Consider the following 56,889-nt stretch of genomic DNA (forward strand, 5'->3'; position numbering starts at 1 on the left):
GTACAGGGCGACCCCGGCCGCGAGTCCGCTCGTCAGCAGGTGGTCGATCAGCGCGAGGTCGGGCAGCAGTTCGGGTCCGGCGTTGTCCGCCACCACGGCGACCCGCCCGCCCCGGCCCTTCTCCAGCTCGGTCCAGAACGCCGCCGAGTCGTCCACCACCAGCGCGTCCCGTACCGCGTCCCGGCCTTCGCCGGCGGTGATCCGGAACCCCAGGTCCGCCCGGTTCCCCCACAGGGAGGACACCAGCAGCTCCTGCGGTCCGTCGCCGAACCCGTCCACCGCCGCGTCCGCCAACTCGGGTGCCTTGAACGGTCCGAAGGGGTCGATCCCCTGCCAGACGCCGTCCCCGAAGTAGCCGGTGGCCTCCAGCAGCCGCCGGTAGAAGTAGCTCTCCGCCCACAGGAACGGTGCCTCGCCCCAGGGCCGCCCCCAGAGCCCCTCGCCCCAGGCCAGCCACTCGGCGCGGTCGTGCGCGTCCGCCGGCGGCGGCTCCAGTACCCCGGTGGTGCTCTCCACCAGCAGACGCTCCACTGCCGCCCGTTCCCGAGCCCCGTACGGCAGGGCCGCCAGCACCTGGCTCACCAGCCGCGGATGCCGTTCGTGGAACACCGCCCATGCGAACGACCCGGGTACGCCGCTACGAATCACCGCCACCTCAGCCACGCCGCGACCCTAACCGGCCCCGGCCCCTCCGGCGTCGGCGCCACCCGGTGCGGGGCCCGATCCAGGTGGCGGTCGACCGCTGCCCCGGCGGTACGGGGTGTCGATCAGACGGTGAACTCGCCCTGCTTGACGGCGGCGACGAGGTCCTTCCACTCCTGGTGGGTGAGGACGGCGTGGGGCGCGTCGGGGGAGCGGCCGCTGCGGACGAGGACGGCGTCCGGGGTGATGGTGACCCGGGGGCGATCGCCCGGAGCCTGCGGGTCGTGGTCGTCCATGAGTACTCCCGGGAGGATCGGCGGTGAGGGGCGGCGTGGTTCCGGAGAGCGGAGTGGTCGAACTCGCCGTGCTCGACGCCTCGGCAGTGTGGCGCGCGAGGCGGGCTCGGCGCCACTCGTGGAGGGCGGCAGGCGGGATCCCCTGACGGGGCCGTCGGGGTGCCGAGGCGGTTGCTCCGGGATCTTCGTCGGGATCTGCCGGGATCTGCCGGGGTCGTGCGGGACCGGCACCGACGGGCCGGTCCGACCTCTCCGAGCCGGTGACCGGTGCCCCGGTCCGCGGCGCCGGCGCAACCGCCGCCGGGCTCGAACTGCGGTCCGGGCGGCCTCACATGGCCGTGAAGTGCGACGCTCCCCGCCGCCGGTCCGACCGGGACCGGAGGTGGCTCGAACGGGTGGGCGGGGGCTTGACCTCGTCGCCGCTTTGGCCGATGACTGGGGTGTGGAACTCATCGGGCTTTGTGGCAGGGCGGTTCGGGCCGTGGCGGCGGTCGATCGCTGATGGCTGTCGTGCTGCTGACGGGACTGCTGGTGTCGGTGCTCTTCGTCGGCGTGGTGGCGCAGATCATCGCGAGCCGTCAGCAGCGGGAGAGGCGCTCCGGCGGAGGGGACTCGGCCTCCGGCCGCTCCTCCACCGGCCGACAGGAGGAGGCGCTGTCGCGCCGACTTCCCTCGGGGCGGGGGCGTTCGCACCGGTAGCTCTCGGTGGAACGCCGCGCCGGGTCGTGAAACGGCCCACCACCGGCCGGTGTTGAGACCTTCTCGCCCGTTCGCCCCGCGCGCCCGCGCGCCCGCTCGCCCGCTCGCCCGGTCGGCCCCGGGCCTTGCGCGGTCAGCCCGCGGCCAGCCGCTCCTCCAGGCGCACACGGGCCGCGGGCCACTCCTCCCTCAGCATCGAGAAGTACGCCGTGTCGCGCCAGACCCCGGTGTCGCGCCGCTTGTCGCGGCGGTGGATGCCCTCGAACGTGGCGCCGAGGCGCAGGATCGCGTTGCGGGAGCGGTCGTTGAGCGCGTCCGTCTTCCAGAACACCCGGCCCATGCCGAGTTCCTCGAACGCGTACGTGAGCAGCAGCAGCTTGGACTCGGTGTTGAGGCCGGTCCGCCACGCCGACCGGGCGTTCCAGGTGCCGCCGATCTCGACCAGTTCGTTCTCCGCGCTGAAGTCGTAGAACCCGGTGATGCCGACGGCCCGCCCCGAGGCGAGGTCGACGGCGGCGAACTTCACGGCCGTCCCGGCGGCGACCTCCGCGAGCCGGAGGTCGAGGATCGCGCCGAGCTCCTCCTCGGTGGTCGGCGCGGCGAACGGGATCCAGCGCCAGACGTCCTGGTCCCGGCCGACGGACGACCACAGCTCGGTGAGGTGGCCGCGGCCGAGCGGCTCCAGGCGCACGTGGCGGCCGGTGAGCGTGACGGGGGCGGGAAGCTTCGCAGTCATGATCGAAAAATAGCGGGCGAATGCACTAGATGCAATGCCCCTTTGTCCTAGTGCAAACTCGCAAGGGCAAAGGGGAGCCCTGCGGACACGAGGTCCGCAGGGCTCCCCTCAGCCGGTGGCGGGTGCTCAGACGAACGAGTTGATCTGGATCGTCTCGTACCGGCCCGGGCCGACGCCGATGGCGGAGATGGGGGCGCCCGACATCTCCTCCAGCGCCTTCACGTACGCCTGGGCGTTCTTCGGCAGGTCGCCGAAGGTCTTCGCCCCGCTGATGTCCTCGTTCCAGCCCGGCAGCGACTCGTAGATCGGCTTGGCGTGGTGGAAGTCCGACTGGTTGTACGGCAGCTCCTCGACCCGCTGCCCGTCGATCTCGTACGCGACGCAGACCGGGATCTGCTCCCAGCCGGTCAGCACGTCGAGCTTGGTGAGGAAGAAGTCGGTGAGGCCGTTGACCCGGGTCGCGTAGCGCGCGATGACCGCGTCGAACCAGCCGCAGCGGCGGTCACGGCCGGTGGTGACACCGCGCTCGCCGCCGATCCGCCGCAGGGCCTCGCCGTCCGCGTCGAGCAGCTCGGTCGGGAACGGGCCCGAGCCGACGCGGGTGGTGTACGCCTTCAGGATGCCGATGACCCGGTCGATCTTGGTGGGACCGATGCCGGCGCCGGTGCAGGCGCCGCCCGCGGTCGGGTTCGACGAGGTCACGAAGGGGTACGTGCCGTGGTCGACGTCGAGCAGGGTGCCCTGGCCGCCCTCCAGCAGGACGACCTTGTTCGCCTTGAGCGCCTCGTCCAGCACCAGCGTGGTGTCGGCGAGGAACGGCTTGATCTTGTCCGCGTAGCCGAGGTACTCCTCCAGCACCAGCTCGGCCGGGATGGCGCGGCGGTTGTAGAGCTTGACCAGCAGCTGGTTCTTGTCGTGCAGCGCGGCTTCGATCTTCTGCTGCAGGATCGACTCGTCGAAGAGGTCCTGGACCCGGATGCCGACGCGGTTGATCTTGTCCGCGTAGGTCGGGCCGATGCCGCGGCCGGTGGTGCCGATCCGGCGCTTGCCGAGGAAGCGCTCGGTGACCTTGTCCAGGGTCCGGTGGTACGGCGTGATCAGGTGGGCGTTGCCCGAGATCAGCAGCTTGGAGGTGTCGATGCCGCGCTCGTTCAGGCCGCTGAGCTCGGAGAGCAGCACGCCCGGGTCGATGACGACACCGTTGCCGATCACCGGCGTCACGTTCGGGCTGAGGATGCCGGAAGGGAGCAGGTGCAGGGCATACTTCTGGTCGCCGATGACCACCGTGTGACCGGCGTTGTTGCCGCCCTGGTAGCGGACGACGTAGTCGACGGAGCCGCCGAGGAGGTCCGTCGCCTTCCCCTTGCCCTCGTCTCCCCACTGAGCGCCAACGAGCACGAGTGCCGGCACAGGCGTACACCCCTTCCGGTTGGGGCATCCTGCGTAGGCCGCAGTCTGCCCCGAGATAGACGAAGCCCCTGGCGCAATAGCGCAAGGGGCTCTTGCACCGAGAGATTACCTGAGGAAGGACCGGTTGTGTCGTCCCTGTCCACGCCCGCAACCGGCGGCCCCGAGCCGCTCCTGCTCCTCCTCGACCCGGCGGCCCGGCAGACCGACGGCGAGTCGGTGCGGATCGCGAAGGACGTTCTCTCCGGTGGGGCGGACGTCAAGGTGGCGTGCCCGGAGAGCCCGTCCGAGCTCGACCGGGTGCTTTCGCACCGCGGCCGGAGGCGACCGGTGGTGATCGGTTCCGACCTCGCGTTGCAGCGTGTGCTCCAGGCCCTGCACCGCCAGCGTGAGCTGGGGGCGGACGCGGTGGGCATGGTCCCGGTGGGCCGGGCGGACGGACTGGCGGCGGCGCGGGCGCTGGGTGTGCCGGGGGCTCCGGTGGCGGCGGCGCGGGCGGTGCTCGCGGGGGCGCCGCGCAAGCTCGACCTGCTGGTGGACGACGGCGGCGGGGTGGCGCTCGGCGGGGTGCGGATCCCGGGAGGCGGAACCCGTCGCCCGGTCGGCCGTTCGAGCGGCTGGCGTTCGCTATGGGCGAAACTGGCTGCGGCCGAGCAGGGGACCGTACTCACGCCCGAGGCCGGGGCCGAGAGCAGGGGCGAGCAGGGCGCCCGGGTGCGGGTCGAGGCGGACGGCCGGCTGCTCGCCGACGTCCACCACCCGGTCCGGGCGGTCCAGGTGACGCTGCCGTCCGGCGAGGCGCTCGGCGAGGGCGTCATGGAGATCGTGGTCCGCACGCCCGGCGCCCTGGTGCGGGTGCGGGCGGCCAGTGTCTCGGTGGTCGGACGCGGCTTCGGGTACGAGGCCGACGGCCATCCGGTCGGCCCCGTCCGGGCGCGCACCTGGACGGTCCACCCCGGCTGCTGGGGCCTGCTGCTGCCGGCTGCGTAGTCGCCGCGGAGCGCAGCGCTACCCGGAGGACACCCGGCGTCATCGAACGGCCCGGGTGAGCAGGCTCACGTTGGGCGAACGGCGGCCGAACGTGCGGCGAAGGGTCGTCCGTGCACGGAATGCGCCAACGGGCGCGAACCGCAAGGCCAACCGGGTGCGCGGGGAATGCGGGGCCGCCGAAATCCACCGTGGGTAAGGGGTTTTGTCTACGCGCGTTACCGACCGACCGCCCGACAATCCCGTCCTCCCGGTTCCGGAAGCCTGTGCCAACTGCCCTAGACTCGAAGGCGTGCCACGTGGTGACGGAAGACTCAACCACGATCTTCTTCCCGGTGAGAAAGGCCCCCAGGACGCTTGCGGCGTCTACGGTGTCTGGGCTCCCGGCGAGGAGGTCGCCAAGCTCACGTTCTTCGGCCTTTACGCCCTGCAGCACCGCGGTCAGGAATCCGCGGGCATCGCAGTGAGCAATGGCTCCCAGATTCTCGTCTTCAAGGACATGGGACTCGTCTCCCAGGTCTTCGACGAGGCCTCGCTGGGGTCGTTGCACGGGCATATCGCCGTCGGACACGCCCGCTACTCGACCACCGGTTCCTCGGTCTGGGAGAACGCCCAGCCGACCTTCCGGGCGACCGTCCACGGTTCGCTGGCCCTCGGGCACAACGGAAACCTGGTGAACACCGCCGAACTGGCGGCCATGGTCGCCGAACTCCCCGGTGAGGAGCACGTCTCCCGCTCCGGACGCTCGGCGGCGACCAACGACACCGACCTGGTGACCGCGCTGCTCGCCGGTCACCCGGACCTCTCCATCGAGGAGACGGCCAAGCTCGTCCTGCCCAAGGTCAAGGGCGCCTTCTCGCTCGTCTTCATGGACGAGCACACGCTCTACGCCGCCCGCGACCCGCAGGGCATCCGCCCGCTGGTGCTGGGCCGGCTGGAGCGCGGATGGGTGGTCGCCTCCGAAACGGCGGCACTGGACATCTGCGGCGCCTCCTTCATCCGCGAGGTCGAGCCGGGCGAGCTCATCGCCATCGACGAGAACGGCATGCGCACCTCGCGGTTCGCCGAGGCCCGGCCCAAGGGCTGCGTCTTCGAGTACGTCTACCTGGCCCGCCCGGACACCTCCATCGCCGGCCGCAACGTGCACCTCTCCCGCGTGGAGATGGGGCGCAAGCTGGCCGCCGAGGCTCCGGCCGACGCCGACCTGGTGATAGCGACGCCCGAGTCCGGCACCCCCGCCGCGATCGGCTACGCCGAGGCCAGCGGCATCCCGTACGGCTCCGGCCTGGTGAAGAACGCCTACGTCGGCCGCACCTTCATCCAGCCCAGCCAGACCATCCGCCAGCTCGGCATCCGGCTCAAGCTGAACCCGCTGCGCGAGGTCATCCAGGGCAAGCGCCTCGTCGTGGTCGACGACTCGATCGTCCGCGGCAACACCCAGCGCGCCCTGGTGAAGATGCTCCGCGAAGCGGGCGCCGCCGAGGTCCACATCCGGATCTCGTCGCCGCCGGTGAAGTGGCCCTGCTTCTTCGGCATCGACTTCGCCACCCGTGCGGAGCTGATCGCCAACGGCATGACGATCGAGGAGATCGGCCGCACGCTCGGCGCGGACTCGCTCTCCTACATCTCGATCGACGGCATGATCGAGGCCACCAAGCAGCCGAAGGACCGGCTCTGCCGGGCCTGTTTCGACGGCGAGTACCCGATGGAGCTGCCGGATCCGGCGCTGCTCGGCAAGCTCCTGCTGGAGGCCGAGATCAAGGGCGGCCAGCAGCAGCCGGCGGTCCGCGGCAAGCCGACCAGCGGCAGCGACCTGGACGGCGTCCAGTCGCTGCTCGGCGGGGCGGGCGCGGCCGACGCGCTGCGCCGCCCGTAACGACCCGACGGTGGGGTCCCGGAACCCCGGGGCCCCACCGCTGTTCCGACCCCCACTGACCCGAGAGGGCCGCACCGCAGTGACCACGAACCAGAACGGCGCCACCTACGCCGCCGCCGGCGTCGACATCGAGGCGGGCGACCGCGCCGTCGAGCTCATGAAGCAGTGGGTGAAGAAGGCGAGCCGGCCCGAGGTGGTCGGCGGCATCGGCGGCTTCGCCGGGCTCTTCGACGCGTCCGCCTTCAAGCGCTACGAGCGGCCGCTGCTGGCCTCGGCCACCGACGGCGTGGGCACCAAGGTGGCGATCGCCGCCGCCATGGACAAGCACGACACGATCGGCCACGACCTGGTCGGCATGGTCGTCGACGACCTGGTGGTCTGCGGTGCCGAGCCGCTCTTCATGACCGACTACATCTGCGTCGGCAAGGTCGTCCCGGAGCGGGTCGCGGCGATCGTCAAGGGCATCGCGGAGGGCTGCGCCCTGGCCGGCTGCGCCCTGGTCGGCGGCGAGACCGCCGAGCACCCGGGCCTGCTCGGGCCGGACGAGTACGACGTCGCGGGCGCCGGCACCGGTGTGGTCGAGGCGGACGCGCTGCTGGGCGCCGAGCGCGTCCGGGCCGGCGACGTGGTGATCGCGATGGCCGCCTCGGGCCTGCACTCCAACGGCTACTCGCTGGTCCGTCACGTGCTGCTGAACGAGGCCGGCTGGAAGCTGGACCGCAAGGTCGAGGAGTTCGGCCGGACCCTCGGCGAGGAGCTGCTGGAGCCGACCCGGATCTACTCGCTGGACTGCCTGGCGCTGACCCGGGCCACCGAGGTCCACGCCTTCTCGCACGTCACCGGCGGCGGTCTCGCGGCCAACCTGGCCCGGGTCGTCCCGGACGGCCTGCACGCCCGCCTGGACCGCGGCACCTGGACCCCGCTGCCGGTGTTCCAGACCGTCGCCCGGGTCGGCGGGGTGGCCACCCTGGAGATCGAGAAGACGCTCAACATGGGCATCGGCATGGTGGCGGTCGTCCCGCCGCACTCGGTGGACGTGGTGCTGTCGATCCTGGAGGACCGCGGCGTCGAGTCCTGGCTGCTGGGCGACATCGTCGAGCGGACCGACGAGCACGACGGCGGCGCGGCGCTCTACAACGCCTACGAGGGCTTCACCGCGGGCTGAGCACGGAACCGGGCGAAGGGGCCCCGCCGGGCGGCACGCCGGCGGGGCCCCTTCGCGTACCGGTGCCCGTGCGCCGGGGTACGCGAAGGCCCGGGCGGGTGCCCCACGAGCCCCGGGGTGCGCCGGGAGCACGCGGGAACGCCGAAAACCGGCCCGGTGCACTGGGCACCGAGGCCGGTCTGGTCAGACTGGGAGACTACGCGCGCCGGCGGGCCTGCGAAGGCCCGGTACCCGACTCGGTGTCGTCGTCCTCGCCGTCATCGGCGTAACGAGCCGCGTACTCCGCGTAGGGGTCGTCGTCCTCGTCCTCTTCGATCGGCTCCGGCTCGATCGGGGAGGTGGAGGGCGATACGCCCAGCTCGCTGGAGAGACGATTGGCGTCGAACCCGCCGCTGTTGTACTTCAGCTCGCGGGCGACCTTCGTCTGCTTGGCCTTGGCCCGGCCGCGCCCCATGGGTCGACCCCCTCAACGATGGGGCTCACGGCCCCGAGTCTGACACGTGTTCATGATCAAGAGCGGCCTGCCCGAATGGGGAGAACCGTCCCTTGGAGCATTAACGGTACCTGTTTCTGCCGCTGGACGGTACGTCGTCAGTGTGACGTGGCGCGCACCGGCCGCACCCGCGACCGGGTCGTCCCAGGTCAGGGGAGGTTTTGCGGCTTTCTGCACGCTGTCCGGAGGTGTCTCAGGTCCGTTGTTCCCGGATCGATTATCCCCCCAAGGGGGACGTTGGATCACCCGATCGGGCGCAGAAGTGAGAATCCGGTTCCACATTGTGATGCGCGGGGGACGGAAGTGGACGCCCCCCGCGCACCGCGGGTCGACCCGGTCCGGCCGGGTGCCCGGGATCAGCCCCGGCGGGCGGCCGGCAGCAGCACCGAGCGCAGCGCGCTGATCTCGCGCATCCGCTTCTCGGCCAGGCGGTCGGCGGCGACGGCCGGCGGCACGCCGTCGGAGGCGGCCCGGGTGAAGATCTCCAGGGTGGTGTCGAAGATCTTCGTCGCCTTGTTCTTGGCGCGGTCGAAGTTGAAGCCCTCGATCTCGTCGGCGACCTGGATGACGCCGCCGGAGTTCACGAGGTAGTCCGGGGCGTAGAGGATGCCGCGGTCGGCGAGGTCCTTCTCGACGCCCGGGTGGGCCAGCTGGTTGTTCGCGGCGCCGCAGACGACGACGGTGCCGAACTCGCCCAGCGCCGCCACCGAGTCGTCGGTGAGCGCGCCGCCGAGGGCGCAGGGGGCGTAGACGTCCAGCTTGGCTTGGAGGAGCGCGGCGGTGTCGGCGACGACCTCCACCTCCGGGTGGGCCGCCCGCACGCGGTTGACGGCGGTCTCCGAGACGTCGGTGACGACGACGGTGGCGCCGTCCGCGACCAGGTGGCCGACCAGGTAGTGGCCGACCTTGCCGACGCCCGCGACGCCGACGCGCTTGCCGCGCAGGGTCGGCTGGCCCCAGCGGGCCTGGGCCGAGGCGCGCATGCCCTGGAAGACGCCGAACGCGGTGAGGATGGACGAGTCGCCCGCGCCGCCGTTCTCGGGCGAGCGGCCGGTCACGAAGCCGGTCTCGCGCGCGACGACGTCCATGTCCTGGACGTAGGTGCCGACGTCGCAGGCGGTGATGTAGCGGCCGCGCAGCGACTCGACGAACCGGCCGTAGGCGCGGAGCATCGCCTCGTTCTTGTCCTTGTTCGGGTCGCCGATGATGACGGCCTTGCCGCCGCCGAGGTCGAGCCCGGCCAGCGCGTTCTTGTAGGACATGCCGCGCGAGAGGTTGAGGGCGTCCTCCAGCGCCGCCTCCTCGGAGGCGTACGGGAAGAAGCGGGTGCCGCCGAGGGCGGGGCCCAGCGCGGTGGAGTGGACGGCGATGATCGCCTTGAGCCCGGAGGAGCGGTCGTGGCAGAGCACGACCTGCTCGTGGCCGTCGCCGTTGGCGCCGTCCTGGGAGGTGCCGAAGATCCTGCTGAGCACGCCGGGTGCGGGGTGCGTGGCGGATGCGGTCTGTACGTCGGTCACTGTGGTGACTCCAGTAATTCCGAGGCCCGCTGCTGTGGTGCGGGCGCGTAGGGCGAAGCGTAGCCGCGGGAAAGCCGCCGATCCGCCCCCTTGGCGAAGCTCGGGCCGGTTGTCCGATGGGTGAGACGGGCCGGGTGGGAGGGGCTCCGCCGGTTCGACCGGCGGGCGGTCCGGACCAGGCCCGCCCGTGGCCCACCCGCGGCCCGGACCAGGCCCGGAGCCGTTCCGGAGCCGCTCCCGGGGGCCGTCCGCGAACGGTTCGGGGACGGTTCGGCGGCGACGCGGGAGTGCGTCCGCGAACCGCACCCTCCCGGCCGGCGGGGCCGCGTGGGACCATGCAGGACGTGACCGTCGTACGCACCTCCGTGCTGCCGCCCTACGCCGCGCACCTGCGGGTCTACGAACCGCTGGCCGCGTACCCGGAACCCGAGCGGGCGCACTGGCAGGCCTACGCGGCGGAGCACGGGCCGGACGCGGCGGAGGCCGGCCGGTCGGTCGCGGCGGCGGTCCTGGACGAGCAGCGCTCGGCGCTGGCCGAGGTGGTCGGCCGGACGCCGCGGGCGCTGCCGGAGCGGGAGAGCGAGCGGGCGTTCGTCCGCGCCGTGGACGGGGTGCTGTACGTCTGTCCGTGGGCGACCAGGCTGCGGAGCTGGCAGGCGCTGGAGGAGCTGCGGGCGGGGGCCCCGGTGGCGCTGGTGGACACCGCGCTGCCGCAGGCGACCCGGGAGGCGGCGGAGGCGGACCGGGAGCGCTGGCGGGCCGAGCACCCGGACGCCCGGCCGTGGATCCTCACCAGCCGGTGGGAGGTGCCGGTGCGGTGGTTCCTGCCGTTCGGGGAGGAGGACCGGTGCTTCGTCCCCGCAGGAGTGGGAGAGGGGGAAACGGGGGAACGTGACGGGGAGGGGATCCGGGGGGACACGGCGGCGCTCTTCTACCTGACGCCGATGGCGCAGGCGCGCCGGCGGGTGGCCCGGGCGTACCGGGCGCTGCGCGAGGCGGTGCCGGAGGGGGAACTGGTGCGGGGGGCGGAACAGGTGGGGCGGTGGCTGGAGGAGTTCCATCCGCGGTCGTTGGTGGAACTGGACTACGGGGGGCTGGTGCACCTGCTGGGGCCGGAGCGGCTGTCGGCGGACCGTTCGGCGGGGGAGCTGGAGGACGGGCTGCGGGCGCTGCGGGCCGGGGAGGCCGCGGAGGCCATGAGGGCGTACGAGGAGCTCACGGTGCGCTGGCGGCGGGTGCTGGCGCTGCGGTACGCGAACTAGGCGGGCCGTCCGGCTGAGGGGCTGTCACGGCAGGGCCCTCGGGGTGTCGGCGGTACTTGTAAGACTGTAAGAGTCCTACGGCCCGTCCTGCATGACCAAGGTCCTGGTTCGGGTCAATACCTGTCGAACGTGACACTACTCACCGTTGACGCGAACTAACCCCTATGTGCAAAAATGGGACAACCAGCCCAACTTCACGTGAGCGTGCCCACTTTTGGGTGGTTCTGGAGCCGATGCGCGCTTTGCGGGAAAACGGGGGGTCTGGTCCCCTCGTAACCGAATGTCACTATTACGTGACTGCCCGTTATGGGGTGGTCCATCGCCATCCGTCGGCCTTGAACCCGTGAGGGGTCAATTTTGGCGGTTTGGTCGATAGGGCTGGACGGATGGTGTAGTTGTAGACACCAGGACAAGCCGTTCGTCCTATTACCGACTCGGCCCGTCTATGCCATTTCGGGCATCGCGGGCCAAGGTGCAGAATTTGAAGGATAGAACCGCCCTGGTTCGGTTCTCCCGAGGAGGCCGCTCATGACCGCTCGTACCCCTGATGCCGAACCTCTGCTGACGCCGGCAGAGGTCGCCACCATGTTCCGCGTGGACCCGAAGACCGTGACGCGCTGGGCCAAGGCCGGCAAGCTCACGTCCATTCGCACGCTCGGCGGTCACCGCCGCTATCGCGAGGCGGAGGTGCGCGCCCTGCTGGCCGGTATTCCGGCTCAGCGCACCGAGGCCTGACGGGCCGAAGGCGCAAGGCTCTTCGAAAGGGGCCGCTTACCGGACTCCGCCGGGTCCGGTAAGCGGTCCCTTTCTTTGTTTCTACACGTCTGTCGTGGTGGCGCCACCGCCCGGAATGTTGAACTCCGGATAACGATTTGAGGTGGATGGGGTGGGGGGGATTTACTGTTAATGGCAGTACAATTTTACATATTAAATTAGCGCCCTCCCGGAGAGGCGTTCGAACGGCCGGTTCCCGGAGGGGGTGGGTGACGACCATCACACACACGGTCACTTGTGGTCTAGACCTGGACCGGGTAATGGGGCGTCAGACAAAAACGAGAGGCCCGGAACCAAACGGTTCCGGGCCTCTCGACTACGGCGATCCCGACGGGACTTGAACCCGCGACCTCCACCTTGACAGGGTGGCGAGCTAACCAACTGCTCCACGGGACCAGAGTGTTCTGATCTCGTTCACTCGCTTGCTGCGCTGCGAACAAGACAGACTGTAGCCCATGGTGGGCCCCCAGGTCGAACTGGCTCCTGGGGACCCCGGCCCGCTGAGCTGGGGCGGGCTCAGAGCGACGCCCGGGCGGCCTCCATCGCCTTCATGATCCGCTTCTCGGAGACCGGTGACGGCGTGCCCAACGACTGGGCGAAGAAACTGACCCGCAGCTCCTCGATCATCCAGCGGATCGCCCGCACCTCCTCGGAGGGCTGCTGCCCGGCCGGTACGGCCGCCAGCAGCTCCCCGTACGCCTGCTGCACCTGCTGGACCTTCAGCAGCTGCTGGGAGTCCCGCTGGGGGTGGTTGGGCAGCGCCTCCAGCCGGCGGTCCACCGCCAGCAGGTACCGCTTGAGGTCCGGCAGCCGCTGCCAGCCGGTCGCGGTCACGAAGCCCGGGTGCACCAGCGAGGCCAGGTGCAGCCGGATGTCGTTCACCGCGCCCAGCAGCACCGGACTGCTCACCGACTTCAGGCGGTTCGACGCCTTGTGGAAGGCGATCAGCGCGGTGGCCGACTTCAGGGTGGTGTCCGCCGACAGGTCGTACAGGTCGGCCCGGACCTTGTCGTGCAGCGAGCCGAACGCCGCCTCGTCCCAGGCCGGTCCGCCGGCCCGGGCCATCAGCCGGTCGGTCGCGCAGGCCACCACGTCCTCGAAGAGGGCCGGGATCGAGCCGTGCGGGTTGTAGGACAGCGCGAGCTTGGCCTGATTGCCCAGCCGGCCCTGGATCGACTTGGCCGGCGAGGTGGTGGTCAGCGCCAGGAGCCGCCGGGTGCCCGCCCACATCGCCTGCGCCTGCGCCTGCGGGGTGTCGAACAGCTTGATGCCGACCGTGTCGCCCTCGTCCACCAGCGCCGGGTAGGCGCGCAGCGAATGGCCCCGGGAGCGCTGCTCGAAGGTGCGCTGGAGCACCGGCAGGGCGGACGGCCAGGCGGTCAGCCCGGACTGCTCGATGCCCTGCCCGGAGGCCGCCGAGGAGAGGGTCTCCTTCAGCTTCGGCTTCAGGCTCAGCCGCAGCTCCTCCAGGTCCTTGGACTCGGCGAGCTTCTTGCGGCCGTCCACCACCCGGAAGGTCACCTTGAGGTGCTCCGGGACGCGCTCCTCGTCCCAGGCCTCCGGCGGGACCGTGATCGCCGTCATCCGCTTGAGCACGTGCTCCAGGGTCGGCAGCAGGGGCTCCTGCCGTTCCCTCAGCTCGCGCAGCGCCGCCTTGGCGAAGTCCGGGGCGGGCACGAAGTTGCGGCGGACCGCCTTGGGCAGGGACTTGATCCAGGCGGTGACCAGCTCCTCGCGCAGGCCCGGGATCTGCCAGTCGAAGCCCTCGGCGGTGACCTGGTTCAGCACCGGCAGCGGGATGTGGACGGTCACGCCGTCCGCGTCGCTGCCCGGTTCGAACTGGTAGGTCAGCTTGAAGCGGAGCTTGCCCTGCTGCCAGTAGTCCGGGTAGTCGTCCTCGGTGACGCCGTCCGCGGCGTCGTTGATCAGCATCGACTTCTCGAAGTTGAGCAGGTCCGGCTGCTCGTGCCGGGTCTGCTTCCACCAGGAGTCGAAGTGCCGGGTGGAGACGATCTCGTCCGGCAGCCGGCTGTCGTAGAAGTCGAACAGGGTCTGGTCGTCGACCATGATGTCCCGGCGACGGGCCCGGTTCTCCAGCTCCTCGACCTCGCTGAGCAGCTTCCGGTTCTCCGCGAAGAACCGGTGGTGGGTCTCCCAGTCGCCCTCGACGAGCGCGTTGCGGATGAACAGCTCGCGGCAGAGCTCCGGGTCGATCCGGCCGTAGTTGACCTTCCGCTGGGCGACCACCGGGACCCCGTAGAGGGTGACCCGCTCGTACGCCAGCACCGCGCCGGACTTCTTCTCCCAGTGCGGCTCGCTGTAGTTGCGCTTCACCAGGTGGGCGGCCAGCGGCTCCACCCACTCCGGCTCGATCTTGGCGTTGATCCGGGCCCAGAGCCGGGAGGTCTCCACCAGCTCGGCGGACATCACCCAGCGCGGGGGCTTCTTGAACAGGCCGGAGCCGGGGAAGACCGCGAACCGGGCGCCTCGGGCGCCGCCGTACTCGCGCTTCTCCACGTCGTACAGGCCGATGTGGGAGAGCAGGCCGGCCAGCAGCGACTGGTGGATCCGGTCGGCGTCCGGCTCGGCGTCGTCGTGCGGCTCCTCGATGGTGACGCCGAGCTGCTTGGCGACCGTGCGCAGCTGGGAGTAGATGTCCTGCCACTCCCGTATCCGCAGGTAGTTGAGGAACTCGGCCTTGCACATCCGGCGGAAGGCCGAGGAGGACAGCTCCCGCTGCTGCTCGCGCACGTACCGCCACATGGCGAGGAAGGCGAGGAAGTCGGAGGTCTCCGAGTTGAACCGGCGGTGCCGTTCGTCGGCGGCCTGGCGCTTCTCGGCGGGACGCTCGCGCGGGTCCTGGATGGAGAGCGCGGCGGCGATGACCATGACGTCCCGGACGCAGCCGTTGCGGTCGGCCTCCAGGACCATCCGCGCCATCCGCGGGTCCACCGGGAGCTGGGCCAGCTTGCGGCCGAGCGGGGTGAGCCGCTTGCGGACGTCCTTCTCCTCCGGGTCGAGCGCGCCCAGCTCGTGCAGGAGGCTGACGCCGTCCTTGATGTTGCGGGAGTCCGGCGGGTCCAGGAACGGGAAGGCGGCGATGTCGCCGAGGCCGGCGGCGGTCATCTGGAGGATGACCGAGGCCAGGTTGGTGCGCAGGATCTCGGGGTCGGTGAACTCGGGGCGGGAGAGGAAGTCCTCCTCCGAGTAGAGCCGGATGCAGATGCCGTCCGAGGTGCGGCCGCAGCGGCCCTTGCGCTGGTTGGCGCTGGCCTGGCTGATCGCCTCGATCGGGAGGCGCTGGACCTTGGTGCGGTGGCTGTAGCGGGAGATCCGGGCGGTGCCCGGGTCGATCACGTACTTGATGCCGGGGACGGTGAGGCTGGTCTCGGCGACGTTGGTGGCCAGGACGATCCGGCGGGAGCCGGAGCGCTGGAAGACCTTGTGCTGCTCGGCGGAGCTCAGCCGGGCGTAGAGCGGCAGGATCTCGGTGGACTTCAGTTTGAGCTTGTCGAGCGCGTCGGCGGTGTCGCGGATCTCGCGCTCGCCGGAGAGGAAGACCAGGATGTCGCCCGGACCCTCCGCCTGCAGCTCCCGGGCCGCCTCGCAGATCGCCTGGATCTGGTCGCGGTCGCGGTCCACCTCGTCGCCGTCGCCGTCCGGGTCGGACTCGTCGGTGACCGGCTGGTAGCGGACCTCGACCGGGTAGGTGCGGCCGGAGACCTCGACGATCGGGGCCTCGCCGAAGTGCCGGGCGAAGCGCTCCGGGTCGATCGTCGCCGAGGTGATGACCACCTTGAGGTCGGGGCGGCGGGGGAGCAGCTGCTTGAGGTACCCGAGCAGGAAGTCGATGTTGAGGCTGCGCTCGTGGGCCTCGTCGATGATCAGGGTGTCGTACTGGCGCAGCTCGCGGTCGGTCTGGATCTCCGCGAGCAGGATGCCGTCGGTCATCAGCTTGACCAGCGTGTCCGGGCCGACCTGGTCGGTGAACCGGACCTTCCAGCCGACGGCCTCGCCCAGCGGGGTCCGCATCTCCTCCGCGACCCGCTCGGCCACCGTGCGGGCGGCGATCCGGCGGGGCTGGGTGTGGCCGATCAGGCCGCGTACGCCGCGGCCGAGCTCCAGGCAGATCTTCGGGATCTGGGTGGTCTTGCCGGAGCCGGTCTCACCCGCCACGATCACCACCTGGTGGTCGCGGAGGGCTTCGAGGATCTCGTCCTTCTTCTGGCTGACCGGCAGCTCGGCGGGATAGTCGATCGCGGGCACGGCGGCACGGCGGCGCTCGACCAGCAGCTCGGCGCGCTCGATGTCGCCGGCGATCTCGGTGGCGATCTGCCGGCGGGCCTCGGGCTTGCGGACCTTGCGGGCACCCTCCAGCCGGCGGCCGATGCGCACCTGGTCGCGCAGGGTCAGCTCGGGCAGGCGCGCGGCCAGCTCGCCGATCCCGGGCCCCTGGTCCTCGGTGGGGGCGTCGGCGGGCTGGACTGCGGGAGAACTCACGGCGGGCATCCCTCTAGGTTCGCAAGGAGATGCGGTGGAGCGCACCTCGGTTTTCGAGCGACTCCAGTGTCACAGGGGACGGCGGTCCGCTGCCAACGACGGCCCGGAAGCGGAACAGGGCACGGGGCCGGGGAGGGCTCCCGGGACTGCTCCGGGGACGGCCGTGGGGCCCGTCCGGACTGCTCGGACGGGCCCCACGGTGCGACGGGCGGTGCGGTGCGACGGGCGGCGCGGGTCAGTCCTGCGCGATGAAGTCGCTGACCAGCCGGACCCACTCGGCCGGCTTCTCGTAGACCACCACGTGGCCGCTCTCGATCTCGGCGTAGGTGCTGCCGGGGATCGCCTCGGCCAGCTCGCGGGTCAGCTCGACCGGGACGGTGGCGTCCTTGGCGCAGCCGATCACCAGCGTGCGGGCGGTGATCCGGGGCAGCAGCTCGCGGATGTCGGCCCGGAGGTTGAGGTCGATGTGGCGCAGCGCGCCGTCGGTGGGCTGGTTGCCCTTGATGATGCCCTCGACGACGCCGTGGTCGAGGCTATTGAGGTGGTCGCGGCTGAACGCGGTCAGCGTGCCGAACCGGCCGAAGGCGTCGGTGTCGGCCCTGGTGCCGAGCCAGGTGGTCATGTGGTTGCGCAGGTACGCGTCGTCCGGGCGGGTCCAGCCGGCCGTCAGCACCAGGCTGCGGACCAGGTCGGGCCGGGTGGCGGCGACGGCGGCGGCGACCACGGAGCCGAGCGAGAAGCCGACCAGGTCGACCGGGCCGTTGCCGGCCTCCTCGATCACGCCGATGATCTGCTCGGCGAGCAGCTCGACGGTCAGCTCGCCGCCGTCGTCCTCGGTGTCGCCGCAGCCGGCGTAGTCCGGCAGGACCACGGTGCGGGAGCCGGTGAAGTCGCCGGCGAGGTGGCCGAAGGTGCCCGCGGCGCCGAAGCCGGTGCCGTGCACGAAGACCAGACCCGGGCCGGAGCCGTCCACCTCGTAGGAGACGCGGGCGCTGGGAGTGGAGACGATGGGCATGGTGGCGGTTCTCCTCGGAGTACGAGTGGGACAGGTGGGTGGGCGGGAGGTACGGGTGCGGGCGGGCGGGGTCAGGCCAGGCTCTCGGCCGGGGTCTCCTTGACGGCCGCCGCCCGCGGGGCGCGTTCGAAGCCGAGTGCGACCAGGATCAGGGCGACGATCCCTCCGGTGGCGACCAGCACGGCGGTGCGCAGACCGTCCGTGGTGGCGGTGCGGAACGCCTCGCCGGTCAGCCCGGAGGTGCCGGCGTTGGCGATCGCGACCAGGACGCCCAGCCCGACCGCGCTGCCGACCTGCTGGCCGGTGGAGACGATGCCGGAGGCGATGCCCTGCTCGTAGGGGTGCACCCCGGTCGCGGAGGCGGAGAACATCGTGGTGAAGATGACGCCCTGGCACAGGCTGAGCACGACCAGACCGGGCAGCAGCGAGACGTAGGAGCCGTCCGGTTCCATCGCGAACGCCATCACGGTGGTGCCGAGCGCGCCGAGGACGAAGGACGCGACCAGGGTGGTGCGGGCGCCGAACCGGGTGGCGAGCCGGCCGCCCAGCATGGAGCCGAGGAAGCCGCAGGCCATCGGGATCAGGAAGGCCACGCCGGTTCGCAGCGCGCTGTACTCGTGCACGGTCTGGAAGTAGACGGTCAGGAAGTACAGCAGGGTGCCGAAGGAGGCCATGAAGAGGAAGGTCGTGACCACGCCGGTGGAGAGGTTGCGGTTGCGGAAGAGCCGCAGCGGCATCAGCGGGTCGGCGGTGCGGGCCTCGATCGCCAGGAACGCGGCGACCAGGGCGAGGCCCAGGACGGCGGTGGTCAGCACCAGCGGCGAGGTCCAGCCGGAGGCGGGTGCCTGGACGAGGGTGAAGACGACCAGGGTGGCGCCGGTGGTGGCGGTCAGCGCGCCGGGCAGGTCGAAGGAGCGGCCCTGCTCGCGGGGCCCGTCGGCGCGGATCAGCCGGGGGGCGAGCAGGGCGGCGCCGCCGGCGAGCGGCACGTTGACGTAGAAGACCGCCTCCCAGCCGAAGGCGGAGGTCAGCACGCCGCCGGCCAGCGAGCCGATGATCATGCCGCTGGCGCCGGCCGCGGCCCAGACCGAGAGCGCCCGGTTGCGTTCGCGGCCCTCGGCGAAGCTGGTGACCACCAGGGCGAGGGTGGCGGGGAAGAGGAAGGCGCCGCCGAGCCCCTGGAGGGCGCGGGCCGCGATCAGCAGCCCCTGGGTCGTGGCCAGTCCGCCGATCAGCGAGGAGCCGGCGTACAGCAGCAGCCCGAGGACGAACATCCGGCGGCGTCCGAACAGGTCGGAGGCGCGGCCGCCGAAGAGCAGGAAGCCGCCGAAGGCGACCGCGTAGGCGCTGACCACCCACTGGAGGTTCTGGGCGGAGAAGCCGAGGCCGCTGCCGATCTCGGGGAGTGCCACGTAGACGATGTTGTAGTCGACCGAGACGATCAACTGGGCGAACGCCAGCAGGGCCAGGAGGAGACCCGAATGACGCGGCCCGGACGCATGGTCGGCGCCGGCGGACGGGGGCATGGGGGGCGGCCTTTCGGGGACGGGGGCGCGGCGGACGGGGCGTCACGGACCGTGCCGGGGAGCTGTCTTGGGTACGGCTGTGGACGGGGCTGTGGTCGGGGCTGTCGTGGGCGGGGCGTCACAGGTCGGGTCGCAGGACGACCCGGCGGCCGTTCAGCCCGCCCTTCTCCAGCCGCCGGTGGGTCTCGGCGGCGGCGTCGAGCGGGAGGTTCTCCAGGGCGCGCGCTCGCAGCCGACCGGCGGCGAGCAGGCGGTTGATGGTGCCGGCGGCTTCGGCGAGCTCGTCGGTGCGGGCGTGCGAGATGACGAACCCGCGGATCGAGCCGTCCTTCATGTACAGCTGTCCGGCGGGCAGTTCGGGGCGTGAGCGGGCGCCGGCGAGCAGCACGATCCGGCCGCGCGGGGCGAGCAGGTCGACGGCGGTGGCGAGGTCGTTGGTGCCGGAGGTGTCGAGGTGGACGTCGACGCCGCCCGGGCAGGCGGCGCGGATCCGGTCGGTCAGGTCGGGTGCGCGGTAGTCGAGGACCTCGGTGGCGCCGAGGTCCCGGCAGTGGTCGGCGTCGGCCGCGCTCGCGGTGGCGACCACCCGGGCGCCGGCCTCGGCGGCCAGGACGACCAGGGCGCCGCCCACGTTGCCGCCCCCACCGGCCACCAGGACGGTTTCGCCGGCCCGGAGCCCGCCGTGGGCGAACAGCGCGAGGTGGGCGGTGGCGGCCGGGTGGACCACGGCGACGGCGCCGGGCCCGTCCACGCCCGGGGGCAGGTGGTAGAGCCGGTCGGCGGGGACGACGGCCTGTTCGGCCGTCGGGCCCTGCCGGCCGCCGTGCCCGAGGCTGTTGGACCAGACCCGGTCACCGGGGGCGAAGCCGGGGGCTCCCGGGCCCGCCTCCGCGACGGTGCCCACGAGGTCCCGCCCGATCACGAAGGGGAAGGGCAGCGGGGTGCGGAAGAGCCCCGAGCGGACGAAGGTGTCGACCGGGTTGACCGAGACCGCGGCCACGTCGACCAGGACATCGGTGGGCCCGGGGACCGGCCGGGGCACCTCGCCGTAGCGGATGTCCGTGGCCGGTCCGTGCTGGGTGATGAACGCTGCGTACATGGGGCCGATCCTCCGGGAGGGACGGCCGGGCTGCGGCGGATCGCGGCATCGTTCGTCAACTCCTCTGGCTCGGAAGGAAAGGCGGAGCGGACCGGAGTGTCCCCCGACCTGACATAGATGCTACACCGATCGGTGCAATCTCTCATCTGCACCGAGTAGTTTACTTGGGTCTCGGGTCGGACCGGCGCCATCGGTCCGCTCCACAGGCTCGACACCCTCAAGGACGGAACCATGGCCACCGACCGACTCCTCGCCCAGCCGGGACCGACACCGGACGGCGGGAGCGGACAGCAGTCGCAGCGCCCCTTCACCAGCCGTCTGCCGTCGCTGACCGGCCTGCGCTTCCCCGCCGCCCTTGCGGTCTTCGCGTACCACGCGGCCCTGCCCATCCCCACCCTGCGGCTCTTCGCCGACGACAGCACCGAGTTCCGCTTCGTCGACATCGCCGACCAGGCGGGCGGTCTCGGCGTCGCGTTCTTCTTCGTGCTCAGCGGCTTCGTGCTCACCTGGTCGGCCCGCGCCGACGACACGGTCACCGGGTTCTGGCGGCGAAGACTGGTCAAGATCGTCCCGAACTACGTGGTCGCCTGGGCGCTGGCCATGGTGCTGTTCGCGAGCACCTACACCCCGGCCCGGACCGCGATCGTCAACCTGTTGATGCTCCAGGTCTGGATACCCGACTTCAACACCTACTTCAGCGTCGACCCGCCGAGCTGGTCGCTGGGCGCCGAGGCGTTCTTCTACCTCTCGTTCCCCTTCCTGCACCGGGTGTTCCGGGCCATCCGCCCCGAGCGGCTGGTGTTCTGGATCACCGGCGCGGTCGCCGCCGTCGTCGCCACCCCCGCCGTCGCCTACCTGCTGCTGCCCGACACCCCGGGTGTCCCCGGCGGGTACGAGGGCTCGGTCTCGCAGTACTGGTTCAGCTACGTGCTGCCGCCGGTGCGGATGCTGGACTTCGCGCTCGGCATGCTGGTCGCCCACGCGGTGCGCAGCGGTCGCTGGCGCAACATCGGGATGGTCTGGTCCGGCCTGCTGCTGGTGGCCGGCTACGTCGCCACCCACTACGTGCCCTACCTGTACGCGCAGCGGGCCGTCCTGGTCGTCCCGATCGCGCTGCTCATCGCGGCCGCCGCGATCGCCGACAACGAGGGGCGGTTCACGATCTTCCGCAACCGGGCGATGACCTGGCTGGGGGAGATCTCCTTCGCCTTCTACCTGCTGCACTTCATCGTGCTGACCGAGCTGCGCGACCTGCTCGGCACCCGGATGTACTCCACCGTGGAGGGTGTCGGCCTGCTCCTCTTCGCCATCGCGGCGACCGTCCTGGTCTCCTGGGTGCTGTACCGGCTGGTCGAGGCCCCGATCACCCGGCGCTTCTCCTCCCCGCGCCGCAACCGACCCGCCGTCCGGAACGACTGACAGGCCGCCCGTCGCCCGTCCGTCGACCCGTCAGGCCGTCCGTTAGTCCGTTCGTCAGACCGTCAAGAAAGCGAGCCGTTCCCATGGGCAAGATCCTCGTCACCGGGGCGACCGGCCAGGTCGGCGCCGAGGTGCTGGCGCAGCTGCTGGCCGCCGGCGCCGACGTCCGGGCCGGTGCCCGGACCCCGGAGAAGCTGGCGTCGACCACCACGGCCGAGACCGCCGTGCTCGACCTGACCGACCCGGAGACCTACGGACCGGCGCTGGCCGGCGTCGAGAAGGTCTTCCTCTACGCGGTGCCGCAGGGCACCGAGGGCTTCCTCGCGGCGGCCAAGGAGGCCGGCGTCCGGCACGTCGTGGTGCTCTCCTCGCAGACCGTGGTGGACGCCTTCCCGGTGCAGCGGCCGATCGTCGAGATGCACCGGACGGTCGAGGCGGCCGTGGTCGCCTCGGGCATCCCCCACACCTTCCTGCGGCCGCACAACTTCGCCACCAACATCCTGATGTGGGGGTGGCCGGAGTCGATCCGGGCCGAGGGGCGGATCCGCTTCCCGTACCCCGAGTCGCACAGCGACGCGATCCACGAGAAGGACATCGCCGCGGTCGCCGTGGTCGCGCTGACCCAGCCCGGCCACGAGAACCAGGCCCACTTCCTCAGCGGTCCGGCGTCGGTCACCCAGCGGGAGCAGCTGGCGACCCTCGCCGAGGTGCTCGGCCGGCCGCTGGAGTTCGAGGAGCTGACCGACGCCGAGGCGCGCGAGGCGCTCTCCCCGATCGTGCCGGTCTGGGTGATGGACGCGGTCGTCGGCTACTGGGCCGGCTCCGACGGCGTCCCCACCGAGCTGTCCGACACGGTGGAGAAGCTCACCGGCCGACCCGCCCGGACCTTCGCCGACTGGGCCCGGGACCACGCCTCGGACTTCACCGCCTGACCCCGTCCGGCCGGGTGGCGCCCTCGCGGGCGCACCCGGCCGGTGCCGGTCCGGCGCGCCGGATTCCGCTCCCGCCGCACCGGTGGGACGGACCCCGGTGGCCGGGCCACCACCGAGAGCGCCGGACGGGTGGGCAGCGCACCTTAGCGGGAGGGAGCGCGGCGCCTAGCGTGAGGACGGCGCAGCCATCCGCGCATTCGAGGGGGATCAATGAGCGGTCTCGCCCTGGGCGCCGTGGGCGCCCCAGCCCACAGCGTTCCACTGCACGGCGTTCCACTGCACGGTGTTCCACTGCACGGCCTTCCGGCCCACGGCGTTCCGGTACAGGGGGTACCGGCCCGCAGTACCGCGGCCCACGGCGTTCCGGCGGTGCGGGAGCTGCCGGGCCTCGACGCCTCGCACGACGTCCTGCTCCGGGAGCTGTGCGCCGTGCTGTTCGCCTCCCTGCCCCGCAGCGACCAGCGGCAGAAGGGCGCCCAGTACCTCCGCGGCCTGCTCGGCGCGCGCGGGCGCAAGTCGATCCGGAACATCGCCACCGTCGTCGGCGGCCAGGCCGCCGAACAGAGCCTGCACCACTTCATCACCAGCTCCACCTGGGACTGGGGACCGGTCCGTCAGGCGCTGGCCCAGCACCTGGCCCGGATCGCCCCGCCGCAGGCGTACGTGCTGCGGCCGATGGTGATCCCGAAGGCCGGTGACCACTCGGTGGGCGTGGACCGCCGGTTCATCCCGGCGCTCGGCCAGGTCCTCAACGCCCAGCAGGCGGTGGGGGTATGGGCCGCCTCGGACAGCTTCAGCGGCCCGCTCAACTGGCGCCTGCACCTGCCGCAGGCCTGGCTGGACAACGAGCCGCGGCGCAGCCAGGCGCTGATCCCGGACGAGGTGGACGCGGAGACCCTCGGCGACTGCGCGCTGGAGGCGGTGATCGGCCTGCCGGCCCGCTGGGGCCTGCCCGTCCGCCCGGTGGTGGCGGACGCCCGGGACGCGGACGGGATGCGGATGGTGCGCCGGCTGCGGGCCGAGCGGCTGCCGATGCTGGTCCGGGTCGGCGGCTCGTTCCCGCTGCTGCCGGTGGGGCCGGTGCTGACCGGCCTCCCGGCCGGCCCGGGCCCCGCCCACCAGTTGATGTCGGCGGCCCGGGAGCTGCGCCGGCCGGTGGTCTGGTCGGGTCCGGCCGGCGGGCTGCGCAACGGTCTGGTGGCCACGGTCCCGGTCCGGCTGCCCGGGCGCGGTGCCCGGTCGGGCGGGCGGGACCGGCGGGGCGGCGGGGAACTGCTGCTGCTCGGGGTGGGCGCGGCCGGGCGGCGCTGGCCGGCCGAGCTCTGGCTCACCGATCTGGTGGACCTGCCGACCGCGGCGCTGGTCCGGCTGGCCCGGCTGACCGACCGGGTGGGCCGGGACTTCGCCCGGACCGCCGACCGGGTCGGGGTGCGGGACTTCGCGGGGCGGTCGTTCAGCGGATGGCACCGGCACATCACCCTGGCCTCGGCGGCCCACGCGGTGGCGGTGCTGGCCCGGGGAGACGACCGGCGGGCGTGACGGAGGCCCGGGTGGACGGTGTCGGGGCCGTCCGTGCGCGCGGAGCGTCAGGACGGCGGTCCGGGGCGGTCCTTGCGGACCGCGCGGTCCAGCAGGACGCGACGCACCCGGCAGAGCTTGAGCGCCAGCTGGATCTCGAAGGCCCGCTCGGGTTTCTGCCAGTCCGGGCCGAGCAGTTCGCCGATCCGGTCCAGCCGCCGGGCCACCGTGTTGGGGTGGACGTGCAGCTGCTGCGCGGCGTGGGTCGGGCTGTTGCCGGTCTCGAAGTACGCCTGGAGCGTGCGGGTCAGCTCGGTGAGCCGCTGCCGGTCGTAGTCGAGGACCGGCCCGACGGCGGACTCGATGAATCCCTCGATGTCATGGTTGTCTGCCAACAGTACGCCCACGAAGCCGAGTTCACGCACAGAGGCGGCGCGGCCGACTGCGCCGAGCGAGGTCATCGCGTCCAGGCAGCGCAGCGCCTCCTGGTAGCCGTGGAACACCGAGGTCGGATCGGAGACCGGACCGGCCGCGCTGACCGTCACCGGGATGCCGAGCAGCGGGGTCAGCTCGTCGGAGACGGCGCGGGCGGCCGTCCCCGGGTCGCTGCCCGGCAGCAGCAGGACGGCCCGGCCGTTGTGGACGCGTTTCAGCCCGCTCATCCGGTGGGCGTACAGGTTGGCCCAGGTGGCGGCCTTGCCCTGGGCCTCGCCCTCGGGCCGGGCGACCACCAGGACGTGCGCGGTGGAGAGGTCGATGCCCAGGCGGCGCGCGCGCAGCGCGAGCTGCTGCGGCGGTCGCTGCGGGCTGGCCAGCAGCTCGTCGAGGAGCTCGTCCCGGACCTGGCCGGCCGGGCCGGTGTGCCCGGCCGCCCGGCCGCTCTCCAGCAGCAGTGCGACCGCCACCGCCTGCGCCAGGCCCTGGCAGGACTCCGCGGCCAGGTCGGCCCGTCCGTCGGCCGGCCGGGCGAGCAGGGTGCCCAGGTCGGTCGAGCCGGCGCAGACCGGGGCGGCCCAGAGCGGACCGGCGAGCCGGACCGGCCGGCCGGCGGCGTGGGTGTCCAGTGCGGTGGCGACCACGGTGGGCTCGTCCAGCTCGGGCAGGTCGCCGAACGAGGCGACCACCGTGCCGTCGGTGGCGTACACCCGCAGGCCGAGGTCCAGACGGCGCCCGGCGTCCCGGACCAGGGCGTGCGGGTCGCCGCCCGAGAGCGCGAGGTCGACCAGGGCGCGGTGCACCGCGGCGAGTTCGCCGGCGGTGCGGTCCGGTTCCGGTACGGGGGCCGGGCGGGAGGCCTCCTCCAGCAGCCGGGCCTTCTCGACCGCCACCCCGGCGAGGTCGCCGAGCGCGGCCATGAGGGAGATCTCGTCGGCGGTGAAGCGGCGGACCGTGCGCTCGGCGACGTACAGCACACCGAACGGGTGGGCGCGGTGGCCGAGCGGGACGGCCATCACGGCGTGCAGGCCCTCGGCGCGGATCGTCTCGTCGATCGCGGGGCTGTGCCGGATCCGCTCGTCGAGCAGGTAGTCCGGGGTCCAGAAGGGCGCAGGGTCGGCCAGGACACCGGCGCCCAGGCCGAAGCCGTCGGGCAGGGGCAGGCCGACCGCGAGCGCCCCGGTCGGGCCGTCGGTGGTGCGGATCCTGACCTGTCCGTGCTCCTCGTCGGTGGTGGTCAGGCAGGCCACGTCGGCGCCCAGCAGCAGCCGGGCCCGGCGCGTGATCACCGTCAGCAGGCCGTCCAGGTCGTACGGAAGCGCCAGGTCGCGGGCGGTGTCGGCGAGCGCGGCCAGCCCGGCCTCGCGCCGGCGGCGGCGCTGTGACTGTGTGCGTATGGAGAGACCGAGCTGTTCGATCCGGCCCAGCGCCTCCCGTTCACGGGGCGACTCACAACTCTTCCGGGCCTGCTCGACCAGCTCCGCCAGCTGGGCGGCGGGCGCCTCACTGGCCAGCAACTCCAGGACGTTGAACGCGATTGAGTCGGCCGACCGTCGCGTCATGACCTTCCCTCCCCCCAGGCCCTCCTGAGCAGAAGGAGTGCGTGACGGCCTGCAAATCGGAAGGTATGCGGGGGCGGATGTTCCCGTCAAGCACAGGTCCGGGCCGGTCGCCGGGCCACCGGTGCGGGTTCGGGCGCTCCCGGCGCCGCCAAGGTGATGGTTCGTCAAAGATCCTCAACTGCCACGGAGTCGGGCGGGTTCGCTGTCTCCCGGCAGGTCGGCCGGGCGGGCCAGCCGGGTGGCGGCCGAGGCGTGCAGGCGGAGCCAGTGGTCGACCAGCCGCGGGACGCTCTCCTCCTCCAGCCGTCGCACCACCGCGCAGTAGTCGATACCGAGCCGTCCCAGCCGGTCGAGCACCGCCTGGGCCGCCTCGTGCCGGCCCATCAGGGTGTCGCCGTCGAGGCGGAGCTTGCGGACGGCCTCGTCCAGCACCGGGCGGGTCATCGCGTGCGCGGTGCCCCAGGAGACCAGGCCGGCCACGTACCGGGCCTGCGCGGCGGCGGCGCCGGCCAGCGCGGCGTCGGTCCACAGCAGGCGCTGCGGCCGGGCGCCGGAGGCGCGCAGGGTGCGCCAGCGGCCGTCGCCGAGCCGCTCCTCGTACGCCCGGTACATCAGTCGGGCCGCCGCCTGGGCGGTCAGGCCGCGCAGGGCGAGGGCGTCCTGGGTGCCGATCGCGGTCAGCCTGCGGTCGATCTCCAGGTCGACCCGGCCGACCGGCAGCGAGGCCACCGAGGCGATCGCCGCCAGCGGCCGGCCGGCCGCCAGCGCCTGCTCCAGCCCGTCGAAGTAGGCGTCCACCACCTGCCCGTAGCGGTGCACCGAGAACAGCCCGGTCGCGTGCACGCCGAGGCCGAGACCGACGCAGTCGCGGATCGCGCCCAGGCCCTCGGGGGTGGCCGGGATCTTCACCAGCAGATTGGGCCGGTCCACCGCGCGGGCCAGCTCGACGGCCTCGGCGGTGGTCGCCGCCGGATCGTGCGCCAGCCTCGGGTCGAGGTCCGCCGAGACCAGGCCGTCGTGGCCGTGGGCGGTGCGGAAGACGTCCAGGAACTGGTCGCAGACCAGCCGCAGGTCCTGCACCGACGCGGCCCACACCGAGCCCTCCGGCGACACGTCGTGCCCGGCCAGCCGGGCCAACTGCTCGCCGTAGACCGGGTCCCGGCGCAGTCGTCCGGCCAGCAGCGCGGGGTTGGTGGTGGCGCCGCGCAGCCCGGTCTCGTCGATCAGCCGGCCGAGCAGGCCCGAGGTGGCCAGGCCGCGGTGGATCCCGTCCAGCCAGGGGGAGACGCCTTCGGCGATCAGCGGCCGCAGGTCTCGTCGACGGGGTGGGGCGGCCGGCGGTTTCTTCACTGCGGGATCACTGCTCCTCGGCTCTGCGGCGGCCCGAAAACGGTGCCGGGCACCGAGGATAGGGAGCAATTCGTGCCCGGAAAAGTGACTGCTCCGGTCAATGTCAGGTCGGGTCGAACGGGACATCTGATGAGTATTCGACGGAGTGCGACGCCACCTGACGAAGTGCCGGTAACTCCGTTGGCCGACCTGCTGTCCACCGTCAAGGATCAGCTGAACGCGTCCCCGTCCCTGAGGAGTTCGCCGTCATGACCACCATTGCCGTCGTCTACTACTCGTCGACCGGAAATGTCGCCAGGCTGGCCGAGGCGGCGGCCTCCGCCGCCGAGAAGGCCGGTGCCGAGGTGCGGCTGCGCCGGATCGCGGACCTGCCCGACGACACCTACGTGCCCGGGACCGAGGACGCCGCGCGGGAGCTGCGGGAACGCACCGCGGACGTCCCCGTGGTCGACCTCGCGGACCTGGCGTGGGCGGACGGCATCCTGATCGGGAGCCCGGTGCGGTTCGGCCTGCCGGCCGCGCCGGTCCTGCGGTTCATCGACTCCACCGCGCCCCTGTCGATCCCGGGCGGGCTGGCCGACAAGGCCGTCTCGGCGTTCACCTCGGGTTCGGCGCCGCGCGGCGGCCACGAGACCACGATCCTCGCGCTGCACAACGCGTTCTGCCACTGGGGCTCGCTGATCCTGGCCACCGGATCCACCGACCCGGTGCTGTTCCGGCCCAACAACGGCAACCCCTACGGCGCCAGCGCGGTCTCCCGGAACGTGCCCGGACAGGTCCACGAGGAGAACATCGCCGCGGTCGAGTACCAGGCCCGGCGCGTGGTCCGGGTCGCCGGTGTGGTCCGGGGCCTCGACACGCCCTAGGGCCGAGGGCCTGCCGCAGTCGCCTGCCGCAGGCCGGCCCCCAACCCGTGATGGAGATGTCAGTGGACAACCTGCTCGTGGGCCAGCTCGCCGGCCGCCCCGCCAGACAGCAGCCGGACTGGCCGAATTCCGTCGAACTCGATTCTGTCAAAAAGGAGTTGGCCGAAAGGCCCGCCCTCGTGTCGGCCGCCGACGTGCACCGGCTGCGCGCCCTGCTCGGCCAGGTCGCCGAGGGCCGTGCACAGGTGCTCCAGGCCGGGGACTGCGCCGAGGACCCCCAGGAGTGCACCGCGGGGGACGTCGCCCGCAAGGCCGGCCTGCTGGACGCGCTGGCCGGCCTCCTGAAGATCACCACCCACCGTCCGGTGGTCCGGATCGGCCGGATCGCGGGCCAGTTCGCCAAGCCCCGCTCGCACCCCACCGAACTCTGCGACGGCGTCGAACTACCCGTCTACCGGGGCCACATGGTCAACGGCCCGGAGCCCGATCCGGCCCAGCGCACCCCGGACCCGCGCCGCCTGCTGACCGGCTACGACGCCGCCCGGCAGACCATGGTCCACCTCGGCCGGCTCGCCCCCGGCGAACCCTCCGCGGCCTGCCCGCCGGTGTGGACCAGCCACGAGGCGCTGCTGCTCGACTACGAACTGCCGCTGCTCCGCCGCGACGACGAGGGCCGGCCGCTGCTCGCCTCCACGCACTTCCCGTGGATCGGCGAACGCACGCGCCAGCCCGACGGCGCCCACGTCGCGCTGCTCGCCCGGGTGGTCAACCCGGTCGGCTGCAAGGTCGGCCCGACCACGACCCCGGACGAGCTGCTCCGGCTCTGCGCCCTGCTCGACCCCGGCCGCGAACCCGGCCGGCTCACCCTGATCGCCCGGCTGGGCGCCGACCGCGTCGCCGGGGTCCTCCCCGGGCTGGTCCGGGCCGTGCGGGCCGCCGGCCACCCGGTGGTCTGGCTGACCGACCCGATGCACGGCAACACCTTCAGCCGGCCCGACGGCCTCAAGACCCGTCTGGTGGAGACCGTCGTCCGCGAGGTCGAGGCCTTCCAGCAGGCGGTCCGTGCCGAGGGCGGCACCGCCGGGGGCCTGCACCTGGAGACCACGCCCGACGACGTGACCGAGTGCGCCGACGACGAGACCGGGCTCGGCCGGGTCGGCGACAAGTACACGAGCTTCTGCGATCCGCGGCTCAACCCCGGCCAGGCCATCGCCGTGGTGGCCGCCTGGCGGGCCTGACCCGGGCACGGCAACGGGCCCCGCCCCGTTCCGTCCGGCCCGCCCCGTCCGGCCCGCCCGCCCCGCACCACTGTCCGGCACCACCTGTCCCGAACGACCTGCCCCGCAGCTGTTCCGCAGCAGCTGTCCCGCACCACCCGATCCGGTGCGGACCCGACCCGGGTCCGTCCCGTCCGACCGTGCACAACCCCCAACCCACACTGCCGGCCCGCACCCCCGGGCCGACCCCAGGGAGGTCTGGCACATGCAGAACAAGGTGGCACTCATCACCGGCGCGGCCGGCGGCATCGGCGCCGCCGTGGCCCGGGCCCTGGCCGCTCGCGGCGTCCTCGTCGCCGCCGTCGACCGGGACGCCGGTCGACTCGCCGAGCTGGCCGGCAAACTGACCGCCGAGGGCCTCACCGTCGTGGCGATCCCCGCCGACGTCACCGACAGCGCCTCCGTCGAGGAGGCCGTCGACACGGCCGAACGGAGGCTCGGCCCGCTCGACTACCTGGTCAACACCGCCGGTGTGCTCCGGCTCGGCGAGGTCCGCGACTTCACCGACGAGGACTGGCACAGCACCTTCTCGGTCAACACCGACGGCGTCTTCCGGGTCTCCCGCGCCGTGGTCAACCGGATGATCCCGCGCCGGAGCGGCGCGATCGTCACGGTGGCCTCCAACGCCGCCACCACCCCGCGCAGCGAGATGGCCGCCTACGCGGCCTCCAAGGCCGCGGCGACCCTCTTCACCAAGAGCCTCGGCCTGGAGGTCGCCCGGTACGGCATCCGCTGCAACCTGGTGGCGCCGGGCTCCACCGACACCCCGATGCTCAGCTCCATGTGGCACGACGAGAGCGGCCGTGCCGGCACCCTGGAGGGCCGGCCGGACGCGTACCGGGTCGGCATCCCGCTCGGCAAGCTCGCCGAGCCGGAGGACGTCGCGCACGCCGTCGTCTTCCTGCTCTCCGACGAGGCCGGCCACATCACCCTGCACGACCTCACGGTGGACGGGGGTGCCGGGCTCGGTGCGTAATGGCCTCCCCACTCCGGCGCGGCGGCCGGGCCTCCCGGCGATCGCCCCCTACCCGCTGCCCACCGCGGCCGACCTGCCCGCCAACACGGCCGGCTGGACGCTCGATCCGGACCGCGCGGTCCTGCTCGTGCACGACATGCAGCGCTACTTCCTCGCGCCGTTCGGCGAGGACGGCCCGCTGCTCGCCAACGCCGTCCGGCTCCGGGACTGGGCCCGCGCGCACGACGTGCCGGTGGCCTACACCGCGCAGCCGGGCGGCATGACCCCCGAACAGCGCGGCCTGCTGGCCGACTTCTGGGGCCCGGGGATGCAGGCCGCCCCCGCGGACCGGGAGATCGTCGACCGGCTCGCCCCGGGACCGGCCGACTGGCTGGTCACCAAGTGGCGGTACAGCGCCTTCTTCAACAACGACCTGCTGGCGCGGCTGCGGGCCGCCGGCCGGGACCAACTGGTGCTCTGCGGCGTGTACGCGCACGTCGGGGTGCTGATGACGGCCGTCGAGGCGTTCACCAACGACATCCAGACCTTCCTGGTGGCCGACGCGGTGGCCGACTTCACGGCCGAGGACCACCGGATGGCCCTGGAGTACGCGGCCCGGCGCTGCGCCGTGGTGCTGACCGCGGACGCGGTGACCGGGGACGCGGTGACGGGTGGCCCGTCATCCGCGGACCGGACCTCCGTGGACCCGTCGAGCCCGGACCCGTCGAACCCGGACCCGTCGACGGCCGGGGCGGTGACCCGATGAGCGAGCTGCTGGACCGGGTGCTGGCCGAGCACCCGCCGGCCTTCGCGCTGCTGCACCGCCCGGAGGCGACCGGGCCGGGCCTGGTCGACCTGCTGGTCGGCGAGGTCTCCGAACCGGCCACCCTGGCGGACCTCCCGCTGCCCGCCGACCCAGCCGACCCCGCCCTCCGTGCCGGACCGGCCGGGGCCGGGGCCGCGGAGACTGCGGGGAAGCGCCACGAAGTGCTGGCGCTGGTCCCCTACCGGCAGATCGCCGAGCGCGGCTTCGAGGCGCCCGACGACGGCACCCCACTGCTCGCGCTGACCGTCACCGAGCAGGCCGTCCTGCCGCTCGCCGAACTGTTCGCCCGCCTCCCCGACGTGCCGATCACGCTGGCCGGCGGTCGTTTCGACGCCGACGACGAGGAGTACGCGGAGACCGTCCGCCGGGTGATCGGCGAGGAGATCGGGGAGGGGACGGGCGCCAACTTCGTGGTCAAGCGCTCGTTCGTCGCCGAGATCACCGGCTACACCCCGGCCGCCGCACTCACCCTGTTCCGCCGGCTGCTCCAGCGGGAGACCGGCGCCTACTGGACCTTCGCGGTGCACACCGGGGAGCGGACGCTGGTCGGCGCCACCCCCGAGCGACACATCAGCGTGCACGGCGGGCGGGCGGTGATGAACCCGATCAGCGGCACCTACCGGTACCCGGAGCGGGGCCCCGACCTCGACGGCCTGATGGACTTCCTGGCCGACCGCAAGGAGGCCGAGGAGCTCTTCATGGTGGTCGACGAGGAGCTCAAGATGATGGCCCGGATCTGCACGACGGGCGGCCGGGTGGTCGGCCCGTACCTGAAGGAGATGGCCCGGCTCGCGCACACCGAGTACTTCATCGAGGGCCGGACCGACCGGGACCCGCGCGAGGTGCTGCGCGAGACGCTGTTCGCGCCGACGGTGACCGGGAGCCCGCTGGAGTCCGCCGCCCGGGTGATCGCCAAGTACGAACCGGGGGGCCGGGGTTACTACAGCGGAGTGGTCGCCCTGATCGGCCGTGACGCGGAGGGCGCTCGGGCGCTGGACTCGGGCATCCTGATCCGCACCGCCGACATCGACGCGGCCGGCCGGCTGCGGATCGGCGTCGGCGCGACACTGGTCCGCCACTCCGACCCGGACTCCGAGGTGGCCGAGACCAGGGCCAAGGCGGCCGGGCTGCTCGCCGCGCTGGAGGACGGCGGCCGGGGCCGGTTCGGCGCGCATCCGAGCGTCCGGCAGGCGCTGGCCGGGCGTAACCGCACGCTGGCCGGGTTCTGGCTCGCCGACGACGGCGAGGGGTCCTTCGAGCGCTCCGTCGAGCGGTCCTTCGCCCGCGCCGAGCGGTCCTTCTCCCGCGCCGAGCTGGCCGGCCGCCGGGTGCTGGTGGTGGACGCCGAGGACACCTTCACCGCGATGATCGACCACCAGCTGCGGGCGCTCGGCCTCGACGTCGACGTCCGGCGGTTCGACCGGCCGTACGCGCCGGACGGGGTCGACCTGGTGGTGCTGGGCCCCGGGCCCGGCGACCCGCGGGACACCGCCCACCCGAAGATCGCCCATCTCCGCTCCCGGGTGAAGGAGTTCCTCGCCGAGCGGCGGCCGTTCCTGGCGGTCTGCCTGAGCCACCAGGTGCTCTGCGCGGAACTCGGGCTGCCGCTGGTCCGCCGGGAGACGCCCAACCAGGGCGTCCAGCGGGAGATCGACCTCTTCGGCGCCGGTGAGCGGGTCGGCTTCTACAACACCTTCGCCGCCTCCTGGACCGGGGGAACGGGGCCGGAGGGGGCGTTCACCGTGCCCGGCGGCGCCGTCCGGGTCGCCCGGGACGCCGCCACCGGGGAGGTGCACGCGCTGCGCGGCCCGCACTTCGCCTCGGTGCAGTTCCACGCCGAGTCGGTGCTCACCCGCGACGGCGTGCGGATCATCGGCGACCTGATCGCCCACGTGCTGGGCGGCCCGTCCGCCCCGTCCGCCCCGCCCGTCCCGGCCGATCCGGGGTCCGTCCTGCGGGCCGGAACCGGCTCCTACGGCCCGTCCATTCCCGGCGCCTGACGATGCGTCGGAGCCCGGTGTCCGATCCGATCGAGGGGACAAGGATGATAACGACGGGAATTCCCGGGAAGGGTCGCACGCACACGGGAGTCGCCGTCCTGGGAACCGGCTCGTACCTGCCGGCCCGGGTGGTGAGCAATTCCGAGGCCGCCGCCCCGGCCGGTGTCACCGGGGAATGGATCGCCCGGAAGACCGGAATCGTCCGGCGCCGCCGCGCCGGGCCCGACCAGGCCGCCAGCGACCTCGCGGTGGCGGCCGGCCGGGCGGCGCTGGCGGACGCCGGGGTGGACCCGGCCGACCTCGCGCTGATCATGGTCGCCACCTCCACCCCCGACTCCCCGCAGCCGCCGACCGCCAGCGTGGTCGCCGACCGGCTCGGCGCCGCCCCCGGCACCGCGGCCTTCGACGTCAACGCGGTCTGCAGCGGCTTCGTCTTCGCCCTCACCGCCGCCGAACGGATGCTCGGCGACGCCGCCCCCGGGTACGCGCTGGTGGTCGGCACCGACGTCTACTCGCGGATCCTCGACCCCACCGACCGCCGGACCGCGGTGCTGTTCGGCGACGGCGCCGGCGCGGTGGTGCTCGGCCCGGCCCCGGCACCCGGCCGGGGCCTGCTCGCCGGGCGGCTGGCCGGGTTCGGCGCCGACCGCGGACTGATCGGCGTCCCGGCCGGTGGCAGCCGGCTGCCCGCCAGCGCCGACACCCTCGCCCAGGGCCTGCACTGGTTCCGGATGGACGGCCGCGGCGTGCGCGAGTTCGTCGAGACCCGGCTCCCGGAGGCGGTCCGGTCCTTCCTGGCCGACGCCGGGGTCACCCCCGGGGACCTGGCGGGCTTCGTCCCGCACCAGGCCAACGGGCTGCTGCTCGCGGACCTGGCCGACCGGCTCGGCATCCCCGTCGGACGGACGTGCACCACGGTCGAGGAGTACGGCAACACCGGCTCGGCCTCGATCGCCGTCACCCTCGACCGGGCCGCCCGGGCCGGCCGGTTCTCCCCCGGGGACCTGGTGCTGCTGGCCGGCTTCGGCGGCGGCATGGCGATCGGCCTCGCCCTGCTGCGCTGGTGACGGCCCCGGCCCGGGCCGGCCCCCGCTCTCCCCCCTCAGCACCCCCTCTCAGCACCCCCCGTCCGTACCGCCCGCACCTTCCCACCCGGTTCGACCGAACGACCGACAAGGAGATCACCGTGCTGGACGACGCCATGGTGGACGCGTACCTCGCCCGGATCGGCGCCGAACGGCCCGAGCGGGCCGACCTCGACGCGCTCACCCGCATCCAGGAGCGGCACGTGCTGTCCGTGCCGTTCGAGAACCTCGGCTACCACCTCGACGAGCCGATCCACATGGACGAGCAGGTCCTCGACAAGATCGTCCGCCAGCGCCGCGGCGGCGGCTGCTACGAGGTCAACCCGGCCCTCTCGTTCCTGCTCACCGCCCTCGGCTACCAGGTCGAGATCCTCCCCGGCCGGGTCCACCGGCCCGGCGGCACGCTCGGCGCGGCCCTGTGCCACCTGGCCCTGCGGGTCACCGTCGACGGCGAGCAGTGGCTCGTCGACACCGGCTTCGGCCGCAACAGCCGGCGCCCGCTCCGCCTGGCCTCCCGCGAGGTCCAGCACGACCCGGACGGCGACTTCCAGCTCGCCGACGTCGAGGGCGGCGGCTTCGACGTCCTGCTCAACGGCAAGCCGCTGTACCGCCTGGAGGACCGCCCGGTCCGCATCGAGGACTTCCGGCCGACCCTCTGGTGGTACCGCACCGCGCCCGAATCCCCCTTCCTGCAGGACGTGTTCTGCTCGCTGCGGACCGAGGACGGCCGGATCACCCTCAAGGGCAACCAGCTCTCCACGGTCGCCGGCAGCGACCGCTCCACCGAGGAGTTCGTCGGCGACGCCGCCGTCCTGGAGGCGTACAAGACCCACTTCGGGTTCAGCCTGGACCGGCTGCCCGACCAGCCGGGCGGCGGCGTCACCGCCGGCGTCCAGACGGGATGACCGCCATGACCACCAGCGAACCCCGCACCGCGACCGGGCGACCGGCGCAGCCGGTGCACCCGGCGCCCACCGATCCGGCGCGGTTGCCGGCCGCCTTCGTCGCGGCCTTCAACACCGGCGACCGGGCGGCCGTCGAGGAGCTCTTCGAGCCCGGCGCGGTCCTCGTCGACCGGCCCGGCACCCCGCTGACCGGCGACGACCGGCGCGCCGCGACCGGCCGCTTCCTCGCCCTCGGCCTGCCGATCCGGATCACCCTCCGGCACTGCTACGAGAACGGCGACCTCGCCCTGCTGATCGGCGACTACCTGATCGAGGGCGAGGGGCCGGACGGGCCGTTCCGGTCCGAGGGCACCGCCACCGACGTCGCCCGGCGCGGCGCCGACGGCCGCTGGCGCTACGCCATCGACAACCCGCCCGGCACCGACCGCTGAACCCCACCCCTGGAAGGACCGCTGTGTCTCCTGTCGACGATCCCGCCGCCGACCCGGTGCTGGACCTCCCGTTCGACGCCGTGCCCGACCCCGAGGAGTACCTGCGCGCCGCCATGCGCTGGCACTTCTCGCCCGCGACCGGCTCCCCGTTCTGGCTGTCCAGGGCCGGCTCCCTCGGCTTCGACCCGCTCACCGAGGTCCGCACCCACGCCGACCTCGCGAAGTTCCCCAACCTCGCCAACGAACTGCGCACCGCCCGTGTCGAGGACCTCGTCCCGCGCGGCTACGGCGACCGCCCCGACGTGCTCGGCGTCTACGAGAGCGGCGGCACCACCGGCGCGCCCAAGCGGATCGTGCTGCTGCGCGACTGGCTGGACCGGCTGCTCGGCTGGTCCAGCGCCCAGCTCGACGGCCACGGCGTGCCGCAGGGCGTCAACTGGCTGGTCGTCGCGCCCACCGGCCCGCACATGGTCGGTGACGTCATCAAGGCCCAGACCGCCTACCGGGGCGGCCTCTCGTTCACCGTCGACCTCGACCCGCGCTGGGTGAAGAAGCTGATCTCCGACGGCAGGGCCGCCGAGGCCGGCGCGTACGCCGAGCACATCGTCGACCAGGTCGCCTACCTGCTGGAGACCCAGGACGTCGGGGTGCTGATGTGCACCCCGCCCGTCCTGGAGCGGATCGCCCGCAGGGACGGCCTCGCCAAGCTCGTGGGCGAGAAGGTCCGGGCGATCAACTGGGTCGGCACCCAGATGGACCCGGACACCCGCCACCTGTACCGCACCGAGATCTTCCCCGACGCCGTGCTCTACAGCGGCTACGGCTCGACCATGATCCTCGGCAACGCCAGCGAGCGGCACGGGCTGACCGACGACGACCCCTGCGTCTACGACCCGTACTCGCCGTACATGAGCTTCGGCGTGATCGACCCGGAGACCGGCCGGACGGTCGACTTCGGCGAACGCGGCCAGGTGGTCATGCACCACGTCTCCAAGAGCCTGCTCATGCCCAACAACCTGGAGCGTGACCTCGGCACCAGGATCGCCCCGCTGCCCGGGCAGCTCGGCGACTCGGTGGCGGACATCGCCCCGGTCCGGGAGTTCGACAACGAGACCGTGATCGAGGGGGTCTACTGATGACCGGACCGCTGCAGCCCGCCGGGTCCCGGGAGCCGGGGCCCCACGGGGCGGACGTGCCCCCGGAGCCCGCCGGGCTCCTGCAACTGGACGCGCTCGGCCCCGGCGAGCCCTTCCGGGCCCGCCGGCGGACCGTCGTCGCCGACGTCACCGGTGCGCCGTTCGCCGAACTCAGCCTCGTACCGCGGCTGTTCGTCACCCGGGCGATGCGGGCGCTGCACGCCGCCGAGTCCCTGCCGGCCGCCGAGCGGTTCGCCGCGCTGGCCCGGGCCGGGCGGATCTTCACCGAGGCGACCATCGACGGCCTCGACCTCCCCGCCTACCAGCGGGCCGTGGCCCGGGTCTCCGGGGTGCCGATCGGCGTCGTGCGCGACGCCGTCCGGTCCATCGCCGACTCGGCCGGGAAGGCCGGCTGGGCCGCCCACCGGGCCCAGCCGGTCGGCTCGGTGAGCGACTGGCGGGACGGCGCCACCCTCGACGGCAGCGCCGTCTGGACCAGGCGCGGCGACGTCTTCGCCGTCCACGCGGCCGGCAACCACCCGGGCCCGCACGGACTCTGGCTGGAGGCGCTGGCACTCGGCTACCGGGTCGCCGTCCGGCCCTCCCGGCGCGAGCCGCTCACCCCGCACCGGCTGGTCACCGCCCTGCGGCTGGCCGGCTTCGGCGCCGACCAGGTGATGCTGCTGCCCACCGACCACGAGGCGGCCGACGAGATCCTGAACGGCGCCGACCTCGGCATGGTCTACGGCGGCGACGAGGTGGTCCGCAAGTACGCGGGCAGCACCGTCCTGCCGCAGGGCCCCGGCCGTTCCAAGATCCTGGTCACCGCGGACACCGACTGGCGCGCGCACCTGGACACCATCGTCGACTCGATCAGCCACCAGGGCGGCGTCGCCTGCATCAACGCCACCGCCGTCCTGATCGAGGGCGACCCGGCGCCGCTCGCCCGGGCGATCGCCGAGCGGCTGGCCGTCATCCCCAGCCTGCCGCCGGAGGACGAGAAGGCGGTGCTCTCCGTGCAGCCGGTGGCGGAGGCCCGGGCGATCGAGGCGTTCCTGCTGCGCCGCGCGGCCGGCACCCGGGCCTGGCTCGGCGGGGACGGCGTGGTCGCCGAACTCGGCGACGGCAGCGCGGTGCTGCGGCCCGCCGTGCACCAGCTGGACCGGCCCGACGCCGAGCAGGCGGGCATCGAGCTCGCCTTCCCCTGCGTCTGGGTGGCGCCGTGGAGCCAGGAGGCGGGCGTCGCGCCGCTGCGCAACTCCCTGGTGCTCACCGCGATCACCCGGGACGACGCGCTGTTCGACCGGCTGCTCCGGGAGCCGAGCATCAGCAACGTCTACCGGGGTGACCACCCGACGTACTGGCTCCGGCCGGGGGTGCCGCACGACGGCTACCTGGGGGAGTTCCTGATGCGGACCAAGACCGTCATCCGGGACTGAGCCCGGCGGACGCGGTACCGGGCAGTCGGGGTACCGGGCGGCCGCGGGTCGACGCGGTCGCGGGCACGGGAAGGCCCCCCGGGAGCGGGGGGCCTTCCCGTGCGGTCGCGGGAGGTCAGGATCCGACCGCCCGGTCGACCAGCGCGCCGGCCGCGCCGGTGTAGCCGGCCGGGTCGCACAGTTCGGCGATCTCCGCCGGGGTGAACCGGCCTGCCAGTTCGGCCTGTTCGACGAGGACGTCGGCCAGCGCACGGCCCTCCCGGTCCGCCGTCAGTGAGACCTCGGTGAGCAGTTGCTTGGCCACCGCCTTGCCGAGCTTCGGCGCCAGCCGGGCCGCGATCCGCTCGGAGACCAGCTGCCCGCCGGTGAGCCCGAGGTTGGCCCGCATCCGCTCCGGCCGGACGAGCAGCCCCTCGGCCAGCTCCACCGAGGTGTGCGCGGCCCCGCCGGCCAGCCGCAGGCACTCGCGCAGCAGGAGCCACTCGGCGTGCCAGGCGCCGCCGGAGCGCTCGTCCTCGGTCACCAGGCACTGGGTCAGCCCGGCGGCCAGCACCGGCACCTGGAGCGCGGCGCTGCGCAGCAGGGTGGCCAGTACCGGGTTGCGCTTGTGCGGCATCGCGGAGGAGGCTCCGCGGCCTGCCACGGCCGGCTCGACCACCTCGCCGACCTCGGTCCGGGTCAGCGACTGCACGTCCACCGCGATCTTGCCCAGCGCGCCGGCGGTGAAGGCCAGGGCGGCGGCCAGGTCGGCCATCGGGGTGCGCAGCGCGTGCCAGGGCAGCACCGGGCGGGCCAGCCCGGTCTCCGCGGCGAACGCGTCCACCAGCCGGTCGAGGTACGCACCGGCGTCGACGGCCGGGTCCGGGCCGTCCAGCCGGGCGTACTCCAGGTAGCCGGCCAGCGTGCCGGCGGCGCCGCCGAGGGAGACGGGCAGACCGTCCGCCAGGACGGCCGCCAGCCGCCGGTCGGCGTCCAGCACCAGCTGGCGCCAGCCGGCAGCCTTGAGGCCGAAGGTGGTCGGCACCGCCTGGAGGGCCAGGGTGCGTCCGGCCAGCACGGTGTCCCGGTGCTCGGCGGCCAGCGCGGCGAGCGCCCGGGCGGTGCGGTCCAGGTCGGCCCGGACCAGCCGCAGCGCCCGGGCCGCCACCAGCATCGCGCCGGTGTCGAAGATGTCCTGGCTGGTCGAACCGCGGTGCACGTACTCGGCGGCGGCCGGGTCCTCGGCGGCGACCACCCGGGTCAGCGCCTGGACCAGCCCGACGACGGGGTTGGCGGTCTCCCGGGAGGCCAGGGCCAGCGCCCGGAGGTCGAACCGTTCGGCCCGGGCGGCCGCGGTGATCGCGGCGGCGGCCGGGACGGGGACGGTGCCGAGCCCCGCCTGGGCGCGGGCCAGCGCGGCCTCGGCGTCCAGCATGGCCTGGAGCCAGGCCCGGTCGCCGACGGCCCGCTCGACCGGGGTGCCGGCGCGGACGGGGGAGAGCAGTCCGGAGTCCTGGTCGGCCTCCGCGCCGGTCCCCTGCGGTCCGGTTCCGTGCGGTCCGGTCTCCTGCGGTCCGGTCCCGTTCGCCGCGGATTCCTGCGGCGGAAGGTGGCTGTCCGTCATATCACGACACCTCTCAGGTCGGTCTCGGCCGGTTGGGGCCGCACCTCGGCCGGCACCTCGGACACCAGCGGCAGGGCCAGCACCGCGCGGGCGATCGCGTCCGAGTCGCCGAGGGTCACCGAGTCGACGCCGGGGCGGATGCCCGCGGCGGTCACCCAGTGCACCGACTCGGTCGGTATGCCGTACGCGAACCGGCGCGGGTGCGCCCGTCCGCGGGCGTCCAGCAGCCGGTAGGGCCGCTCGGTGACGGCGAGGCCGCCGGTCTCGTAGCCGTTCCCGTGCTCCCCGTCGATCCGGTACGTGGTGCACTGCTCGGTCTCCAGCAGGTGCCGCAGCAGCGGATCGTCGGTGCGCCGCAGGTCGGGTTCGGGCAGCCGGGCCTCGATCAGCACGGAGGCCCGGACCGGCTCCCCCGGCACGGTGGCGGAGTGCGCCGTGAAGGCCGGGTCCACCGGGTCGATGCGGATCTCGGTGCCCGGGCCGAGCAGTTCCAGCACCCCGGCCTCGACCAGGGCGATCAGCTGCTCGATCCGCTCGGTCGGCGGGCCGATCGAGAGGAAGGCGTTCAGCGGGGTGTACCAGCCCTCCAGGTCGTCGCGGTGCGAGCTGCCCTCCAGGCCGCTGTGGTCGACCGCGAGCCGGACCTCGTTGCGCAGGTCGCGCAGCACGTCCAGGGCGGCCTTGAGCGGGCCGCTCAGGTTGCCGGCCCGGGCCTCGGCGACGTCCTGGCGCAGGTAGTCGAGCAGCCAGTCGCGGAACTCCGCGCGGTCGGCGAACTCGCGTCCGGCGTAGGGCCGGGAGAGGCGCTCCCAGCTCCACCGCCCGGACTCCTCGACACCGTGGGCGTCGAGCAGCCCGGCCGGGTCGTCGGTGGTCAGGAACCGGTCGGTGAACTCCTCGCGCTCGGCGCCGCGCCCCCTCGCGGTGAGCAGGGCGCCGTAGTAGACGGACTCGACCTCGCGCGAGATCAGCGGCCACAGGTCGGTGGCGAACCGGGCTGGCTCGCCCCGGCGGGCGCGCCCGCGGAGCTCGGCGATCACCTCGGGGGTGAGCAGCCGGGGCAGGTAGCGGCCGTACGCGCCCTTCTCGTTCTCGCCGCGCGCGTGGTACGGGATGCCGCGCCGGGAGGTGGCGTAGAGCCGGGGCTCGGTGCCGGACGCCCGGTACACCAGCCTGCCTTCCGGCTGCCCGTCGCCCGGCTGGCCGTCGCCCGGTTGCCCGTCGCCCGGCCGGCGTTCGTCGGTGGGGCCGGTGCCGACCCGTTCGAAGCGGCCGCCCCGGCCGAGGGTGAAGAGCGCCATGTGGTCGAAGAAGTTGAGGCCCAGGCCGCGCAGCAGCACGGTCTGACCGGGCCGGACGGCCACCTGGACGTCGGCCGGGTTGGTGGGGGTGACGTAGGTCAGGTGGTGGATCCGCGCGAGGCTGGCGGTGCGGGCCTCGCGGGGCGTGAGCCGGGCCGACACGTGCCCCTGGGCGAGCACGATGGCGTCCAGCTTGTTGAGCCGGGTGCCGTCCTCCAGCCGGACGCCCTGCGGCCCGCCGGGAACGCCGTGCGCGTCGGCCATCGCGACCGCCCGGGAGCGGTGGACGCGGATGGTCATGGACGGCGGGGCGCCGGCCACCACGGCGAGGAAGGCGTCGTTCAGGTACTGCCCGTAGAAGGCCCGGGTGGGGTAGGTGTTGGGGCCGAGGTCGGCGGCCTCGGCCAGGGTCCGCTCGTCGTACCCGCCCGGATGCTCGCCCTTGGAGAGGGACGTGGCCCACTCGTAGAGGCTCGGACCGGGTTCGATCGGCCCCTCCACCCGGACGCTGTCGTCCGTGTAGACGGTGATCTGCGAGGCGACCGTGTTCATCAGCAGGTGCCGGGACTGGTCGGTGCGCCAGACCCGGCCCGCCCCCGGCGCCGCCGGGTCGACGACGTGCACGGTGACGGCGCACCCGGCCGGTGACTTCCGTTCGTTGGCGCAGAGCCTCTCCAGTACCGAGAGGCCGCGCGGACCTGCGCCGATGACGCAGATCTGGAGATGGCGATCGATCATGCCCACGGCTCGCCATCGTAGTTGTGATGATCCATTGATGGAAAGGGCCGGATGTCGTGCATCCAGGCCACGTGCTCGTGCAGTTCGTCCTCGGAGAGGCCGCCGAGCAGCTTGTTTCGGGCCGTCGCGTCCTCCCCGGCCGGGTGCCAGAGCCGGACCGATTCGCGGGCCGCGCGCTGGATCGCCGCCGTGCGGGCGTGCCGTTCGGCGGCGAACCGTTCGAGCGTGTCCGTGAGTTCGGTGGTCTGGACCATCAACTCGCCGAGCAGGACGGCATCCTCCAGCGCCTGGCAGGCGCCCTGCGCCGCGTAGTGCAGCATCGGGTGGGCGGCGTCGCCGAGCAGCGCGACCCGCCCGTCGGTCCAGCCGTCCACCGGGTCGCGGTCCACCAGCACCCAGGACCGCCAGCCCTCGCCGAGGGCCAGCAGCCGGCGGGCGGCCGGCGCGGTGAGACCGGCCAGCTGGGCGTGGACCAGCTCCTCGCCGACCGCCACGCCGGCGATCGCCTCGGTCGCGCCGTTGTCCCGGGAGGCGGCGAGGTTGAGGAAGGCGCCGCCCGCGATCGGGTAGTGGACGAAGTGGCAGTGCGGACCCGCCCACCAGGTCACCGAGGTGGGCAGCCGCAGCTCCTCGGGCACCCGCTCCATCGGGACGATCGCCCGGTAGACGGTGATCCCGGAGATCCTCGGCTCGCCGTCGCCGACCAGCTGGGCACGGACCGCCGAGTGGATGCCGTCCGCCCCGATCAGCGCGTCCCCGGCGACCGTCCCGCCGCCGGCCAGCAGGGCCGTGGCGCCGCGCCCGTCCTGCCGGTAGCCGGTGACGGCGGTCGCGGCGCGCAGGTCGATCCGCGCGTCGGCCAGGCACGCCTTCAGCAGCAGCCCGTGCAGTTCGGCGCGGTGCACCACCACGTACGGGTTGCCGAACCGTCGCCGGTAGCGCTCGGTGAGCGTCAGGCTGGTGACGTGCTCGCCGGTCACGCCGTCCATGAAGCGGAGTTCGGCCATGTGGACACCGGCCGCCCGGACGGCGTCGCCGAGGCCGAGCCGCTCCAGCGCGAGGATGCCGTTGGGGGCGATCTGGATGCCGGCCCCGATCTCGGCGAACTCGGGGGCCCGTTCCAGGACGACGGCCCGGTGGCCGGCCCGGCTGACCGCCAGGGCGGTGGCCAGGCCGCCGATCCCGCCGCCGACCACGACGACGGTCGCCGGGGCCCCGGGGAGCGTGCCGGGGGGCGCGGCCGGGGGTCGCCCGTCCCGCTCGGGGAGCGCGCTCATCGGCCCGCCCCGCCGTCCTCGGCGGCTGCCAGCCGGCGGGCCAGCTCCAGCCGCTTGATCTTGGTCGTGGCGGTGGCGGGCAGCTCGCCGAGCTTCCACTGCACCGGGTCGGCCATCGGGGGCAGGCCCGCCGCCGCGGCCCGCCAGGCGGTGCGGTCGAGCGGGCGGTCGTCCTTGGTGCAGACGACCGGGACCGGCCGCCCGTCCGGCCCGGGGATGATGACCACCTCGGCCAGGTCGGCCAGCCGGGCGAAGAGGGTGTCCTCGGCCGCCAGGGTGGAGCCGAAGCCCTCGATCACGTCGACCTCGCGGTCCAGCAGGTGCACACAGCCCCACCGGGTGCGGTAGCCGACGTCACCCATCCGCCACCAGCCGTCGTTGACCTGCTTGTCGTACCGCTCCTGCTCACCGAGGTAGGTGACGATCCGGCCGTCGCTGCGCACCTCGATGAACCCCGGGTTCTCGGCCGACGGCGGCGCGCCGTTCCGGCTGACCACCCTGACGTCGGTGAAGCCCGGGAACGGCATGCCCACGCACCGGCCGTCCGCGTCCGGGCCGCGCCGCTTCGAGAAGGACCGGACCACCGCGGGACCGACCTCGCTCTGCCCGTACAGCTGGCCGAACACCGGGGCGCGGCGCGCCGAGGCGTTCAGCATGGTCTGCACGGTGCGCGGGTGGATGGCGTCGAAGGTGGAGGAGAACAGCTTGACGTTGGCCAGCGGGCGGCGCGGGTCCTCGGCCAGCTCCTCCCACTCCATGAAGGAGTTGGGGTGCGCCTCCAGGATCCCCGGCCGCAGCCGGGCGAACAGGTCGCCGACGTGCCGGGGGTCCGAGTCGGCCAGCACCAGGATCGGGAAGCCGCGGAACAGCGAGATCGCCAGGGCGGTGATCAGCCGCGAGTGGACGAAGGAGACGTGCATCGCGATCGTCTCGCGGCCGGGGACCAGCGGCCGGACGACGGTCGCCTGCGGGCGGTACCGGGCCTCCAGGGTCCGGCCGGTGTGGACGGCCAGCTTGGGCGTACCGGTGGTGCCGGAGGTGTGGGTGATCAGCGTCGGGTGCTCCGGCGGCATGGTCACCGGCGCGATCCGGGGCGAGCCGGCCAGCCCGGCCAGCCCGATCCCGTCGGGGTGGCCGCCCTTGGTCAGCAGGACGGTGTGCGCCAGTCCGAACACCTCGCCGGGCAGCTCCTGTTCGAGCTTCTCCTGGTCGGTGACGAGGAACGGCTCGTCGGTGCGGCGGATCAGTTCGGCGACGGTCTCGCCGTCCAGCTTCGGGGACAGCAGCACCGGGACGCCGCCGGTCCGTGCCACCGCGCAGGCGAGCAGGGTGATGTCGAAGCTGTTCGACTTGTAGACCACCACCCGGCGGCCCGGGCGGACCCCGGCGGCCCAGAGCCGGGACGCGAAGTCGTCGACCAGGTCGGCGATCTCGGCGACGGTGGCCCGCCGCCCCAGGTCGGGGGCGATGTCGAGGTCGTGGTCGAGGATCACCACGTTCGCGCCGTTCCGGACGGCGGCCCGCTCGAAGAGCGTGCCCAGCCGGATGCCCCGGTTGGCAATGCGCTGAAGTAGCACCGTTCCGCCCTCTCGTGGGTTTCGGGTTTTCTTTCAGGGGGGGATCGAAAGGCATTTCAAGCGCTGTTCAGAGGTGTGCACAGACACACGGAGGCCGGAGACGGCCGGGAAGGCGGCCGGGAGGGGTGTGGGGAGGCGGCCGGGAAGGCTGCAGTGAGCGGCCGGGCGGGGTGTCGGGGACGGCGGCCGGGACGGCGGCCGGGATGTGCCGCGAACGGCCCCCGGGCTCCGTCAGCCCTTCTCGACGACCTGCTTGATCCGCTCCAGGGTCACGCCGAGGTCCCCGGCCACCTTCTCGCCCCACTCGGCGAAGAACCGACGCTTCGCGTCCGCGTCCATCTCCGCGGTGATCCCGCGGATCCCCTCGGTGGCGGTGCCCATCCTGAAGTGGTGCACCAGCAGGCTGCCGTCGCCGTCGGCCTCGATGTCGAAGGCCCAGACGCTGTCCTGGGCCCGTCCGCCGCTGTCCCGCATGGCCCAGCGGAAGGTCCGGCCCGGGTCTGCCGCGAGCACCTCGGCGTGGGTGAACCAGGTGCCGCGGACCACCGGCGCCCAGGAGACCACGTCCGGGCTGCGCAGGTTCTCGCCGCGGAACACCGAACCGACCGCTCCGGGCTCGCCGGAGATCCAGCTGCCGCCCTGGCATTCCGGGCTCCACTCGCCGCTGCGCGGGAGGTCGCTGATCACCGAATAGACCTCGGCCGGTCCGGCGGAAATCCGGAGCTCGGCGCGGGATGCGAAAAGGGGCGCGATTTCTGCGGTGTTTTCTCCCATGGCCGGAATCCTGGGCGGCGGCGTGCGGGAGGGTCAAAGGTCGCCCGGCGGGTCCGTCAAGTCCGGTGGTGGACCTGACAGATCAGCGGCCGGCCGGTCGGGCGGCGGGTGGCGGCCCCGGTACGCTCCCGGCGCACGCGGGGCGGGTCGGGTCGGGGCGGGGCGGCTCGTGACCTGCCCCGCCACCTGTGCCGCGACCCGCCGGGCTACACCTCCAGGCCGAAGTGCAGGGCGGTCACGGCCATCCGGTGCGCGTGGTAGAAGCGGTGCGCGCCGTGGTTGGCCGTCCCCGAGTCCAGCTCGATCCGCACGCAGCCGGCGGCCCGGGCCCGCTCCCGGAGGACCGCGAAGAGCCGCCCGCCGACCCCGGTCGACCGGGCCTCGGGCGCGGTCACCAGGTCGTCGACGAAGAACAGCCGCCCCCGGCTGGTGGCCAGCACCCGGTGCGCGGCCACCGCCAGACAGCGCCCGCGGGCGTCGTACGCGGCCGTGAACACCAGCCCCTGGCCGTGCGCCTCGGTGGCGAACGCGACGAACCCGTCCGGGCCGAGCGCCGGCCGCAGCGCGCCGATCAGCGGTGCGACGTCGCGGGTCAGCGCAGGCGTTCCCGGTACGACGTCGACGACGGTCAGTTCCATCTGCGCGGCCCCCCTGGCGGCTTCGACGGTCAAACGGTCAAGCGGTCACGTGCTCACGTGCTGGTGAAGCGGTCGAGCGGTCGGCGTGGTCCGTCCGGTCACGTGGTCGCTCCGGTGGCGCGGTACACCTTGAGGAACGCCGTCACCCCGCTCGCCACGACCTCGGCGATCCGTTCCGCCGGCATCGGGATCGCGCCGTAGAAGGTGGGCTGGGCGACGGCGATGAAGGTCAGCAGGTTGAGGTGGCGGGCCGCCTCGTCCGGGTCCGGCACCAGCAGCAGCCCGCGGTCGGCGAACTCGGTCATCCAGTGGGTGAGCACCCGGTGCGTCTCGCGGGGCCCGGCTTCCTGCCAGGCCTCCAGGACGGCCGGGCGGATGTGCAGGGCCTCGGCCTCGATCGTCCGGACCAGGGCCCAGTGCTCGGCGAAGGTGGTCAGCGACCCGACCCGGTCCAGGCCGAAGTCGATCAGGTCGCCGCGCAGGTCGACGATCTTCCGCAGGTGGCGGTCGGCGATCTTCGCCTGGGTGGCGGCCACCGTGGAGGCGCCCTCCAGGATCACCGACTGGAACAGCTGCTCCTTGTCGGCGAAGTGGTTGTAGATGGTCCGCTTGGAGACGCCGGCCTCGGCGGCGATGGCGTCCACGCTGGTGCGGGTGAAGCCCTCCCGGCCGAACACGGTGCGCGCGGCGCGGGCGATGGCCACCCGCTTCTCCGGCATGCCGCGGTGACCGGCGGCCTGAGCGGCCTGAGCGGCCGGTGTCGCCGGGGCGGCCTGGGCCGCCGTGGCGTCCGGCGTGGCCGAAACCGGTGCCGTCGCGGTCTGTTCGACCATCGGAATAACCTCCTTGCAGTGCACTACATCGTGTAGTTTACGACATGCTTGAGGTGAAGCGGACTTGAAGTCCTACGCTCGGTGGCACGTCCAGAACCACCCGGAGGGAAGCGTTCCATGGCCGTTCAGCTGAACCACACGATCGTTCCGGCGCGCGACGACAAGGAGTCCGCGCGCTTCCTCGCCGACATCCTGGGCCTCGCCGACCCGGTCTACAGCGAGCCCTTCCAGATCGTCCGGCTCAGCAACGACGTCGCGCTCGACGTCATGCGGGTCGACGGCCCGATCACCACCGGGCACTACGCCTTCCTGGTCGACGACACGGAGTTCGACGAGATCCTCGACCGGGTCAGGGCCCGCGGGCTCACCTTCTGGGCCGACCCGTTCCACCGCCACGCCGGCCGCACCAACGACTGGTACGGCGGGCGCGGCGCCTACTTCGAGGACCCCAGCGGCCACAACCTGGAGATCATGACCCGCGCCTCCGACGCCGGCCGCTGAGGCCCGCGACGGACGGCCCGGCCGCGGCCCCGGGGGGAGGCCGCGGCCGGGTCCCGCCGCCCGCGACGGTCCTCGTCGCGGGCGGCCACCCCGGCCCGCCCCCCTCCCGGGTCCCTCACCGCGCGGCCGATGGTGACGCTCCGTCAGCAAGCCTTCCGGGCCGACCTGACAGAGAGCGGATGCGGACGGGATTGCTCCGCCCGCGACCGGGTTAGCCTCCCGGCATGATCGAGACCACAGGGCCGGTGTACCGGCCGGGCGATGACGACTACGACGCCCAACGGACCGGCTACAACCTCGCGTTGGACCACCACCCCGCACTGGTGGTGGCCGCCGCCGACACCGCCGACGTCGCGGCCGCCGTCCGGTACGCCGACGAGCACGGCCTCGCGGTCGCCGTCCGCGCCACCGGCCACGGCATCTCCGTCCCCACCGACGGCCAGCTCGTCATCAGCACGGCGGGGCTGAAGGGCGTCACGGTCGACCCGGACGCCCGCACCGCCACCCTCGCGGCCGGCGTCCGCTGGCACGAGGTGCTCGCCGCCGCCGCACCGCACGGCCTCGCCCCGCTCAGCGGCTCCAACCCCGACGTCGGCGCGGTCGGCTACACCCTCGGCGGCGGCATCGGCCTGCTCGGCCGCCGCTACGGGTACGCCGCCGACCACGTCCGCCGCCTCGACGTGGTCACCGCCGACGGCCGGCTGCGCACCGCCACGCCCGACACCGAGCCCGACCTGTTCTGGGCCCTGCGCGGCGGCAAGGACAACTTCGGCGTCGTCGTCGCCATGGAGATCGACCTCGTCCCGGTCGCGACCCTGTTCGGGGGCGGCCTCTACTTCCCCGCCGAGTCCGCCGCCGCCGCGCTGCACGGCTGGGCCGAGTGGAGCCGGACGGTTCCCGAGGAGCTCGCCACCTCCGCCCAGCTGATCCGCTACCCCGACCTGCCCGTGCTGCCCGAACCGCTCCGCGGCCGGTACGCCGCCGTCCTCCGGGTCGCCTGGAGCGGCCCCGCCGACCAGGGCGAGGACCTGGTCAAGCCGCTGCGCGCCCTCGGCACCCCGCTGCTCGACACCGTGCGCGAGCTGCCGTTCCAGGACGCCGGCACCATCCACCACGAACCGCCGTTCGCGCACCCCGCGTACGACCGCAACACCGCGCTGCGGGAACTCGCCCCCGAGGCGGTGGACACCCTCCTCGACCTCGCCGGGCCGGACACGGACAGTCCGCTGATCGTCGAGATCCGCCTCCAGGGCGGCGCCTACTCCCGCGAGCCGGCCGTGCCGAACGCGGTCGGCGGCCGCGACGCCGGCTACCTCGCCTTCTCCACCAGCCTGATCGAACCGGGCCGGCTCGACGACCTGCGCGCCGCCCACCGCACCCTGCACGAACGCCTCGGCCCGTGGTCCACCGGCGGGGCCTTCGCCAACTTCTTCGGCTTCGACGCCGCCGACCCGGCGACCGTCCGCACCGCCTACCCCGAGGACGTCCACCGGCGGCTCACCGAACTCAAGGCCGTCTACGACCCGGGGAACCTCTTCCGCCTGAACTTCAACATCCCGCCCGCCGCCTGACGCCCGCCGCCTGACGCCCGCCGCCTGACGTCCGGCCGCGCGGTGCCGCCGGCCGACGTCCGGCCGCCACGACGTACGTTTCTCCTCGTCCTTCCTCGCCGGGCAACGGTTCACCGCCGTCCCGGGCTCTGGGAGGGCGAGGAGGTACTCATGGGAGCCAAGAAGGCCGAGCGGGACTTCGAGTTCAACGCGTTCATGACCGGTGCCTGGCCACGTCTGATGCGCACGGCGTTCCTGCTGTCGGGGGAGCGCTACCTGGCGGAGGACCTGGTCCAGACGGCACTGGAACGGACGTACGCGGCCTGGGGGAAGGTCACCCGGGCCGACGATCCGTACGCGTACGTGCGCCGGATCCTGATCAACGAACACGCCCGCCGGTTCCGGCGGAAGCTTCCCGAGCGGCTGGTCACCGCCGTCCCCGAGCAGTCCGGCCCGGACGGCTTCGGACGGGTCGACGACCGGGCGGCGCTGCTGGAGGCGCTCGGCACGCTGCCCCCCGGGCAGCGCCAGGCGGTGGTGCTCCGGTACTGGGAGGACCTCAGCGAGTCCCAGGCCGCCGCCGCCATGGGCTGCTCCGTGGGCACGGTCAAGAGCCAGGCGTCGAAGGGGATCGCCAAGCTGCGCGAGCTCTCCTCACTCAACACCAGGACGAGCATCGGAGGTGCGGCGTGAACCGCGACGAAACAGGGTCGGCCGGAGCGGTCGAGGGAACGGGGGCGGTGGTCCGGGAGCTCTCCGGACTGGCGGAGACGGTGCAGATCGGCCCCGTGCCGTACACCGCCGTCCAGGCCGGAGGACGCCGCAGGGTGATGCGGCGGCGGTCCCTGCTGACGGGGGCGACGGCGCTCGCCGTGGTCGCGGCCGTCGGCGGCGTCGCGGCCGTCAACGGCGGCCCCGGCCCGTCGTCCCGGACCGGGCCGCTGATCGCGGCGTCCGCGCCGCTCTCGCCCGCGGCGGGCCCCGGACAGGCTCCGGCCGCCACACCCACCCAGACCGCCCCGCCCGCCCCCCGGGACCCGTTCACCCCGGTCCGGGTGCAGATGGCGTCGGGCACCAAGGACGGCAAGCCGTGGACCGCCTGGGCGGCCCTCTGGCCGGCCGTCTCCAAGGAACAGGCCCTCCAGCAGGCCCGGCTGATCTGGGAGGAGGACAAGGCGGCGGGCTCCACCGACTCCCCGCCGACCCAGGACTACGTCGACCAGTACCGGCACGCCGACCACGACCAGGTGGTCTTCTCCCTGATCGTGGACGGCAAGCGGATCTCGCGGTCGGTGGCGAGCGAGCAGCCCGTCCGGGGCGCCGTCCCGTTCTGGGGCACCCCTCCGCCCGGCTCGACCCCGCCCGGCGGGGTCGAGGACGTCACCGGCGGCGCCGCCTTCCACGCCTGGGCCAAGAACGGCACCGACGACCCGTTCTACGGCGCCCCCGAGGTCGGCTTCTTCACGGTCGCCCCCGAGGTCTCCTACGCCGAGGTGAAGTGGGCCGACGGCACCGTCACCCGGCCCGCCGTCGTGACCCTCGGCGACTCGCCCGTCCGCTGGGTCGCCGCCGACGGCACCTCGTCCAAGTACCGGGTCAGCCTCTACCTCGCGGACGGCACCCTCTACGCGGCCCAGAAGGGCTGAGCCGCCCGTCCGGGGCCGGGTGCGCGGGTCCTGTGGTCGGAGCGGTCCACCGCCCCGGGTACCGGAGCGCGCAGCCCGGAACCCCCGGACGGGCCGCCACGGCTGCTGCGCGTGGTGTTCTTCGCCCAAGCGGAGGCTTGGGCGAAGAACACCATGCGAGCAGGCCCTGGATCGAGTGGGTTACGACTGGCTACCGGCGGGGAAATCGGTGGTTGTCTCTCGGCGGCGGGATCCTCAAGCCGTGTGCAGCAGCGGTGGCCAGTCACTGTGCGTTCCACCCTGGGACGCGTGGGCCTCCATCCACTGCCGTGCCTTCCTTCACAGCGCGCACAGGCTCGAAGCACTTCTTCCCGATGCCGTTCGAAAAGTCGTCCCGTGTTGTCCTACCGCGCTCCTATCCTCGACCCCATGACACCTCCTTCCGCGCCGGACAGACCTCGATCGGACCCGGACTGGGCCTGGGACGAGCTGGTCCTCGTCTGCGACCTGGTCGCTCGCAACGGCTGGAAGCAGATTCACGCCCGTGAGGGCGACCCGAGGGTCGAGGAGATGGTGGCGATCCTCCAAGCGCTCCCGATCCATCCCCCGGCCGCGCGGGGCCCGAAGTTCCGCAACAGCAATGGTGTCGGCCGCAAGATGCTGGACTTCGAGACCGCCCGTGACCCGAACCGGAAGAGCACCAAGGGCGGAGTGGGCGTGATCAAGGCGCTGGAGGCATTCGACCAGCGGCCGCAGGAGATGGCCGCGCACGCGCGGGCCCTCCGTGAGGCCGTGGCCGCCGGCGACCTCCGTGATCTCCCGCAGCTGGACGGGGCGGAGTCCGAGGAACTCAGCGCCCTGGAGGGCAGGCTGCTGCTCCAGCTCCACCTGCGGCGAGAGCGCAACCAGAAGCTCCGCAAGGAGAAGATCGCCCGTGCCCGCCGGAGTGGCCCGCTGGCCTGTGAAGCCTGCGGATTCGACTTCGCGAGGACGTACGGGGTGCGCGGCGATGGCTACATCGAGTGCCACCACATCGTGCCGCTGCACGTGGCAGGTGAGGGCCGGGTACGGCTCGACGACCTCGCCCTGATCTGCTCGAACTGCCACCGGATGATCCACCGGCAGTCGCCCTGGCTCACACCGCGACAGCTGAAGGACCTGATCTGCTCCCAGCCCGTGGCGTCGGTCGCGGAGTTCTCTGGTCACGGCGACGTCGGTCAGAGCTGAGGACGCCGGAGGGCCCGACCGCTTCCGGTCGTGGCCCTTCGTTGCTGGCGGTAGCGGTGGGATTCGAACCTGCGGTGGAGCCTCCCCGCGCGCTATCGAGATCTGAGCACCGCTGTTCAGCCTCTCCTGAGCCGTTGGCGTACGGGTAGGCGTACGAGGCATGCAGAAGGCCCCGGAGAGTGAACTCTCCGGGGCCTTCCCAGTACGGTGGCCAGGGCCGGGGTCGAACCGGCGACCTTCCGCTTTTCAGGCGGACGCTCGTACCAACTGAGCTACCTGGCCGTACTGCACCGTCTCTTGCGAGACGAGCGATCCCGACGGGACTTGAACCCGCGACCTCCACCTTGACAGGGTGGCGAGCTAACCAACTGCTCCACGGGACCTGAGGTGGTGTCGCTCCACCAGGTCTTGCCTTACTGCACTGTACTACGGTACTGCGTGCCCCCAACGGGATTCGAACCCGTGCTACCGCCTTGAAAGGGCGGCGTCCTGGGCCACTAGACGATGAGGGCTTGCGGCCTGTCCCGCTGTCTCCAGCGTTCGGGGACGTCGAGAAGCATATGGGATGCCGGGCGGATCGCCAAAACGGGTTTCGGCCAGGTGGGCGGTGGGGCGCCGGTGGGGCGGTCCGGCCCGGGTGCGGTCGGGGTGCGAGCGGCGTGCGGTCGGGGTGCGGGCTCAGGACCAGCCGAGTTCGTCGAGCTCGTGGTCGTCGAAGCCGAAGTGGTGGGCGACCTCGTGGATCACCGTGGTGCGGACCTCGTCGACGACCTGCTCGCGGCTGTCGCAGAGGCGGAGGGTCGGTCCCCGGTAGACGAGGATCCGGTCCGGCAGCACGCCGGCGTACCACTCACCGCGTTCGGTGAGCGGGGTGCCCTCGTACAGGCCGAGGAGCTCGGGGTCGGCGGGGTCGGGTTCGTCCTCGACGAAGACCGCGACGTTGTCCATCATGGCCGCGAGCTGCGGGGGGATCTGGTCGAGCGCATCGCTGACCAGTACCTCGAAGTCTTCCCGGGTCATCTCCACCGGATCATTGTCGGGTCTGGGGTGACGGTGTGCCAGGCGGTCGACGGCGGTGTTTCATGGGCTCATGGCGACCTCGGAGGGCGTGGTGCCGGACGGCCCGGTGGGAGACCCGTCGCGGACGGTGGTCCCGCGGCGGCCGTCGGCGCTGCGCGGGCAGGGGCCGGCGGTGGCGGTGGTGGCGGTCGGCGGGGCGCTGGGGGCGGCGGCCCGGTACGGGGCCGGGCTGCTGTGGCCGACCGGGACGGCGGCGTTCCCGTGGACCACGCTGCTGGTCAACGTGGCCGGGTGCGCGGTGATCGGGGTCTTCCTGGTGGTGGTCACCGAGGGCCGTCCGGCGCACCCGTTGCTGCGGCCGTTCTTCGGGACCGGCGTGCTGGGCGGGTTCACGACCTTCTCGACGTACGCGGTGGACATCCGCGGCCTGCTGGAGGAGGGACGGCCGGGCCTCGGGCTGGCCTACCTCGGCGGGACGCCGGTGGCGGCGCTGGTGGCGGTCTGGGGGGCGTCCCGGGTGACGCGCCGTCTGGTCCGGCACGGCGCGGGGAGGTCGGCGTGACGGGGCGGGGGCCGGAACCGGAACCGGGGGCGGATCAGGGGCGAGGTCCGGCGTCGTCGCGGCTGGGCGGGGAGGCGCTGCGGCTGACGGTGCTGGTCGGCGAGAACGACCGCTGCCGGCACCGCCCGCTGTACAGCGAGATCGTGCACCGGGCGCGGGCCGCCGGGCTGGCCGGGGCGAGCGTGTTCCGGGGGATCGAGGGTTTCGGGGCGTCGTCCCTGGTGCACACGGCGCGGCTGCTGTCGCTGAGCGAGGACCTGCCGGTGGCGGTGGTGATCGTGGACGCGGAGGAGCGGGTGCGGGCCTTCCTGCCGCAGCTGGACGGGCTGGTGAGGGAGGGGCTGGTGCTGCTGGACCGGTGCGAGGTGGTCCGGTACGCGGGCCGCGGCGGGCCGTCCGCGGACGGCGCGGCGGGTTCGCGCGGCGAAGCCGGGGAGGCCGGGGCGTGAACTGGTTGCCGGTGGTGGCGGGCGCGGCGGTCGGTGCGCCGCTGCGGTACCTGACCGACCGGGTGGTGCAGTCCCGGCACGACTCGGTGTTCCCGTGGGGGACGTTCACCGTGAACGCGGCCGGCTGCCTGGTGCTGGGGCTGTTGACCGGCGCGGTGGCGGCCGGTGCCGCGTCCTCGCACGTCCGGCTGCTGGTCGGGACGGGGTTCTGCGGGGCGCTGACCACGTACTCGACCTTCTCGTACGAGACGCTGCGGCTGGCGGAGGGCGGGGCCGGGCGGTACGCGCTGGCCAACGTCGTGGGCAGCGTCGTGGTGGGCCTGGCGGCGGTCTACGCGGGGGCTGGCCTGGCCTCGGCGCTCTGGGGCTGATCGCCCGGCGAGCGGGGCGTCCTGGGGCGGTCGCGGGTCCGGTCGGGGCACGCCCGTTCGGACCCGGGGGCGGGAGCGGCGCTCGTTCGGGTGCTTCCGGTGGGCCGGTCCGTGTCCGTGCGCCGGGGGCGCGCGTTGGGCACCAGAAATGGTGGCCGCGCGCGGTGGGTGGGCGGTCCGCCCGGGGCGGGGTCAGGAGAGGGAGCGCGGTGGCGGCGAAGCGTGCGATGCGTGCGGTCCGTGCGGTGCGTACGGAGCGGGAGACGGGCGCTCGGGAGGGGCGGCCGGCGGAGCCGTCGGCGGCCGGGATCCCGGCGAGGGAACCGGCGGAGTCCGGGCGCCCGGCGGCGGTGGTGCGGTCGCTCGCGGAGCGGCGGGCCGAGCCGCGCACGGCGGCGGTCCGGACCGGGGTGGTGCGGGCGGCGGCGGTGCTGGCGGTGGCCGGGCTGGGGCTGACCGGGTGCATGTCGGTGGGGCCCGGGGCGGACGAGAAGCACGGTGCGGTGCCGGTCGGCCAGGCGGGGACGGCGGCCAGGCCGGGGTCCGGCCCGTCGGCCTCGCCGACGGCCGGCGGGCACCAGGGCGGTGCCTCGGGGCGGCCGGAGCGTGCGGGGAGCGTGCAGGGGCAGAACGCGCCGGGCGGCGGCCTCGGCCCGGCCGTGGGCGAGCAGCCCGTCGTGACGGGTGATCTGAGCGACGCGAACGGCGCACCTGCCGGCGCGGAGCCGGTACCGGCCGGTGCGCCCGGCGAGTCCGCGCCCGGCGTGAGCGGCTCGGCCGGGGGCGCGAGCGTCAGCCCGGCGCCCCACGCGGGCTCCGGTGCGACCGCGGGCGGTGCGGCGGGCGGCGTGGGCGGGACCGCGGGGACGGGACACACCACGGGGGGCACCGGGGCCACCACCGGGACGGGCGCGGGCCCCGGCGACGGCCGTTCCGGCGGCTCGGCGGCATCCACCCCGGCCGCGAGCCCGAGTGCCCGGCCGCCCGCCTCGCCGGAGCCCGGGCACACCACGCCCGCGCCGACCGCCACCCCGGCGCCGGTGCCGTCACCCGCTGTGACGGCCTCGTCGGCGCCGAGTGCGGGGACCGGAGGGTAGTGGCGCGTGCGGCCGGGCTCCGGTTCCCAGGTCCGGTCAGCGCATTTGCCTTTGATCCCGAGGTTCGTCTATGGTGGTAGATCGTTCGTTTGATCCATTTGACTGGCGCCCTAACTCACCTGGCGCCCTTGGCGCGTTCCGGCGATCCGTGGCTGACCGCATAGAGGCGGTTGTGAAACAGAACCCCGGACTTTGGCGCGTGCCACTTCCGGAAGGTTTTAGATGTCTCTCGTTGACGACGCCCGCTTCGCCATGCCTGCGAGCGAGTCCGCCGCCGATGCCACCACCACCGAGCCGACCACCGACTCCCTCGACGCCGCCCAGCCGGTCGTCGAGGCCGACGCCGAGCTGATCGCCGCCGTCGACGAGGTCGAGGCCGCCGACACCGACGCGGTCGAGACCGCCGAGGAGCCCGCCGAGCCCACCCTCACCTTCGGCGACCTGGGCCTGCCGGACGACATCGTCCGCGCCCTCGCCAAGCGTGACGTCACCACCCCGTTCCCGATCCAGGCCGCGACCATCCCGGACGCGCTGGCCGGCAAGGACGTGCTGGGCCGCGGCCGCACCGGCTCCGGCAAGACCCTCAGCTTCGGCCTGCCGCTGCTGACCCGCCTCGCCGCCGGCGAGCGCACCCGTGCCAAGCACCCGCGCGGCCTGATCCTCGTCCCGACCCGTGAGCTGGCGATGCAGGTCGCCGACGCCCTGGAGCCCTTCGGCTCGGTGCTCGGCCTGCGGCTCAAGGTGGTCTGCGGCGGTACCTCGATGTCCAACCAGATCTACGCGCTGGAGCGCGGCGTCGACGTCCTCGTCGCCACCCCCGGCCGCCTGCGCGACCTGATCAACCGCGGCTCCGCCAAGCTCGCCGACGTCCAGGTCGCCGTCCTCGACGAGGCCGACCAGATGGCCGACATGGGCTTCCTGCCCGAGGTCACCGAGATCCTCGACCAGGTGCCGGCCGGCGGCCAGCGCCTGCTGTTCTCCGCCACCCTGGAGAACGAGATCGACACCCTGGTCAAGCGCTACCTGAACAACCCGGTCACCCACGAGGTCGACCCGTCGGCCGGCGCGGTGACCACCATGACCCACCACATCCTCGTGGTGAAGCCCAAGGACAAGGCGCCGATCACCAACGCGATCGCCGCCCGCAAGGGCCGCACGATCATCTTCGTCCGCACCCAGATGGGCGCCGACCGCGTCGCCGAGCAGCTCGTCGAGGCCGGTGTGAAGGCCGACGCGCTGCACGGCGGCATGACCCAGGGCGCCCGTACCCGGGTCCTCGGCGACTTCAAGGACGGCTACGTCAACGTCGTCGTCGCCACCGACGTCGCCGCGCGAGGCATCCACGTCGACGGCATCGACCTGGTTCTCAACGTCGACCCGGCCGGTGACCACAAGGACTACCTGCACCGCTCGGGCCGCACCGCCCGTGCCGGCCGCTCCGGCACCGTCGTCACCCTGGTGCTGCCGCACCAGCGCCGCGGCGTCTTCCGCCTGATGGAGGACGCGGGCGTCGACGCCGGCCGCCACATCCTGGACCACGCCTTCGACCCCGAGGTGGCCCGGATCACCGGCGCCCGTTCGCTGGTCGAGGTCCAGGCGGAGAGCGCGGCGAACAT

49 protein-coding genes and 4 tRNA genes (2 of these 53 running past the window's edge) are annotated in these 56,889 nt (G+C 73.3%); 29 read left to right on the top strand and 24 right to left on the bottom strand.

The window, feature by feature from the left end:
* Both ABZY91_RS07370 and ABZY91_RS07375 read right to left on the bottom strand, forming a co-directional pair.
* Positions 1–663, bottom strand: partial view of a damage-control phosphatase ARMT1 family protein gene (locus ABZY91_RS07370; protein ID WP_355400509.1) — the 5' portion only. It extends 459 nt beyond the left edge of the window; 663 of the gene's 1,122 nt are visible here — the first part of the coding sequence; it begins with the start codon at positions 661–663; the stop codon falls past the left edge of the window.
* Between the two features lie 104 nt (positions 664–767).
* On the bottom strand, positions 768–938 hold the full coding sequence (locus tag ABZY91_RS07375; protein ID WP_329884610.1) for a DUF397 domain-containing protein: 171 nt from the start codon (positions 936–938) through the stop codon (positions 768–770).
* A gap of 501 nt (positions 939–1,439) precedes the next feature.
* Here ABZY91_RS07375 and ABZY91_RS07380 point away from each other — a divergent pair.
* Positions 1,440–1,637, top strand: a complete 198-nt coding sequence (locus tag ABZY91_RS07380; RefSeq protein WP_329949092.1) for a hypothetical protein — start codon at positions 1,440–1,442, stop codon at positions 1,635–1,637.
* A 133-nt stretch (positions 1,638–1,770) separates the two neighbouring features.
* On the opposite strand, the gene ABZY91_RS07385 is transcribed toward ABZY91_RS07380, so the two are convergent.
* Together ABZY91_RS07385 and ABZY91_RS07390 are read right to left on the bottom strand one after the other, a co-directional pair.
* A complete protein-coding gene (locus tag ABZY91_RS07385; RefSeq protein ID WP_355400512.1) occupies positions 1,771–2,373 on the bottom strand; it encodes a GNAT family protein in 603 nt (200 codons plus the stop codon).
* A 126-nt stretch (positions 2,374–2,499) separates the two neighbouring features.
* Entirely contained in the window at positions 2,500–3,783 is a 1,284-nt protein-coding gene (locus ABZY91_RS07390; RefSeq protein ID WP_329884604.1) for an adenylosuccinate synthase, read from the bottom strand.
* 126 nt (positions 3,784–3,909) lie between these two features.
* On the opposite strand from ABZY91_RS07390, the gene ABZY91_RS07395 reads away from it, so the two are divergent.
* From ABZY91_RS07395 to purM, 3 genes are all read left to right on the top strand, one after another.
* Positions 3,910–4,770 carry a diacylglycerol kinase gene (locus ABZY91_RS07395; protein WP_329884602.1) on the top strand — a complete coding sequence of 287 codons (861 nt, stop codon included), beginning with the start codon at positions 3,910–3,912 and terminating at the stop codon, positions 4,768–4,770.
* Positions 4,771–5,059: 289 nt separating this feature from the next.
* Positions 5,060–6,643, top strand: a complete 1,584-nt coding sequence (purF, locus tag ABZY91_RS07400) for an amidophosphoribosyltransferase (protein WP_355400514.1) — start codon at positions 5,060–5,062, stop codon at positions 6,641–6,643.
* Between the two features lie 79 nt (positions 6,644–6,722).
* Positions 6,723–7,808: a phosphoribosylformylglycinamidine cyclo-ligase gene (gene purM / locus ABZY91_RS07405; RefSeq protein ID WP_329884598.1), complete on the top strand. Its 1,086-nt coding sequence runs from the start codon at positions 6,723–6,725 to the stop codon at positions 7,806–7,808.
* Positions 7,809–8,004: 196 nt separating this feature from the next.
* Here purM and ABZY91_RS07410 read toward each other — a convergent pair whose 3' ends face one another.
* Both ABZY91_RS07410 and ABZY91_RS07415 read right to left on the bottom strand, forming a co-directional pair.
* Entirely contained in the window at positions 8,005–8,262 is a 258-nt protein-coding gene (locus ABZY91_RS07410; protein ID WP_327679361.1) for a DUF3073 domain-containing protein, read from the bottom strand.
* Between the two features lie 395 nt (positions 8,263–8,657).
* A complete protein-coding gene (locus ABZY91_RS07415) occupies positions 8,658–9,773 on the bottom strand; it encodes a Glu/Leu/Phe/Val dehydrogenase dimerization domain-containing protein (RefSeq protein ID WP_329884989.1) in 1,116 nt (371 codons plus the stop codon).
* Between the two features lie 380 nt (positions 9,774–10,153).
* Between ABZY91_RS07415 and ABZY91_RS07420 the strand changes: the two genes are divergently transcribed.
* On the top strand, positions 10,154–11,080 hold the full coding sequence (locus ABZY91_RS07420) for a hypothetical protein (RefSeq protein ID WP_355400516.1): 927 nt from the start codon (positions 10,154–10,156) through the stop codon (positions 11,078–11,080).
* Positions 11,081–11,608: 528 nt separating this feature from the next.
* Positions 11,609–11,815: a developmental transcriptional regulator BldC gene (gene bldC, locus ABZY91_RS07425; protein WP_014137253.1), complete on the top strand. Its 207-nt coding sequence runs from the start codon at positions 11,609–11,611 to the stop codon at positions 11,813–11,815.
* 361 nt (positions 11,816–12,176) lie between these two features.
* Here the strand turns inward: bldC and ABZY91_RS07430 are convergent.
* From ABZY91_RS07430 to ABZY91_RS07450, 5 genes are all read right to left on the bottom strand, one after another.
* A tRNA-Asp gene (locus ABZY91_RS07430) sits at positions 12,177–12,250 on the bottom strand.
* Positions 12,251–12,370: 120 nt separating this feature from the next.
* Complete coding sequence (hrpA, locus tag ABZY91_RS07435) at positions 12,371–16,297, bottom strand: ATP-dependent RNA helicase HrpA (RefSeq protein ID WP_329949120.1); 3,927 nt, start codon at positions 16,295–16,297, stop codon at positions 12,371–12,373.
* Positions 16,298–16,589: 292 nt separating this feature from the next.
* Complete coding sequence (locus ABZY91_RS07440) at positions 16,590–17,369, bottom strand: alpha/beta hydrolase (RefSeq protein ID WP_329884568.1); 780 nt, start codon at positions 17,367–17,369, stop codon at positions 16,590–16,592.
* 71 nt (positions 17,370–17,440) lie between these two features.
* A complete protein-coding gene (locus ABZY91_RS07445) occupies positions 17,441–18,895 on the bottom strand; it encodes an MFS transporter (protein ID WP_355400518.1) in 1,455 nt (484 codons plus the stop codon).
* 118 nt (positions 18,896–19,013) lie between these two features.
* Entirely contained in the window at positions 19,014–19,994 is a 981-nt protein-coding gene (locus ABZY91_RS07450) for an NADPH:quinone reductase (protein ID WP_355400520.1), read from the bottom strand.
* A gap of 231 nt (positions 19,995–20,225) precedes the next feature.
* Between ABZY91_RS07450 and ABZY91_RS07455 the strand changes: the two genes are divergently transcribed.
* The 3 genes from ABZY91_RS07455 to ABZY91_RS07465 all read left to right on the top strand — a co-directional run bounded on the left by ABZY91_RS07455 (position 20,226) and on the right by ABZY91_RS07465 (position 23,884).
* Positions 20,226–21,413: an acyltransferase gene (locus ABZY91_RS07455; protein ID WP_355400522.1), complete on the top strand. Its 1,188-nt coding sequence runs from the start codon at positions 20,226–20,228 to the stop codon at positions 21,411–21,413.
* 83 nt (positions 21,414–21,496) lie between these two features.
* Complete coding sequence (locus ABZY91_RS07460) at positions 21,497–22,345, top strand: NAD(P)H-binding protein (protein ID WP_329884562.1); 849 nt, start codon at positions 21,497–21,499, stop codon at positions 22,343–22,345.
* A 369-nt stretch (positions 22,346–22,714) separates the two neighbouring features.
* Positions 22,715–23,884 carry a transposase gene (locus ABZY91_RS07465; protein ID WP_355400524.1) on the top strand — a complete coding sequence of 390 codons (1,170 nt, stop codon included), beginning with the start codon at positions 22,715–22,717 and terminating at the stop codon, positions 23,882–23,884.
* Between the two features lie 47 nt (positions 23,885–23,931).
* On the opposite strand, the gene ABZY91_RS07470 is transcribed toward ABZY91_RS07465, so the two are convergent.
* Positions 23,932–25,860 carry a helix-turn-helix domain-containing protein gene (locus ABZY91_RS07470; protein ID WP_355400526.1) on the bottom strand — a complete coding sequence of 643 codons (1,929 nt, stop codon included), beginning with the start codon at positions 25,858–25,860 and terminating at the stop codon, positions 23,932–23,934.
* A 174-nt stretch (positions 25,861–26,034) separates the two neighbouring features.
* Positions 26,035–27,210: a transaldolase family protein gene (locus ABZY91_RS07475; RefSeq protein ID WP_329884557.1), complete on the bottom strand. Its 1,176-nt coding sequence runs from the start codon at positions 27,208–27,210 to the stop codon at positions 26,035–26,037.
* Positions 27,211–27,458: 248 nt separating this feature from the next.
* Here ABZY91_RS07475 and ABZY91_RS07480 point away from each other — a divergent pair, with 248 nt between their 5' ends.
* The 10 genes from ABZY91_RS07480 (at position 27,459) to ABZY91_RS07525 (ending at position 38,130) form a co-directional block, all read left to right on the top strand.
* Positions 27,459–28,076 (top strand): NAD(P)H-dependent oxidoreductase, encoded by a 618-nt coding sequence (locus ABZY91_RS07480; protein WP_329949100.1) that lies wholly within the window; start codon positions 27,459–27,461, stop codon positions 28,074–28,076.
* 56 nt (positions 28,077–28,132) lie between these two features.
* Positions 28,133–29,314, top strand: coding sequence for a 3-deoxy-7-phosphoheptulonate synthase (locus ABZY91_RS07485; RefSeq protein WP_355400528.1), 1,182 nt, complete (start codon positions 28,133–28,135; stop codon positions 29,312–29,314).
* 244 nt (positions 29,315–29,558) lie between these two features.
* Positions 29,559–30,329 carry a 2,3-dihydro-2,3-dihydroxybenzoate dehydrogenase gene (locus ABZY91_RS07490; RefSeq protein WP_355400530.1) on the top strand — a complete coding sequence of 257 codons (771 nt, stop codon included), beginning with the start codon at positions 29,559–29,561 and terminating at the stop codon, positions 30,327–30,329.
* Entirely contained in the window at positions 30,322–31,074 is a 753-nt protein-coding gene (locus tag ABZY91_RS07495; protein WP_355400532.1) for an isochorismatase family protein, read from the top strand. Before ABZY91_RS07490 ends, ABZY91_RS07495 begins: the two co-directional genes overlap by 8 nt.
* Positions 31,071–33,134 (top strand): anthranilate synthase family protein, encoded by a 2,064-nt coding sequence (locus tag ABZY91_RS07500; RefSeq protein WP_355400534.1) that lies wholly within the window; start codon positions 31,071–31,073, stop codon positions 33,132–33,134. The genes ABZY91_RS07495 and ABZY91_RS07500 overlap by 4 nt, the downstream gene beginning before the upstream one ends.
* Positions 33,135–33,178: 44 nt before the next feature.
* Complete coding sequence (locus ABZY91_RS07505) at positions 33,179–34,201, top strand: ketoacyl-ACP synthase III (protein ID WP_355400536.1); 1,023 nt, start codon at positions 33,179–33,181, stop codon at positions 34,199–34,201.
* A gap of 119 nt (positions 34,202–34,320) precedes the next feature.
* Entirely contained in the window at positions 34,321–35,124 is an 804-nt protein-coding gene (locus ABZY91_RS07510) for an arylamine N-acetyltransferase (protein ID WP_329949105.1), read from the top strand.
* Between the two features lie 5 nt (positions 35,125–35,129).
* The gene (locus tag ABZY91_RS07515) at positions 35,130–35,555 is read left to right on the top strand and encodes a DUF4440 domain-containing protein (RefSeq protein ID WP_329949106.1); all 426 of its coding nucleotides are present in this window, start codon (positions 35,130–35,132) and stop codon (positions 35,553–35,555) included.
* 23 nt (positions 35,556–35,578) lie between these two features.
* Complete coding sequence (locus ABZY91_RS07520) at positions 35,579–36,691, top strand: phenazine antibiotic biosynthesis protein (protein WP_329884539.1); 1,113 nt, start codon at positions 35,579–35,581, stop codon at positions 36,689–36,691.
* The gene (locus tag ABZY91_RS07525) at positions 36,691–38,130 is read left to right on the top strand and encodes an aldehyde dehydrogenase family protein (protein WP_355400539.1); all 1,440 of its coding nucleotides are present in this window, start codon (positions 36,691–36,693) and stop codon (positions 38,128–38,130) included. Before ABZY91_RS07520 ends, ABZY91_RS07525 begins: the two co-directional genes overlap by 1 nt.
* A gap of 115 nt (positions 38,131–38,245) precedes the next feature.
* On the opposite strand, the gene pcaB is transcribed toward ABZY91_RS07525, so the two are convergent.
* From pcaB to ABZY91_RS07560, 7 genes are all read right to left on the bottom strand, one after another.
* Entirely contained in the window at positions 38,246–39,733 is a 1,488-nt protein-coding gene (gene pcaB, locus ABZY91_RS07530) for a 3-carboxy-cis,cis-muconate cycloisomerase (RefSeq protein WP_355400541.1), read from the bottom strand.
* Positions 39,730–41,772 (bottom strand): FAD/NAD(P)-binding protein, encoded by a 2,043-nt coding sequence (locus ABZY91_RS07535; RefSeq protein ID WP_355400543.1) that lies wholly within the window; start codon positions 41,770–41,772, stop codon positions 39,730–39,732. Before ABZY91_RS07535 ends, pcaB begins: the two co-directional genes overlap by 4 nt.
* The gene (locus ABZY91_RS07540) at positions 41,769–43,049 is read right to left on the bottom strand and encodes an FAD-dependent monooxygenase (RefSeq protein WP_355400545.1); all 1,281 of its coding nucleotides are present in this window, start codon (positions 43,047–43,049) and stop codon (positions 41,769–41,771) included. The genes ABZY91_RS07535 and ABZY91_RS07540 overlap by 4 nt, the downstream gene beginning before the upstream one ends.
* Complete coding sequence (locus ABZY91_RS07545) at positions 43,046–44,626, bottom strand: class I adenylate-forming enzyme family protein (protein ID WP_355400547.1); 1,581 nt, start codon at positions 44,624–44,626, stop codon at positions 43,046–43,048. Before ABZY91_RS07545 ends, ABZY91_RS07540 begins: the two co-directional genes overlap by 4 nt.
* Positions 44,627–44,857: 231 nt before the next feature.
* Entirely contained in the window at positions 44,858–45,313 is a 456-nt protein-coding gene (locus ABZY91_RS07550) for an SRPBCC family protein (protein WP_329949111.1), read from the bottom strand.
* Between the two features lie 293 nt (positions 45,314–45,606).
* The gene (locus tag ABZY91_RS07555; RefSeq protein ID WP_329884526.1) at positions 45,607–46,071 is read right to left on the bottom strand and encodes a GNAT family N-acetyltransferase; all 465 of its coding nucleotides are present in this window, start codon (positions 46,069–46,071) and stop codon (positions 45,607–45,609) included.
* Between the two features lie 65 nt (positions 46,072–46,136).
* Positions 46,137–46,871: a TetR/AcrR family transcriptional regulator gene (locus ABZY91_RS07560; RefSeq protein ID WP_355400549.1), complete on the bottom strand. Its 735-nt coding sequence runs from the start codon at positions 46,869–46,871 to the stop codon at positions 46,137–46,139.
* 117 nt (positions 46,872–46,988) lie between these two features.
* Here ABZY91_RS07560 and ABZY91_RS07565 point away from each other — a divergent pair, with 117 nt between their 5' ends.
* The 5 genes from ABZY91_RS07565 (at position 46,989) to ABZY91_RS07585 (ending at position 51,774) form a co-directional block, all read left to right on the top strand.
* Positions 46,989–47,372 carry a VOC family protein gene (locus ABZY91_RS07565; RefSeq protein WP_329949113.1) on the top strand — a complete coding sequence of 128 codons (384 nt, stop codon included), beginning with the start codon at positions 46,989–46,991 and terminating at the stop codon, positions 47,370–47,372.
* Between the two features lie 224 nt (positions 47,373–47,596).
* A complete protein-coding gene (locus ABZY91_RS07570; RefSeq protein ID WP_355400551.1) occupies positions 47,597–48,943 on the top strand; it encodes an FAD-binding oxidoreductase in 1,347 nt (448 codons plus the stop codon).
* Positions 48,944–49,093: 150 nt separating this feature from the next.
* Positions 49,094–49,615 (top strand): SigE family RNA polymerase sigma factor, encoded by a 522-nt coding sequence (locus ABZY91_RS07575; RefSeq protein WP_329949115.1) that lies wholly within the window; start codon positions 49,094–49,096, stop codon positions 49,613–49,615.
* Entirely contained in the window at positions 49,612–50,568 is a 957-nt protein-coding gene (locus ABZY91_RS07580; RefSeq protein ID WP_355400554.1) for a hypothetical protein, read from the top strand. The genes ABZY91_RS07575 and ABZY91_RS07580 overlap by 4 nt, the downstream gene beginning before the upstream one ends.
* A 408-nt stretch (positions 50,569–50,976) precedes the next feature.
* On the top strand, positions 50,977–51,774 hold the full coding sequence (locus tag ABZY91_RS07585) for an HNH endonuclease (RefSeq protein ID WP_355400556.1): 798 nt from the start codon (positions 50,977–50,979) through the stop codon (positions 51,772–51,774).
* Positions 51,775–51,982: 208 nt separating this feature from the next.
* Here ABZY91_RS07585 and ABZY91_RS07590 read toward each other — a convergent pair.
* The 4 genes from ABZY91_RS07590 to ABZY91_RS07605 all read right to left on the bottom strand — a co-directional run bounded on the left by ABZY91_RS07590 (position 51,983) and on the right by ABZY91_RS07605 (position 52,794).
* Positions 51,983–52,056: transfer RNA gene (locus ABZY91_RS07590), tRNA-Phe, on the bottom strand.
* Positions 52,057–52,083: 27 nt separating this feature from the next.
* Positions 52,084–52,157: transfer RNA gene (locus ABZY91_RS07595), tRNA-Asp, on the bottom strand.
* 56 nt (positions 52,158–52,213) lie between these two features.
* A tRNA-Glu gene (locus ABZY91_RS07600) sits at positions 52,214–52,286 on the bottom strand.
* A 166-nt stretch (positions 52,287–52,452) separates the two neighbouring features.
* Positions 52,453–52,794: a metallopeptidase family protein gene (locus tag ABZY91_RS07605; protein WP_329884514.1), complete on the bottom strand. Its 342-nt coding sequence runs from the start codon at positions 52,792–52,794 to the stop codon at positions 52,453–52,455.
* 70 nt (positions 52,795–52,864) lie between these two features.
* Here ABZY91_RS07605 and crcB (ABZY91_RS07610) point away from each other — a divergent pair, with 70 nt between their 5' ends.
* The 5 genes from crcB (ABZY91_RS07610) to ABZY91_RS07630 all read left to right on the top strand — a co-directional run.
* Entirely contained in the window at positions 52,865–53,356 is a 492-nt protein-coding gene (gene crcB / locus ABZY91_RS07610) for a fluoride efflux transporter CrcB (protein WP_355400558.1), read from the top strand.
* Positions 53,357–53,418: 62 nt separating this feature from the next.
* Positions 53,419–53,805 carry a DUF190 domain-containing protein gene (locus ABZY91_RS07615; protein WP_355400581.1) on the top strand — a complete coding sequence of 129 codons (387 nt, stop codon included), beginning with the start codon at positions 53,419–53,421 and terminating at the stop codon, positions 53,803–53,805.
* On the top strand, positions 53,802–54,176 hold the full coding sequence (gene crcB / locus ABZY91_RS07620; protein ID WP_355400560.1) for a fluoride efflux transporter CrcB: 375 nt from the start codon (positions 53,802–53,804) through the stop codon (positions 54,174–54,176). The genes ABZY91_RS07615 and crcB (ABZY91_RS07620) overlap by 4 nt, the downstream gene beginning before the upstream one ends.
* A 209-nt stretch (positions 54,177–54,385) precedes the next feature.
* The gene (locus tag ABZY91_RS07625; protein WP_355400562.1) at positions 54,386–55,273 is read left to right on the top strand and encodes a hypothetical protein; all 888 of its coding nucleotides are present in this window, start codon (positions 54,386–54,388) and stop codon (positions 55,271–55,273) included.
* Positions 55,274–55,495: 222 nt separating this feature from the next.
* On the top strand, positions 55,496–56,889 hold part of the coding region annotated (locus tag ABZY91_RS07630) for a DEAD/DEAH box helicase (RefSeq protein WP_355400564.1) (this coding region is incomplete at its 3' end). The annotated region continues 536 nt past the right edge of the window; 1,394 of 1,930 annotated nt are visible.

Origin of the sequence: Kitasatospora sp. NPDC002965, assembly GCF_040611255.1 — a bacterium.
Classification (GTDB): domain Bacteria; phylum Actinomycetota; class Actinomycetes; order Streptomycetales; family Streptomycetaceae; genus Kitasatospora.

What these genes read in the sequence shown, in the direction of transcription:
- ABZY91_RS07375 (WP_329884610.1), bottom strand. Translation starts at nt 938, where the DNA reads ATGGACGACCACGACCCGCAGGCTCCGGGCGATCGCCCCCGGGTCACC.
- ABZY91_RS07380 (WP_329949092.1), top strand. Translation starts at nt 1,440, where the DNA reads ATGGCTGTCGTGCTGCTGACGGGACTGCTGGTGTCGGTGCTCTTCGTC.
- ABZY91_RS07385 (WP_355400512.1), bottom strand. Translation starts at nt 2,373, where the DNA reads ATGACTGCGAAGCTTCCCGCCCCCGTCACGCTCACCGGCCGCCACGTG.
- ABZY91_RS07410 (WP_327679361.1), bottom strand. Translation starts at nt 8,262, where the DNA reads ATGGGGCGCGGCCGGGCCAAGGCCAAGCAGACGAAGGTCGCCCGCGAG.
- ABZY91_RS07420 (WP_355400516.1), top strand. Translation starts at nt 10,154, where the DNA reads ATGCAGGACGTGACCGTCGTACGCACCTCCGTGCTGCCGCCCTACGCC.
- bldC (WP_014137253.1), top strand. Translation starts at nt 11,609, where the DNA reads ATGACCGCTCGTACCCCTGATGCCGAACCTCTGCTGACGCCGGCAGAG.
- ABZY91_RS07440 (WP_329884568.1), bottom strand. Translation starts at nt 17,369, where the DNA reads ATGCCCATCGTCTCCACTCCCAGCGCCCGCGTCTCCTACGAGGTGGAC.
- ABZY91_RS07445 (WP_355400518.1), bottom strand. Translation starts at nt 18,895, where the DNA reads ATGCCCCCGTCCGCCGGCGCCGACCATGCGTCCGGGCCGCGTCATTCG.
- ABZY91_RS07450 (WP_355400520.1), bottom strand. Translation starts at nt 19,994, where the DNA reads ATGTACGCAGCGTTCATCACCCAGCACGGACCGGCCACGGACATCCGC.
- ABZY91_RS07455 (WP_355400522.1), top strand. Translation starts at nt 20,226, where the DNA reads ATGGCCACCGACCGACTCCTCGCCCAGCCGGGACCGACACCGGACGGC.
- ABZY91_RS07460 (WP_329884562.1), top strand. Translation starts at nt 21,497, where the DNA reads ATGGGCAAGATCCTCGTCACCGGGGCGACCGGCCAGGTCGGCGCCGAG.
- ABZY91_RS07470 (WP_355400526.1), bottom strand. Translation starts at nt 25,860, where the DNA reads ATGACGCGACGGTCGGCCGACTCAATCGCGTTCAACGTCCTGGAGTTG.
- ABZY91_RS07480 (WP_329949100.1), top strand. Translation starts at nt 27,459, where the DNA reads ATGACCACCATTGCCGTCGTCTACTACTCGTCGACCGGAAATGTCGCC.
- ABZY91_RS07485 (WP_355400528.1), top strand. Translation starts at nt 28,133, where the DNA reads ATGTCAGTGGACAACCTGCTCGTGGGCCAGCTCGCCGGCCGCCCCGCC.
- ABZY91_RS07490 (WP_355400530.1), top strand. Translation starts at nt 29,559, where the DNA reads ATGCAGAACAAGGTGGCACTCATCACCGGCGCGGCCGGCGGCATCGGC.
- ABZY91_RS07500 (WP_355400534.1), top strand. Translation starts at nt 31,071, where the DNA reads ATGAGCGAGCTGCTGGACCGGGTGCTGGCCGAGCACCCGCCGGCCTTC.
- ABZY91_RS07505 (WP_355400536.1), top strand. Translation starts at nt 33,179, where the DNA reads ATGATAACGACGGGAATTCCCGGGAAGGGTCGCACGCACACGGGAGTC.
- ABZY91_RS07515 (WP_329949106.1), top strand. Translation starts at nt 35,130, where the DNA reads ATGACCACCAGCGAACCCCGCACCGCGACCGGGCGACCGGCGCAGCCG.
- ABZY91_RS07525 (WP_355400539.1), top strand. Translation starts at nt 36,691, where the DNA reads ATGACCGGACCGCTGCAGCCCGCCGGGTCCCGGGAGCCGGGGCCCCAC.
- pcaB (WP_355400541.1), bottom strand. Translation starts at nt 39,733, where the DNA reads ATGACGGACAGCCACCTTCCGCCGCAGGAATCCGCGGCGAACGGGACC.
- ABZY91_RS07535 (WP_355400543.1), bottom strand. Translation starts at nt 41,772, where the DNA reads ATGATCGATCGCCATCTCCAGATCTGCGTCATCGGCGCAGGTCCGCGC.
- ABZY91_RS07540 (WP_355400545.1), bottom strand. Translation starts at nt 43,049, where the DNA reads ATGAGCGCGCTCCCCGAGCGGGACGGGCGACCCCCGGCCGCGCCCCCC.
- ABZY91_RS07560 (WP_355400549.1), bottom strand. Translation starts at nt 46,871, where the DNA reads ATGGTCGAACAGACCGCGACGGCACCGGTTTCGGCCACGCCGGACGCC.
- ABZY91_RS07565 (WP_329949113.1), top strand. Translation starts at nt 46,989, where the DNA reads ATGGCCGTTCAGCTGAACCACACGATCGTTCCGGCGCGCGACGACAAG.
- ABZY91_RS07570 (WP_355400551.1), top strand. Translation starts at nt 47,597, where the DNA reads ATGATCGAGACCACAGGGCCGGTGTACCGGCCGGGCGATGACGACTAC.
- ABZY91_RS07575 (WP_329949115.1), top strand. Translation starts at nt 49,094, where the DNA reads ATGGGAGCCAAGAAGGCCGAGCGGGACTTCGAGTTCAACGCGTTCATG.
- ABZY91_RS07585 (WP_355400556.1), top strand. Translation starts at nt 50,977, where the DNA reads ATGACACCTCCTTCCGCGCCGGACAGACCTCGATCGGACCCGGACTGG.
- ABZY91_RS07605 (WP_329884514.1), bottom strand. Translation starts at nt 52,794, where the DNA reads ATGACCCGGGAAGACTTCGAGGTACTGGTCAGCGATGCGCTCGACCAG.
- crcB (WP_355400558.1), top strand. Translation starts at nt 52,865, where the DNA reads ATGGCGACCTCGGAGGGCGTGGTGCCGGACGGCCCGGTGGGAGACCCG.